At 68.8% G+C, this 56,820-nt stretch carries 51 protein-coding genes (2 of these 51 only partly in view); 30 read left to right on the top strand and 21 right to left on the bottom strand.

Annotated elements, in window-relative coordinates; all coding sequences use genetic code 11:
• Positions 1-781, bottom strand: partial view of a GNAT family N-acetyltransferase gene (locus tag WS61_RS28340; protein ID WP_059505448.1) — the 5' portion only. The gene continues 422 nt to the left of window position 1, outside the view; only the first 781 of its 1,203 coding nucleotides appear in the window; it begins with the start codon at positions 779-781; the stop codon falls past the left edge of the window.
• A gap of 175 nt (positions 782-956) precedes the next feature.
• On the opposite strand from WS61_RS28340, the gene WS61_RS28335 reads away from it, so the two are divergent.
• The 6 genes from WS61_RS28335 (at position 957) to WS61_RS28310 (ending at position 8,770) form a co-directional block, all read left to right on the top strand.
• Complete coding sequence (locus WS61_RS28335; protein WP_059505446.1) at positions 957-2,435, top strand: PLP-dependent aminotransferase family protein; 1,479 nt, start codon at positions 957-959, stop codon at positions 2,433-2,435.
• Between the two features lie 491 nt (positions 2,436-2,926).
• The gene (locus WS61_RS28330) at positions 2,927-3,766 is read left to right on the top strand and encodes a CPBP family intramembrane glutamic endopeptidase (protein ID WP_059505444.1); all 840 of its coding nucleotides are present in this window, start codon (positions 2,927-2,929) and stop codon (positions 3,764-3,766) included.
• 50 nt (positions 3,767-3,816) lie between these two features.
• Positions 3,817-4,722: a hypothetical protein gene (locus WS61_RS28325; protein ID WP_059505442.1), complete on the top strand. Its 906-nt coding sequence runs from the start codon at positions 3,817-3,819 to the stop codon at positions 4,720-4,722.
• A 355-nt stretch (positions 4,723-5,077) separates the two neighbouring features.
• The gene (locus tag WS61_RS28320; RefSeq protein ID WP_179949718.1) at positions 5,078-6,664 is read left to right on the top strand and encodes a trypsin-like peptidase domain-containing protein; all 1,587 of its coding nucleotides are present in this window, start codon (positions 5,078-5,080) and stop codon (positions 6,662-6,664) included.
• A 228-nt stretch (positions 6,665-6,892) separates the two neighbouring features.
• On the top strand, positions 6,893-8,104 hold the full coding sequence (locus WS61_RS28315; protein WP_059505438.1) for an MFS transporter: 1,212 nt from the start codon (positions 6,893-6,895) through the stop codon (positions 8,102-8,104).
• 126 nt (positions 8,105-8,230) lie between these two features.
• Positions 8,231-8,770, top strand: coding sequence for a DUF4303 domain-containing protein (locus WS61_RS28310; RefSeq protein WP_059505523.1), 540 nt, complete (start codon positions 8,231-8,233; stop codon positions 8,768-8,770).
• A gap of 54 nt (positions 8,771-8,824) precedes the next feature.
• On the opposite strand, the gene WS61_RS28305 is transcribed toward WS61_RS28310, so the two are convergent.
• From WS61_RS28305 to cobA, 6 genes are all read right to left on the bottom strand, one after another.
• Positions 8,825-9,523: a fumarylacetoacetate hydrolase family protein gene (locus WS61_RS28305; RefSeq protein WP_034204722.1), complete on the bottom strand. Its 699-nt coding sequence runs from the start codon at positions 9,521-9,523 to the stop codon at positions 8,825-8,827.
• 118 nt (positions 9,524-9,641) lie between these two features.
• Positions 9,642-10,583, bottom strand: a complete 942-nt coding sequence (locus tag WS61_RS28300) for a helix-turn-helix transcriptional regulator (RefSeq protein ID WP_059505437.1) — start codon at positions 10,581-10,583, stop codon at positions 9,642-9,644.
• A gap of 80 nt (positions 10,584-10,663) precedes the next feature.
• Complete coding sequence (locus WS61_RS28295; protein WP_059505434.1) at positions 10,664-11,263, bottom strand: uracil-DNA glycosylase family protein; 600 nt, start codon at positions 11,261-11,263, stop codon at positions 10,664-10,666.
• Between the two features lie 130 nt (positions 11,264-11,393).
• Positions 11,394-12,446, bottom strand: coding sequence for a CmpA/NrtA family ABC transporter substrate-binding protein (locus WS61_RS28290; RefSeq protein ID WP_059505433.1), 1,053 nt, complete (start codon positions 12,444-12,446; stop codon positions 11,394-11,396).
• A gap of 5 nt (positions 12,447-12,451) precedes the next feature.
• Complete coding sequence (locus tag WS61_RS28285) at positions 12,452-13,048, bottom strand: ANTAR domain-containing response regulator (RefSeq protein ID WP_059505431.1); 597 nt, start codon at positions 13,046-13,048, stop codon at positions 12,452-12,454.
• Positions 13,049-13,168: 120 nt separating this feature from the next.
• Positions 13,169-13,930 carry a uroporphyrinogen-III C-methyltransferase gene (cobA, locus tag WS61_RS28280; RefSeq protein ID WP_059505429.1) on the bottom strand — a complete coding sequence of 254 codons (762 nt, stop codon included), beginning with the start codon at positions 13,928-13,930 and terminating at the stop codon, positions 13,169-13,171.
• Between the two features lie 661 nt (positions 13,931-14,591).
• Between cobA and WS61_RS28275 the strand changes: the two genes are divergently transcribed.
• The 4 genes from WS61_RS28275 to WS61_RS28260 are packed head-to-tail and all read left to right on the top strand — an operon-like array spanning position 14,592 to position 23,096.
• Complete coding sequence (locus WS61_RS28275) at positions 14,592-15,917, top strand: MFS transporter (RefSeq protein ID WP_059505427.1); 1,326 nt, start codon at positions 14,592-14,594, stop codon at positions 15,915-15,917.
• Positions 15,918-15,938: 21 nt separating this feature from the next.
• Positions 15,939-18,509: a nitrite reductase large subunit NirB gene (gene nirB / locus WS61_RS28270; RefSeq protein ID WP_059505425.1), complete on the top strand. Its 2,571-nt coding sequence runs from the start codon at positions 15,939-15,941 to the stop codon at positions 18,507-18,509.
• A gap of 38 nt (positions 18,510-18,547) precedes the next feature.
• Complete coding sequence (nirD, locus tag WS61_RS28265; protein WP_059505423.1) at positions 18,548-18,892, top strand: nitrite reductase small subunit NirD; 345 nt, start codon at positions 18,548-18,550, stop codon at positions 18,890-18,892.
• Between the two features lie 16 nt (positions 18,893-18,908).
• Positions 18,909-23,096: a bifunctional nitrate reductase/sulfite reductase flavoprotein subunit alpha gene (locus WS61_RS28260; RefSeq protein WP_059505421.1), complete on the top strand. Its 4,188-nt coding sequence runs from the start codon at positions 18,909-18,911 to the stop codon at positions 23,094-23,096.
• A 174-nt stretch (positions 23,097-23,270) separates the two neighbouring features.
• Here the strand turns inward: WS61_RS28260 and WS61_RS28255 are convergent, their stop codons facing one another.
• Complete coding sequence (locus WS61_RS28255; protein WP_059505419.1) at positions 23,271-24,047, bottom strand: SDR family oxidoreductase; 777 nt, start codon at positions 24,045-24,047, stop codon at positions 23,271-23,273.
• Between the two features lie 4 nt (positions 24,048-24,051).
• A complete protein-coding gene (locus WS61_RS28250; RefSeq protein WP_059505418.1) occupies positions 24,052-24,492 on the bottom strand; it encodes a heme-binding protein in 441 nt (146 codons plus the stop codon).
• Between the two features lie 107 nt (positions 24,493-24,599).
• Here WS61_RS28250 and WS61_RS28245 point away from each other — a divergent pair, with 107 nt between their 5' ends.
• The 4 genes from WS61_RS28245 to WS61_RS28230 all read left to right on the top strand — a co-directional run bounded on the left by WS61_RS28245 (position 24,600) and on the right by WS61_RS28230 (position 30,338).
• Positions 24,600-25,514 (top strand): LysR family transcriptional regulator, encoded by a 915-nt coding sequence (locus tag WS61_RS28245; protein WP_059505416.1) that lies wholly within the window; start codon positions 24,600-24,602, stop codon positions 25,512-25,514.
• Positions 25,515-25,593: 79 nt separating this feature from the next.
• The gene (locus WS61_RS28240; RefSeq protein ID WP_059505521.1) at positions 25,594-26,028 is read left to right on the top strand and encodes a hypothetical protein; all 435 of its coding nucleotides are present in this window, start codon (positions 25,594-25,596) and stop codon (positions 26,026-26,028) included.
• A 438-nt stretch (positions 26,029-26,466) separates the two neighbouring features.
• Positions 26,467-29,061: a bifunctional lysylphosphatidylglycerol flippase/synthetase MprF gene (mprF, locus tag WS61_RS28235; protein WP_059505414.1), complete on the top strand. Its 2,595-nt coding sequence runs from the start codon at positions 26,467-26,469 to the stop codon at positions 29,059-29,061.
• On the top strand, positions 29,058-30,338 hold the full coding sequence (locus WS61_RS28230; protein WP_059505412.1) for a virulence factor family protein: 1,281 nt from the start codon (positions 29,058-29,060) through the stop codon (positions 30,336-30,338). The genes mprF and WS61_RS28230 overlap by 4 nt, the downstream gene beginning before the upstream one ends.
• An 82-nt stretch (positions 30,339-30,420) precedes the next feature.
• Here the strand turns inward: WS61_RS28230 and WS61_RS34375 are convergent, their stop codons facing one another.
• The 5 genes from WS61_RS34375 to uxuA all read right to left on the bottom strand — a co-directional run bounded on the left by WS61_RS34375 (position 30,421) and on the right by uxuA (position 33,721).
• The gene (locus WS61_RS34375) at positions 30,421-30,546 is read right to left on the bottom strand and encodes a hypothetical protein (RefSeq protein ID WP_373557138.1); all 126 of its coding nucleotides are present in this window, start codon (positions 30,544-30,546) and stop codon (positions 30,421-30,423) included.
• A gap of 35 nt (positions 30,547-30,581) precedes the next feature.
• Positions 30,582-30,971: a hypothetical protein gene (locus tag WS61_RS28225; protein ID WP_034204738.1), complete on the bottom strand. Its 390-nt coding sequence runs from the start codon at positions 30,969-30,971 to the stop codon at positions 30,582-30,584.
• Positions 30,968-31,171 (bottom strand): hypothetical protein, encoded by a 204-nt coding sequence (locus tag WS61_RS28220; protein WP_059505410.1) that lies wholly within the window; start codon positions 31,169-31,171, stop codon positions 30,968-30,970. The genes WS61_RS28225 and WS61_RS28220 overlap by 4 nt, the downstream gene beginning before the upstream one ends.
• Positions 31,172-31,276: 105 nt before the next feature.
• Positions 31,277-32,587, bottom strand: coding sequence for an MFS transporter (locus WS61_RS28215; protein ID WP_059505408.1), 1,311 nt, complete (start codon positions 32,585-32,587; stop codon positions 31,277-31,279).
• A gap of 72 nt (positions 32,588-32,659) precedes the next feature.
• A complete protein-coding gene (uxuA, locus tag WS61_RS28210) occupies positions 32,660-33,721 on the bottom strand; it encodes a mannonate dehydratase (RefSeq protein WP_179949717.1) in 1,062 nt (353 codons plus the stop codon).
• A 267-nt stretch (positions 33,722-33,988) separates the two neighbouring features.
• On the opposite strand from uxuA, the gene WS61_RS28205 reads away from it, so the two are divergent.
• From WS61_RS28205 to WS61_RS28195, 3 genes are all read left to right on the top strand, one after another.
• Entirely contained in the window at positions 33,989-34,711 is a 723-nt protein-coding gene (locus tag WS61_RS28205) for a FadR/GntR family transcriptional regulator (protein ID WP_059505517.1), read from the top strand.
• A 176-nt stretch (positions 34,712-34,887) separates the two neighbouring features.
• Positions 34,888-36,015, top strand: a complete 1,128-nt coding sequence (locus tag WS61_RS28200; protein ID WP_059505407.1) for an extracellular solute-binding protein — start codon at positions 34,888-34,890, stop codon at positions 36,013-36,015.
• Positions 36,012-37,784: a diguanylate cyclase domain-containing protein gene (locus WS61_RS28195; RefSeq protein ID WP_059505406.1), complete on the top strand. Its 1,773-nt coding sequence runs from the start codon at positions 36,012-36,014 to the stop codon at positions 37,782-37,784. The genes WS61_RS28200 and WS61_RS28195 overlap by 4 nt, the downstream gene beginning before the upstream one ends.
• An 84-nt stretch (positions 37,785-37,868) precedes the next feature.
• Here WS61_RS28195 and WS61_RS28190 read toward each other — a convergent pair whose 3' ends face one another.
• Together WS61_RS28190 and WS61_RS28185 are read right to left on the bottom strand one after the other, a co-directional pair.
• Positions 37,869-38,168: a DUF4148 domain-containing protein gene (locus WS61_RS28190; RefSeq protein ID WP_059505405.1), complete on the bottom strand. Its 300-nt coding sequence runs from the start codon at positions 38,166-38,168 to the stop codon at positions 37,869-37,871.
• A 286-nt stretch (positions 38,169-38,454) separates the two neighbouring features.
• On the bottom strand, positions 38,455-38,712 hold the full coding sequence (locus WS61_RS28185; protein WP_006478949.1) for a hypothetical protein: 258 nt from the start codon (positions 38,710-38,712) through the stop codon (positions 38,455-38,457).
• Between the two features lie 616 nt (positions 38,713-39,328).
• Here WS61_RS28185 and WS61_RS28180 point away from each other — a divergent pair.
• Complete coding sequence (locus tag WS61_RS28180) at positions 39,329-40,225, top strand: LysR family transcriptional regulator (RefSeq protein ID WP_059505404.1); 897 nt, start codon at positions 39,329-39,331, stop codon at positions 40,223-40,225.
• Between the two features lie 118 nt (positions 40,226-40,343).
• Positions 40,344-40,976 carry a LysE family translocator gene (locus WS61_RS28175; RefSeq protein ID WP_179949716.1) on the top strand — a complete coding sequence of 211 codons (633 nt, stop codon included), beginning with the start codon at positions 40,344-40,346 and terminating at the stop codon, positions 40,974-40,976.
• Positions 40,977-41,046: 70 nt separating this feature from the next.
• On the opposite strand, the gene yddG is transcribed toward WS61_RS28175, so the two are convergent.
• The gene (gene yddG / locus WS61_RS28170) at positions 41,047-41,988 is read right to left on the bottom strand and encodes an aromatic amino acid DMT transporter YddG (RefSeq protein ID WP_059505402.1); all 942 of its coding nucleotides are present in this window, start codon (positions 41,986-41,988) and stop codon (positions 41,047-41,049) included.
• Between the two features lie 579 nt (positions 41,989-42,567).
• Positions 42,568-44,253 (bottom strand): metallophosphoesterase family protein, encoded by a 1,686-nt coding sequence (locus WS61_RS28165; RefSeq protein WP_059505401.1) that lies wholly within the window; start codon positions 44,251-44,253, stop codon positions 42,568-42,570.
• Positions 44,254-44,575: 322 nt separating this feature from the next.
• On the opposite strand from WS61_RS28165, the gene WS61_RS28160 reads away from it, so the two are divergent.
• From WS61_RS28160 to WS61_RS28130, 7 genes are all read left to right on the top strand, one after another.
• Complete coding sequence (locus WS61_RS28160; protein ID WP_059505398.1) at positions 44,576-44,875, top strand: YXWGXW repeat-containing protein; 300 nt, start codon at positions 44,576-44,578, stop codon at positions 44,873-44,875.
• Between the two features lie 226 nt (positions 44,876-45,101).
• The gene (locus tag WS61_RS28155) at positions 45,102-45,887 is read left to right on the top strand and encodes an RNA polymerase sigma factor (protein WP_095211849.1); all 786 of its coding nucleotides are present in this window, start codon (positions 45,102-45,104) and stop codon (positions 45,885-45,887) included.
• Positions 45,884-46,303 carry a hypothetical protein gene (locus WS61_RS28150; protein ID WP_059505396.1) on the top strand — a complete coding sequence of 140 codons (420 nt, stop codon included), beginning with the start codon at positions 45,884-45,886 and terminating at the stop codon, positions 46,301-46,303. Before WS61_RS28155 ends, WS61_RS28150 begins: the two co-directional genes overlap by 4 nt.
• Positions 46,300-46,803, top strand: a complete 504-nt coding sequence (locus tag WS61_RS28145) for a periplasmic heavy metal sensor (protein WP_059505394.1) — start codon at positions 46,300-46,302, stop codon at positions 46,801-46,803. The genes WS61_RS28150 and WS61_RS28145 overlap by 4 nt, the downstream gene beginning before the upstream one ends.
• A gap of 229 nt (positions 46,804-47,032) precedes the next feature.
• Positions 47,033-48,427, top strand: a complete 1,395-nt coding sequence (locus WS61_RS28140) for a DUF1800 family protein (RefSeq protein WP_059505392.1) — start codon at positions 47,033-47,035, stop codon at positions 48,425-48,427.
• A 2-nt stretch (positions 48,428-48,429) separates the two neighbouring features.
• Positions 48,430-49,587, top strand: coding sequence for a DUF1501 domain-containing protein (locus tag WS61_RS28135; protein WP_059505390.1), 1,158 nt, complete (start codon positions 48,430-48,432; stop codon positions 49,585-49,587).
• A 58-nt stretch (positions 49,588-49,645) separates the two neighbouring features.
• Positions 49,646-49,864, top strand: coding sequence for a YXWGXW repeat-containing protein (locus WS61_RS28130; RefSeq protein WP_059505388.1), 219 nt, complete (start codon positions 49,646-49,648; stop codon positions 49,862-49,864).
• A gap of 126 nt (positions 49,865-49,990) precedes the next feature.
• Here the strand turns inward: WS61_RS28130 and WS61_RS28125 are convergent, their stop codons facing one another.
• Positions 49,991-51,187 (bottom strand): tyrosine-type recombinase/integrase, encoded by a 1,197-nt coding sequence (locus tag WS61_RS28125; protein ID WP_059505386.1) that lies wholly within the window; start codon positions 51,185-51,187, stop codon positions 49,991-49,993.
• A 296-nt stretch (positions 51,188-51,483) separates the two neighbouring features.
• On the opposite strand from WS61_RS28125, the gene WS61_RS28120 reads away from it, so the two are divergent.
• A complete protein-coding gene (locus WS61_RS28120) occupies positions 51,484-51,864 on the top strand; it encodes a DUF4377 domain-containing protein (protein ID WP_059505384.1) in 381 nt (126 codons plus the stop codon).
• 9 nt (positions 51,865-51,873) lie between these two features.
• Here the strand turns inward: WS61_RS28120 and WS61_RS28115 are convergent, their stop codons facing one another.
• Positions 51,874-53,259 (bottom strand): DHA2 family efflux MFS transporter permease subunit, encoded by a 1,386-nt coding sequence (locus WS61_RS28115; RefSeq protein ID WP_059505382.1) that lies wholly within the window; start codon positions 53,257-53,259, stop codon positions 51,874-51,876.
• 829 nt (positions 53,260-54,088) lie between these two features.
• Here WS61_RS28115 and WS61_RS28110 point away from each other — a divergent pair.
• The gene (locus tag WS61_RS28110) at positions 54,089-54,766 is read left to right on the top strand and encodes a hypothetical protein (RefSeq protein ID WP_095211853.1); all 678 of its coding nucleotides are present in this window, start codon (positions 54,089-54,091) and stop codon (positions 54,764-54,766) included.
• Between the two features lie 11 nt (positions 54,767-54,777).
• Here the strand turns inward: WS61_RS28110 and WS61_RS28105 are convergent, their stop codons facing one another.
• Positions 54,778-56,004: an acyltransferase gene (locus tag WS61_RS28105; protein ID WP_059505380.1), complete on the bottom strand. Its 1,227-nt coding sequence runs from the start codon at positions 56,002-56,004 to the stop codon at positions 54,778-54,780.
• A 492-nt stretch (positions 56,005-56,496) separates the two neighbouring features.
• Between WS61_RS28105 and WS61_RS28100 the strand changes: the two genes are divergently transcribed.
• Together WS61_RS28100 and WS61_RS28095 are read left to right on the top strand one after the other, a co-directional pair.
• On the top strand, positions 56,497-56,733 hold the full coding sequence (locus WS61_RS28100; RefSeq protein ID WP_059505511.1) for a hypothetical protein: 237 nt from the start codon (positions 56,497-56,499) through the stop codon (positions 56,731-56,733).
• Positions 56,720-56,820, top strand: the 5' portion of a protein-coding gene (locus WS61_RS28095) for a type II toxin-antitoxin system VapC family toxin (RefSeq protein WP_179949714.1). The gene runs 316 nt beyond the window's last position; 101 of the gene's 417 nt are visible here — the first part of the coding sequence; it begins with the start codon at positions 56,720-56,722; the stop codon falls past the right edge of the window. The genes WS61_RS28100 and WS61_RS28095 overlap by 14 nt, the downstream gene beginning before the upstream one ends.

Raw genomic sequence — 56,820 nt, 5'->3', positions numbered from 1 at the left:
CGGCGACGAGCGGGCGCACCGTGACGCGCGTTGCGTCGTTCGCGCGGCCGGCGGCGTCGCGCGCTCCGGCCTGCGCGTGGCGAATCGCGGCGAGCGACTGTCGCTGTTCGCCTTGCGCGTCGAAGTTCTCCGGTGCGAGCCATGCGTCGAATGCGGCGCGGACATCCGGCCATTCGCCGTCGATGATCGAGAACCACGCGGTGTCGCGATTGCGGCCGCGGTAGACGATCGCCTGCCGGAACGTGCCTTCGTAGCGGAACCCGAGCCGGGCGGCCGCCTTGCGCGACGGCGCGTTCAGGTCGTCGCACTTCCATTCGTAGCGACGGTAGCCGAGCGTGTCGAACGCATACTTCATCAGCAGGAACTGCGCTTCGGTCGACACCGGCGTGCGCTTGAGCAGCGGCGAGAACGTGACGGAACCGACCTCGATCACACCGTTGGCCGGATCGATGCGCATCAGCGCGAGCGTGCCGACCGCGCGGCCCGTGGCGCGGTCGATCACCGTGTAGTGCAGCGGATCGGTGCTCGCCTGCGCGCCGCGCGCGTAATCGCGGTAGCTGGACTCGTCGGCGTACGGGCCGTGCGCCAGATAGGTCCAGTCGCTGCCGTCGGGCGCCTGGGCGTAGGCGGCGTACAGGTCGGCCGCGTGGCGCTCGGCGTCGAGCGGTTCGAGCCGGCAGTAGCGGCCTTCGAGCGCGATGCGCTCGGGGCGCGGACGCGCGGACCAGTCGGGAACGGGGTGGCCGATGGGCTGCTGGAAAGCGTTGGTGAGCGTGGGCAAGGTCGATCTCGCTTCGGTTGGCGGCCGGCGACATGCCGGCGTGCAGACGATCGTAGTCCTGGCGAGGTACCATGAGAAGCGCCAGCGAACGGCAAATTTATGGTGCCACGATCGGTGGCATGTCAGCCGTGCGCCGCTCACCGTACGTTCGACCTTTTCACGTTGCGATGTCCCGATGACGACTGCCTTTCCTTCCGGTGGCGCGCCGTTGCTGCCGCTCGATGCGCCGCTGGCGCGCACGCCGGGCGCACCTTCGCTGCAGCGCCAGTTGCTGCGCCGCGTGCGTGACGCGATTCTCGGCGGCGCGATGCCGGCCGGCACGCGGCTGCCCGGCACGCGCGCGCTGGCCGAAACGCTCGGCGTGTCGCGCAATACGACGGCCGCCGTGTACGAGCAGCTCGTCGCCGAAGGCTTCCTGCAGTCGGACCGTCGCGGCACGCGGGTCGTCGGGCTGTCGCGGCCGGCGCCGCCGCGCCGGCGTGCCGCGCCGCCGACCGTCGCGCAGCGGCTCGGCCGGATTCGCGCGAGCCTCGTCGGCGCCGGCGAATCGGAGGGCTTTCGGCCGGGCGTGCCAGCGCTGTCGCATTTCCCGGTGGACGCGTGGCGGCACGCGATCGACCGCGCGTTGCGCCGCGCCGGCCGCGACCTGCTGGCGTACGGCGATCCGCTCGGCGAGCCCGCGTTGCGCGAATCGATCGCGCGCCACCTGGCCGTCACGCGCGGCGTACGCTGCGATCCCGAGCAGATCGTGATCACGGAGGGCGCGCAGGGGGCGATCGCGCTGTGCGCGCAGTTGCTGACGAATCCGGGCGATACGGTGTGGGTCGAGGAGCCCGGCTATCGTGGCGCGCGCACCGCGATGCAGGCGGCCGACCTCGACGTCGTGCCGATGCCGGTCGACGCGGAAGGGCTGCGCGCGGAACCGGACGACTGGCGCGAGCGACCGCCGCGCCTCGTCTACACGACGCCGTCGAACCAGTTCCCGACCGGCGCCGTGCTGTCGATCTCGCGCCGGCTCGCGCTGATCGATGCGGCGCGCCGCCATCGCGCGTGGATCATCGAGGACGACTACGACAGCGAATTCCGTCACACCGGCGAGCCGATCGGCGCGATGCATGGGCTCGCGCCCGATTCGCCGGTCGTCTATCTCGGCTCGTTCAGCAAGACGATGTTTCCGGCGCTGCGGATCGGCTTTCTCGTGCTGCCCGACGCGTTGCTGGCCGCCGTGCGGCCGGCGTTGCCGGAGATGCTGCGCGGCGGGACGCGCCATGTGCAGCTCGCGCTGGCCGATTTCATCGAGACGGGCGAGTACGGCCGGCATCTCGGGCGGATGCGCAGGCTGTATCGCGACCGGCGGCGTTTGCTGCTCGCCGCGCTCGACAGCAGCCTGAGCGTGCCGCACCAGGTCGAGGGCGGCCCGTGCGGGCTGCATCTCGCGTTACGGCTGCCGGCGCGTTATCGCGATCGCGCGATCGTCGAAGCGGCGCGCGCGCATGGCATCGGCCCGTTTCCGCTGTCGGGTTTCGCGATCGATGTGGAGCGGGCCCGCAACGGGCTCGTGCTCGGTTTCGGCAATACGCCGGCCGATGCGTTCGAGCCGATGTTACGGATGGTGTCGACGATCGCGGAGCAGGTGGCCGCGGGTGGCGCGTGACGGTATGGTTGCGCGATTCCGACTTCCCGCCACTCGATCGTGATTACCGCCCGCGCGGCGCTTACGGGATGGTCTCCGTGACAATCGACAAGGAATTCGCCGCGCGTTACCGGTGCGTCAGGTAATCGGTGCTTTAAAAATATTGAAACGCCGGGCAGGCCGAAAATCGCTAAATATTTTAAAAGATCGGCCGATATCTCGATATTAACGACGGCTGATTGCGCAGTCCGATTCGCGCGTTTTGTCTTTTCGATCGTAAAGAATGGTCAATGGCGCTTGCCATGATTCGTGCCATGAGCGACGATCCCTCTCCGTAACAAACGGTTACTTTCCCGCGATGGCTGGATGGGGGAGGACAAAGGCCCGGCAGGCCGCAATGAGTCACGGTCGTCGTGTGCTCCGATAAATAACAATGCCGATCGGACGAGATCGGCTGCAGGCATCCGGGCGCGATTACCGCGTATGCCGCCTGCTAAATCGTGTAAATCCAGATGAAATCCGATTCAAGCTCTTATTGCTTCCCGAATCTGCTCGAAGCGTTTTTTATCGTCGTCGTGCTGAACATGGTCGAGTATTTGATGAACTCGATCATCTGGTCGGCCGGCCGCAGCGCCGGGCTGCAGACGATGGCAATCGCCAGCATCGGGCGGGTGCTCGCGAATGGTCTCGTATTTACGGTGCTGCTCCATCACGGCAAATTGACCTACCGCAGCTTGCTGCACGACAGCGTCGATTCCTGGCGAACGACGATCGGGCGATTTTTCGCGCCCATCGTGCTGATTACACCGGCATTGCTCGTGGCGATGAGCGTGCTCGAAGTCGGCGTCGGGCAATTTTTCCCGTGGACCGGAACCCGGGACGAAGCCCGCGAGGTTTATGTGAATGGCGGGCTCGGCCTGATCGTATTGACCTGCGCGATTGCGCCGCTACTCGAGGAGATGCTGTTTCGCGGCGTGATGCTGCGCAGCTTCTTGCGACAGTATCCGGAGGGAACGGCCATCGCCCACTCGGCCGCGGTATTCGGTCTTGCGCATTTGAACGTGTATCAGTTCGCGCTCGCATTCGGACTCGGTTTGCTGATCGGAAAGCTGTATGCGGTCACCCGATCGCTGCTGCCGGGGATGTTGATTCATGCCTGCTACAACACGGCCGTGGTGCTCGTCGCGCTGAAATCGCCGTTCGTCCTCACCCGCGAGAGCCTGCTCGAGATCTGGCCGACTTCCTGGTGGTTCGGCGCGCTCGTGGCGGGTGGCGTCGGCGCATGGTGGCTGGTCAAGGCGGTGGATGCGCAGCGAATGGTGCCGGCGCGTCCGGCAAACGACAACGTGTGAAACGAGCGCACACGGTGATGGGTTTCTACAACGAGAAAACGAGGTGAAGCATGCGGGGCAAGCAAATCTGTCTGGTGGGTCTGGCGAGTACGGTACTGATGTTGACGGCATGTGGCGGCGGCGATGACGGCGGCGCCGCCAATACCGGAAGCAGCGCGTCGAACAACGATACAACGGGAACGCCGACGGTCACGTCGCCCGCCGCGCCGGCGCCGGGCGCGTCGCCCCAGCCTGCCGTCCAGATGGCTTGCCGACCGAACGGCAACTTCAGCTATTCGGGTGCTGCGTCGCCGGTCGCGACGAGCAACGGCCAACTGGCGGTGCTCGTGGTGCCGAATTTGCCGAGCGATTACGCGAAGAACCGCAACATGACGGCGGCCAATGTGCCGGCGACGAGCCTGGTTCAGCAGGGAAGCGGTGCGTTTACGACGCTTGCGTCGTCGGCGGCGGCAACCGACTGCCTCGGGCTCGACCATGGGGCCGTGACCGACATCCAGGGCGTTGGCACCGATGTGGCGATCGGCCGGTGGAATCGCGCGATGGACACCGACGGCAATACGTATACCGATACGCAGGGCGTGCACTACGCGGTCGGCACGCCGCTGTCGTTGCCCGCCACGGGCGGCCCGCTTTCGTGTACCCAGGTGATGGCCGATACGGTGGCGAGCAACAACGGCAACACGAGCGGTGCGCTCGTGTCGAGTTCGGCCACGCTGGATCCGGTCACGCGCATGCTCACCACGCTGAACCTGTCGATCGAGCTGGACGGCGCGCAATACGGGCTGACGTACACGCAGGTGCCGTTGAACGGCGTGCTGAAGACCACCGGGCCTGCGACGATTCAGTCGATCGTCGTCGGACATGACGCGGCTCAGCCGCTGGTGGCCGTCGGTTACACGGCGGCGTTGCCGAACACGCAAGGCGTCGGCGGGGTGGCGGTGTTGTCGTGCCACTGACCGGAGCCGGTGCCGGCTCGTCGATGGACGGGGGCCGATGACGGACCGTTTGCGGCGTGCGGGCCACCTGTCTGCGATGCGCGACAGGTGGCATGTCCGGCCGCAGACTGCGACGATGGCACTGGCACTGACGTCCGCACCGATGCGTGGTGGATGTTCGGATTGACGAACCGCGCGCTTTGTTCGAAACGAACGCCGTCGCGGTTCCGCCGCCACGGCACCTCCCGGCATACGGGTTTCGATTCGTATGTTCCCCCCGGCGCGTAGGCTATAAATGGTTGGGTGTACCGGTGCTTGTCGGGCGCCTGCGCGTCTCGCGCACGGTGGCGTCGCGACTGCCCGGGGGAGGTGCACCGTGGTTTGCCAGACGCTTGCTCGCGCCGTGCTTCGCACCGCGTTGATCGGGGGCGTGTTTGCCGGATGTTTGCCGCCGCCCGCCGCCGTTGCCGGCACCCTCGCACCGCACGCCGCACCGCCGGCGACGAAGGCGCGGCCACCCGCCGCGCCTTACGCGATGCCGGTCGATTTCCCGGCGATCGTCGAGCGCTACGGCCCAGCGGTCGTGACCATCCTGGCCGCCACACCCGATCCGCAAACCGGCGGGCCGGCCTTTGCCATCCTCGATCCCGACGATCCGCTCGCCGCGTTCTTCCGCCATGGCGCACCGCCGCCCGCACAGGGGCCGCAGGCGCCGGCACCCGATATCGCGCCGCGCGCGGTGTCCGGCAGCGGCTCGGGCTTCATCGTGAGCGCCGATGGACTGATCCTCACGTCCGCCCATGTGGTCGACGAGGCGACCGACGTGACGGTGCGGCTCGTCGACCGCCGCGAATTCAAGGCGACGGTGCTCGCCGTCGATCCGCAAAGCGATGTGGCCGTGCTGCGCGTCGACGCGACGAAGCTGCCGTTCGTGCACATCGGCGATTCGTCGAAAGTTCGCGCGGGCGAACCGGTGATGACGATCGGCGCGCCGGACGGGTCGGGCAACACGGTCACGGCCGGCATCGTCAGCGCGACGTCGCGCCGGCTGCCGGACGGCAGCGCATTCCCGTTCTTCGAGACCGACATCGCACCGAACCCGGACAACTCGGGCGGCCCCGTGTTCAATCGCGCGGGCGACGTGATCGGCATCGCGGTGCAGGTCTATACCGGCGCCGACCGCTACGCGAGCACGACCTTCGCCATCCCGATCGCTTTCGCGGCAAAGGCGCGTGCCCAGTTGCGCGCGCAACAACAGGCGCAGATGCAGGCGCAGCAGCCTCAGGCGCCCGCGCCGGGCGCGCCGTCCGCCAATGCGTTCGGCGTCGACGTGCAGGACGTCGGCGTCGGTCTGGCCGCGGCGTTCGGGCTGCCGCGCCCGGCCGGCGCGCTCGTCAACGGCGTCGAGCCCGGCTCGCCGGGCGCCGCGGCCGGCCTGAAGCCCGGCGACGTGATCGTGAAGATGGGCGACACGGCCATCGGTCGCTCGGCCGAACTGAACGACCTGGCCGCCGCGCTGCCGCCCGGCGGGAAGGCGCCGCTGCGCGTGATTCGCAACCGTGCGCCGATGACGCTGACGATCACAGGCGCCGACGAGGCGGGCGGGACCGCGGCGGCGACGATCGGCATGGTCGCACCGAAGGCCGCCGCGCGGCCGCGGCCGGGTACCGGCGGCGCAGGCGACAGCGGCGACCACGGCGACCGTCTCGGACTGACGATGCACGCGTTGAGCGACGACGAGCGCCGTTCGACGGGGCTCGCGGTCGGGATGATGGTGGACGCGGCGCACGGCCCGGCCGCGCGCGCAGGCATCCAGCCGGGCGACGTCGTGCTCGAGCTCAACGACACGCTGCTCGAGACGCCGGACGACGTGCAGACGCTCGAAGCGAACGGCGGCAGCGTGATCGCCGTGCTGATCCAGCGCAACAACGCGCGGAAGTTCGTCTCGGTGCGCACGCGGTAGGGCGTTGACGCGGGGGCGCTCGTCCACCTAACATCGTCCGGTATCGCTGGCGGTCCGCCACGCATTCAGGAGCCATTCGGCATGAAAACGGCTTGCTTCATCGTAGTAGTCCACAGGCGCAGGGTCCGGTAGCGGCACCGCGCCGGCACCCATGCGCCCCCGACTCGTTCGGGGGCTTTTTTTTGTGTTGCGCGCGGCCATGCGGCCCGTGCGCGGGAGGGCATCCGCTTGGCATCGAACCTGTCGACCGCTTCCGACCCGGCGTCGCCGCGACATGCGACGTTGATCCTGCTGTGCGCGTTGTCAGTGCTGCCGCTGAGCCTGTTCCTGCCGTCGCTGCCGGCGATCGTGCGCGACCTGCACACCGACTATGCGCTCGTCGCGCTGTCGCTCGGCGGGTATGCGGTGGTGGCCGCGTCGCTCGAATGCGTGACGGGGCCGCTGTCCGACCGGTTCGGGCGGCGCCCGGTCGTGCTGACGAGCGTCGCGATATTCGCGCTCGGTTCGCTCGGTTGCGCGATGGCGACCGATATCCGCGTGTTTCTCGGTTGCCGGCTGATGCAGGCGGCGATCACGTCGGTTTATCCCGTGTCGATGGCAGCGATCCGCGACGCCGGCGGCGGCGCGCGCGCGGCGAGCCGGATCGGCTATGCGGCGATGGCCGCCGCGTTCGCGCCGATGCTCGGCCCGACGCTCGGCGGCGCGCTCGACCAGACGGCCGGCTGGCGCGCGAGCTTCTGGCTGCTGGCCGCAGTCGGCATCGCGCTGTTCGCCTGGTGTGCGCTCGATCTCGTCGAAACCCATACGCGCCGGCCGTCGAGCTTCGGGCAGCAGTTTCGCGCGTATCCGGCGCTGCTGCGTGCGCGCCGTTTCTGGGCCTATGCGCTGTGCATGGCGTTTTCGACGGGTGCGTTCCATGCGTTTCTGGCCGGCGCGCCGCTCGCCGCGAAAACGCTGTTCGGCATCGCGCCGGCGGAGATCGGCTTCTACATGGGGACGATCACGGCCGGGTTCGTGTGCGGAAGCTTCGTGGCCGCGCGGGTTGCGCACCGCCTTGCGCCGGCCACGACGATCCTGTGCGGGCGGGTCGTGGCGTGTGCAGGCCCGCTGATCGGCCTCGTGCTCGTGTTCGGCGGCGCGACGCACGCGCTCGCGTGGTTCGGGCCGTGCGTGCTGGTCGGCATCGGCAATGGACTGAGCAATCCCGACGCCCATGCGGGCGCGGTGTCGGTGCGGCCGGAACTGGCGGGCAGCGCGTCGGGGCTCGCCGGCGCGATGACGATCGGCGGCGGCGCCGCGCTGTCGTCGCTGACGGGCGCGCTGCTGACCTCCGCCAACGCGGGCTACCTGCCGCTCGCGACGATGCTGCTGTCGGCGGCGCTCGCGCTGGCGGCCGCCGTGTGCGTGCGGGCGTTCGACGCGCAGGACGCCGGGCGGTGAGCGCGGGTGCGCCCCGGTACCGGCGGGCGGCCGAATGACGGACAATCCGCCGCATGCCGGGAGACGATGCACGATCCGCGCGCTGCGTGTCCCGACGAGCACGAAGGGCGACTGGACGAGGATGCGATGAGCGACTTTTCTGATTTCCAGCGGGACATTGCCGATGCCGCGAGGGCGACCTTCCGGGCGCTGCGGGCGTTGCACCCGGACGAGCATTTCTACGCGTTTGCGTTGTACACCGACAGCGGCGCGATGACGGTGGCGCCGGCAGCCAATTCGGTCGAAGGGCTGCGCCGGATCTGTGCGCAGCAGGCGGTGGCGGACGACGATCCGCGGTTCGTGTGGGGTGTTTCCGAATGGGCGTACGCGGCGGCCGAGGCGTCGCCGTTCAACGCGATCTGCGGCAGGCTGGCCGACGAAGTGCTGAGCCCGCAGTTCGTCCGGTCGCGATTCGCCGAATTTTCGCGGCAACTGCACGCCGACATGATCGAGGCATTGCGCCTGCTCGATCGCGACGGCGTATTCGGCACGGGCGACGACCGGGCGGCCATCACGCTGTTCGTGTCGATCGGCGACGACGACGCAGCCGAGGCGCTGGAAAACGCATCGGCGAAAGCGCTGAATCCGCCGGCCGTCGCCGACGCCTTCCTGCGCCGGTACGCTTGACCGGCATCGGGGTATCGTGGGCGGCCCGGGCAGGCGGCCGCCCCGCAAGCGCCGTTACGGCTTCGCGCCGACCACGAATTCGAACGTCGCGATGCCGTCGACGCCGCCCGTCACGCGGTCGCCCGGCTGCAGCGCGCCCACGCCTGCCGGCGTGCCGGTGAAGATCAGGTCGCCGGCCTTCAGTTCGACCGAGCGCGACACGTACGCGATGACGTCGGGCACGGCCCAGATCATGTCGGCGAGGTCGCCTTGCTGGCGCGTGTCGCCGTTGACCGCGAGCCAGATGCGGCCGGCGGCCGGATGGCCGGTGGCCGTCGCCGCGCGCAGCGCGGTCACGGGGCCCGATGCGTCGAAACCCTTCGCCCAGTCCCACGGGCGGCTCAGTTTCTTCGCTTCGGCCTGCAGGTCGCGGCGCGTGAGATCGACGCCGACGCCGTAGCCCCACACGTGCGACAGCGCGTCGGCCGGATCGATCGAGCGGCCGTCCTTGCCGATCGCGACGACCAGTTCGATTTCGTGATGGAGATCGTTCGTCAGCGGCGGATAGGCGACCGTGCCGCTGGCCGGGACGATCGCGTCGGCCGGTTTCGTGAAGAAGAACGGCGGTTCGCGGTCGGGGTCGGCGCCCATTTCGCGGGCGTGATCGGCGTAGTTGCGGCCGACGCAGAATACGCGGCGCACCGGAAAGCGCGCGGACGACTGGTCGACTTCGACGGAAGGACGCTCGGCGGCGTCGATGACATAGGCGGACATCGGATGGCCCTCGTTCGGCAGGAAGACGGATGGCCGGCGCACCGCGCCGGCATGCGTGCAACGATACCCGACGCGCGTGCGCCCGGATGCGACGCAACTACGTTTTACCGGGACAAAACTACGCGTCGGCGGTGCCCGGCGCATCGTCGCCGTCGGGCAACGCGGCGTTCGCGTCGCGATAGGCCTTCGGCGATACGCCGACCCGCGCGCGGAAGCGCCGCGCGAAATACCCTTCGTCGCGGAATCCAACCGAGCGTGCGATGTCCGCGATGCGCCGGCTGGTATGGGCCAGCAGCGACTGCGCCAGCGCGATCCGGCGCTCGGTCACGAGATCGGTGAAGGTGCTGCCGGTTTCCTTGCGGACCAGGTGCGCGAGGTAGTTCGGGGAGAGGAACGCGGCTTCGGCGGTCGCGGCGAGCGTCAGGTCCTCGCGGGTCAGGTTCGCACGCACGTGGCGCAGCACGCGGGCCAGCGCGTCGCGCCGGCCGGCGCGCTGGGCGCCGCGCTGCGCGAGCTTGTCGAGCGCGCCCGCGTACTGCGTGCAGACGAGCCCGATCAGTTGCAGTAGGTAGCCGCGCAGCAACGTGGTCGAGCCGAAGGTGCGCACGCGGTCGGCGTCGAGCATGCACAGCGCGAGGCGGCGCGCTTCGTCGTACGTGTCGCCGGTCAGGATGAAATCGAGGTGCTCCTGGAAGCGGAACGGCGTCAGTTCGGGGAAGCGGTGCGCGGGCACGTCCTCGAGATCGAGCGGATCGACGTCGAGATCGGCGCGCAGGAACGCCTGGCTGAAGTTGATCACGATGAAGTGCGCGCCTTCCGGATGCGGTATCAGGTGCTCGCGGTGCGGCAGCACGAACGCGAGCGCGCCGCGCGGAAACGGCCGCGTGACGCCGCCGATGCGCTGCTCGGTGTCGCCGCCGAGGTTGAACTGGATCTGGAAATACGCGTGCCGGTGCGGCTCGGTGATCGCCTGGCGCGACGCCTGGTCGCGGATGTAGAAATCGAGCCGGTCGCTGCGTTCGGGCATCCCGTACAGGCGCGGCGGGGCGGTGGAGGGCATGAAGGATTCTGCTGTTCGTGACGCGGTTGAGCCGCGATGGTACAGCGAACCGGGCGCGACGGGGACGGGCGCGTGCGCGGTCAGCCCGCCACGAGCGGCGCGACCCGGCGCCGCAGCTCGGGCACGACCTCGGCGTCGAACCACGGATGGTGCTTGAACCATGCCTGGTTGCGCGGCGACGGATGCGGCAGCGGCAGGATCGCGGGCCCGTAGTCGCGCCACGCGTGGACGGTGTCGGTCAGCGTCGCCTTGCGCGTGCCGTGCAGGAAATGCCGCTGCGCGTACTGGCCGATCAGCAGCGTGAGCCGGATCGACGGCAGTTCGGCCACCAGCCGGTCGATCCACAGTTGCGCGCATTCGGGGCGCGGCGGGTTGTCGCCGCTCGCGCCGCGGCCCGGGTAGCAGAAGCCCATCGGCACGATCGCGAAGCGCGTCTCGTCGTAGAACGTGTCGGGCTCGACGCCGAGCCAGTCGCCCAGCCGCTTGCCGCTCGCGTCGTCCCACGGGATGCCGCTCGCATGGACGCGTGCGCCCGGCGCCTGGCCGACGATCAGGATGCGCGCGTCGCGATGCGCGCGCACGACCGGGCGCGGGCCGAGCGGCAGGTCGTTTTCGCACGCACGGCACGCGCGGATTTCGGTGAGCAGCACGTCGAGCGGCTCGCGCGTTCGTTTCGGCATCGATTCGGATCGGGGACGGAGTGGCGAGGCGGTGTCGCGCGACCGGCACGAGCGGCACGAGCGGCACGAGCGGGCACCGGCCGGGCACCCCGGCCCGGCAGCACACGTCGGCTGCACCGCGCGGCGCGCGTCACGCCCGCGACGGGCCCGCTGCGCCGCCTTCGGCGACCGCAGCATCATACAACGCGGTCTGCGCGATCGCCGCGGCGATGCCTGCGTCGTCGTGCGCGCCGTCGAGCATGCCCCAGCGTCGGTATTGCGACAGGAACCACTGGCCCTCGCGCGGATCGGGCCGGTTCACCGCGCCGCCGTCGTGGAAGCGGATCGGCAGCGGCGGCGTGGCGAACGGCCCCGCGCCGTAGTCGCCGAGCAGGCGCGGCGCGATCAGCCGGGCCGGCACGCCGAGCGCGTCGGGCGACGCAAGCCAGTCGGCCGCCTCGCGGCGGTGCGCGGCGCTGTCGAGCCACGCGCATGCATCGACGAGCGTGCGGATCAGCGCGCGTGCGGTGGCCGGATACAGCGCGACGAAGTCGCGCCGGGTCGCCAGCACCTTCTCCGGATGATCGGGCCAGATCTCGCTCGTGACGGCAACGGTCCGGCCCGCGCCGCATGCTTCGGCGACCGCATGCCACGGTTCGCCCGCGCAGAAGCCGTCGAGCTCGCCGCCCGCGAGCGCGGCGACCATCTCGGGCGGCGGAATCACGACGCTGCGCACGTCGCGCAGCGGATCGACGTCGTGCGACGCGAGCCACGCGTTCAGCCACATCGCGTGCGTGCCGGTCGGGAAGGTCTGCGCGAGCAGCGGCTTGCGGCCGAGCGTCGCGAAGGCGGTGCGCACGCTCGCGGTTTGGCGGTACGCGTCGGCGAGGCCGCGCGACAACGTGATCGCCTGGCCGTTGCGGTTCAGCACCATCAGCGCGGCCATGTCGGCCTGCGGGCCGCCGATGCCGAGCTGCAGCCCGCAGACGAGCCCGTACAGCGCATGCGCGGCGTCGAGCTCGCCGCTGAGCAGCTTGTCGCGCACGGCCGCCCACGACGGCTGGCGGCTCGGTTCGAGCGTGAGGCCGTGGCGCGCGCCGAGGTTCAGGCGCTGCGCGACGATCAGCGGGGCCGCATCGCTGAGCGCGACGAACCCGAGGCGAAGATGTGCGCGTTCCGGCGCGGCGGGAGGAGATGTATTCATTGCACTCATGACTGGGGTGACGCGTCGAGCAGTTGTCGCGCGACGTCGACGATGCGCATGCCCTGATCCATCGCGCGCTTGCGCAGCGCCGCATACGCGTCGTGTTCGGACAGCTTGCGCTGGTCCATCAGCACGCGTTTCGCGCGATCGATCAGCTTGCGCTCCGCGAGTTCGCGCTCGACGTCGGCCAGCCGGCGGCGCAGCGCGTCGTCGTGCGAGAACCGTGCGAGCGCGACTTCGAGAATCGGCGCGAGGCGCTCGGCCGACAACCCTTCGACGAGATACGCACTGACGCCCGCGCCGACCGCCGCGCGGATCAGTTCCTGGTCGGCGTCGTGACTGAACATCAGCACGGGGCGCGGCGCGGTCGCATGCATGACCGCGAGTTGCTCGAGCGTGTCGCGCGACGGCGAATCGGTATCGATGATCACGACGTCGGGGCGTTGCTCCTCGACGGCCACCGGCAGGCGCGCGGGCGTCGCGACGTCGTTCAGCATCTCGTAGCCGAGGCGCGAAAGCGCGTCGCCGAGTTCGCCGATCGGCTTGTCGGTATCGGTGACGAGCAGCACGCGCAGGCGGGCGGGCAGGGCAGGCGAACTCATGTGGCGGGCAACAGGGGCAGTGACGCGTCGGTGCAAGGGGCGAACGATGTAGTCGGGCCGCACGCGCGGCCGGCGGCGAAGGAAACGGGGAGCGGCCGAAGCCGCGCGATGCCGCGCACGTCAGGCGGCCCGCGCAAGCGCCGCGCCGGTTGCCGCGTCCGCGCTCTGGGCGGCCGCTACGCCGATCGCGCCGCCGACGAGGATCACGGCCGGGCTGCCGAGCCGCGCGGCTTCGATGCCGCCCGCGAGCGTGCCGAGCGTGCCGGTCCAGCGGCGCTCGTCGGGCGTGCCGGCCCATTGCACCGCCGCCGCCGGCGTCGACGCCGGGAGCACGGCGAGCAGGCCCGCCGCGATGCGGTCGACGCGGCTCATTCCCATGTAGATCGCGAGCGTGGTGCCGGTCGCCGCGAGCCGTGCCCAGTCGGGTTCGCCGTGGTCCTGGCGGTGCGCGGTGACGAACGTGACGCCCTGGCAGTGCTCGCGGTGCGTGAGCGAGATGCCGAGGCTCGCGGCGGCGGCGAATCCCGACGAGATGCCGTTGACGATCTCCACGGGAATCGCGGCCGCACGCAGCGTCGCGAGTTCTTCGCCGGCGCGCCCGAACAGCAGCGCGTCGCCGCCTTTCACGCGCACCACGTGCGCGCCGCGCAACGCGTGGCGGCGCATCAGCTTCTCGATGAACGCCTGCGGCGTGGAGCGGCAGCCGCCGCGCTTGCCGACGCGGATCACGCGCGCCTGCGGCGCGAGTTCGACGATGCCGGGCGCGACGAGATCGTCGAGCAGCAGCACGTCGGCGGCGGCCAGCGCCTTCACCGCCTTCAGCGTGAGGAGATCGGGATCGCCGGGGCCGGCGCCCAGCAGCGTGACTTTGCCTGTCGTCATGTCGTGTTCCTGTGCCGCATCGCATCCCTGCGGCGGTCTGATAACGCGTTGTTGCGCGGCGGCGGCGGGCGGTCGAAACGCACCGGCATCCGGCCGTGGCCGAGCGCGGAGGGACGCCGTTGTCCTGGAGGCTCGCGTGAAGCGCGAGCGGGGTTTTGCGGGGACTGCCCACCGGCGCCGTTGCCGGTGTGATGCACGGGGTTCAGCAATATCCGGGCCAACCGGCCCCATGCGTGGGCATCGCGTGCCGCGACGCACCGCGCGATGGCCGCGCGCATGCATGCCCTTGCCGCGCGCCGGCCGTCGCGATGCCGCATCGGCGTGCATCGCGCCCCGTCGGCGCGCACCGCAATGTCGCACGGTGACAGTGCTGCAGCGCACCACATCTGTGCCTCGCTGCATCGCGACGCATCGCGCGCCGCGTGCCGGAGCGCGGCGCATGTTGGCCGGCGAGCCTTGCGCGGCGGGGCTGCCGGCGCGATTCGGGCCGATATGGCATGGCGTTTGCATAAGCTGGTGCGAGCGGATCAACGGCGATTCGCCTGCAGTACCGATCAACAGAAGCGCCCGGCAACGGGCTTCATGGGCAACGGCGTCCTACGCATCGGGTCTCTCGACGAGACCGGGTGCGCAGGACGCCGTTTTTCGTTTGGCGGATGACATGACCGACAAAGCTACCCGTATCGATCTCTTCAGCCTCCGCACCGCGCCGATGCGCGCGTTCCATCTGACGTGGATGGCGTTCTTCATATGCTTCTTCGCGTGGTTCGCGTGCGCGCCGCTGATGCCGCTGATCGCGCGCGAATTCCATCTCACGGCGGCGCAAGTCGCGAACATCAACATCGCCGCGGTGGCCGCGACGATCGCGGTGCGGCTGCTGGTCGGCCCGATGTGCGACCGCTTCGGCCCGCGCCGCGTGTATGCCGGGCTGCTGCTGCTCGGCGCGATCCCCGTGTTCGCCGTGTCGTTCACGCACGATTACCTGTGGTTCCTGATCTGCCGGCTCGGCATCGGCGCGATCGGCGCGGGCTTCGTGATCACGCAGTACCACACGTCGGTGATGTTCGCGCCGAACGTGGTCGGCACCGCGAACGCGACGACGGCCGGCTGGGGCAATGCCGGCGCGGGCGCGACGCAGGCGCTGATGCCGCTGCTCGTCGCCGCCGGCCTGATGCTCGGCTTCGGCGAGGGTTCGTCGTGGCGCATCGCGCTGATCGTGCCTGGCGTGGCGATGCTCGCGATGGCGTGGGCGTACTGGCGCTTCACGCAGGACTGCCCGCAAGGCGATTTCGTCGCGCTGCGCAAGCAGGGCGTGACGGTCGACAGCGGCAAGAAGGGCGGCTGGGCGAGCTTCTTCGCCGCCTGCGGCAACTACCGCGTGTGGATGCTGTTCGTCACGTACGGCGCCTGCTTCGGCGTCGAGGTGTTCATCCACAACATCGCCGCGCTGTACTACGTCGATCACTTCAAGCTGTCGCTGAAGGACGCCGGCTTCGCGGTCGGCCTGTTCGGCCTGCTCGCACTGTTCGCCCGCGCGCTCGGCGGCTGGCTGTCCGACAAGATCGCCGCCCGCCGCAGCCTCGACGTGCGCGCGATGCTGCTGTGCGCGTTGATCGTCGGCGAAGGGCTCGGGCTGATCTGGTTCTCGCATGCGCAAGGCATCGGCATCGCTCTCGTCGCGATGCTGACCTTCGGCCTCTTCACGCACATGGCGTGCGGTGCGACCTACGCGCTCGTGCCGTTCATCGACCGCAAGGCGCTCGGCGGCGTCGCGGGGATCGTCGGCGCGGGCGGCAACGTCGGCGCGGTCGCGGCGGCCTTCCTGCTGAAGGGCGTCGGCGACGTGCAGCACACGCTGAGCCTGCTTGGCCTCGCGGTCACCGCGACCGCATTGTGCGCGATGGCCGTGCGCTTCAGCGACGAACACAAGGCGCGCGAAGCCGAGCTGCGCGATCGCGCGCTGGCCGCCGCGAGCGCCGCGAACTGATCGACCGAAGGAACCGTCATCATGAAACTCATCGTCATCGGCCACGGCATGGTCGGCCACAAGCTCCTCGAATGCATCGCGGCGGAAGCCGGCACGGCCGGCGCGCTGCAGGTCACCGTGCTCGGCGAGGAACCGCGCCCGGCCTACGATCGCGTGCACCTGTCGGAATTCTTCGCGGGCAAGTCGGCGGACGACCTGTCGCTCGTCGAGCCCGGCTTCTTCGAGCGCCATCCGCAGTTCGACCTGCGCGTGAACGCGCAAGTCGCGTCGATCGACCGCGCCGCGCATACGGTCACGCTCGTGTCGGGCGAAACGCTCGCGTACGACAAGCTGGTGCTCGCCACGGGCTCGCGTCCGTTCGTGCCGCCGGTGCCGGGCCGCGATCGCGCGGGCTGCTTCGTGTACCGGACGATCGAGGATCTCGAAGCGATGCAGGCGTGCGGCGCGCACGCGAAGCGCGGCGTCGTGATCGGCGGCGGGCTGCTCGGCCTCGAATGCGCGAAGGCGCTGCGCGACATGGGGCTCGACACGCACGTGGTCGAATTCGCGCCGCGCCTGATGGCCGTGCAGGTCGACGACGGCGGCGGCCGGATGCTGCGTGCGAAGATCGAGGCGCTCGGCGTGACCGTGCATACCGGCAAGAACACGCTCGAAATCGTCGACGGCGACGAAGGCGCGCACCGGATGGCGTTCGCCGACGGCACGCATCTCGACACCGACATGATCGTGTTCTCGGCCGGCATCCGCGCGCGCGACGAACTGGCCCGCGCGTGCGGGCTCGACATCGGCCCGCGCGGCGGCGTCGCGATCGACGACGCATGCCGCACGAGCGATGCCGATATCTACGCGATCGGCGAATGCGCGGCCTGGAACGGGACGGTGTACGGCCTCGTCGCGCCCGGCTACGACATGGCGCGCGTGGTGGCGAAACAGCTCGGCGGCGCGGCCGACGCCGCCGCCGCTGCGTTCGCAGGCGCCGACATGAGCACGAAGCTGAAACTGATGGGCGTCGACGTCGCGAGCATCGGCGACGCGCACGGCACGACGGCCGGCAGCCGCACCTACCAGTATGCGGACGAGCGCCGCCAGGTCTACAAGAAGCTCGTGGTGTCCGACTGCGGCAAGTTCCTGCACGGCGCGGTGATGGTTGGCGATGCAGCCGAGTACGGCACGCTGCTGCAGATGATGCTGAACCGCATCGAGCTGCCCGAGTCGCCGGAATTCCTGATCCTGCCGTCGTCGGACGGCGCGGCGAAGCCCGCGATCGGCGTCGACGCGCTGCCCGCGGCCGCGCAGATCTGCTCGTGCAACAACGTGTCGAAGTCGCAGATCTGCGCGGCCGTGGCCGACGGCGCGACGAGCCTCGGCGCGCTGAAGACGTGCACCGGCGCCGGCACGTCGTGCGGCGGCTGCGTGCCGCTCGTCACGCAGATCATGAAGGCCGAGATGAAGAAGCAGGGCCTCGCGGTCAACAACCATCTGTGCGAGCACTTCGCGCATTCGCGCCAGGAGCTGTTCCACCTGATCCGCGTCGAGCGCATCACGACGTTCGACGAACTGCTGCGCAAGCACGGCCGCGGGCTCGGCTGCGACGTCTGCAAGCCGGCCGTCGCGGGCATCCTCGCGTCGTGTTTCAACGAGTTCGTGCTGAAGAAGGAGCACGCGGGGCTGCAGGATTCGAACGACTACTACCTCGCGAACATCCAGCGCGACGGCACGTATTCGGTGGTGCCGCGCATGCCGGGCGGCGAAGTCACGCCGGAAGGGCTGATTGCGGTCGGCCAGGTCGCGAAAAAATACGGCCTGTACACGAAGATCACGGGCGGCCAGCGCGTCGACCTGTTCGGCGCGCGCGTCGAGCAGTTGCCGTCGATCTGGGAGGAGCTGATCGCGGCCGGCTTCGAGTCGGGGCACGCGTACGGCAAGGCGCTGCGCACCGTGAAATCGTGCGTCGGGTCGACGTGGTGCCGCTACGGCGTCGACGATTCGGTCGGCCTCGCGATCGATCTGGAGAATCGCTATAAGGGGCTGCGCGCGCCGCACAAGATCAAGTTCGGCGTGTCCGGCTGCACGCGCGAGTGCGCGGAAGCGCAGGGCAAGGACGTCGGCGTCATCGCGACCGAGAAGGGCTGGAACCTGTACGTGTGCGGCAACGGCGGGATGAAGCCGCGCCACGCGGAACTGCTCGCGTCCGATCTCGATCGTGACACGCTGATCCGCTACATCGACCGCTTCCTGATGTTCTACGTGCGCACGGCCGACCGCCTGCAACGCACCAGCGTGTGGCGCGACAACCTCGAAGGCGGCCTCAACTACCTGATCGACGTCGTCGTGAACGACACGCTCGCGATCGCGGCCGAACTCGAAGCCGACATGCAGCACGTGATCGACACCTACGAGTGCGAATGGAAGCGGGCCGTCACCGATCCGGAAACGCGCAAGCGCTTCCGCCACTTCGTGAACAGCGACGCGCCGGACACGACCATCGAATTCGTCGAGACGCGCGGCCAGATCCGGCCCGCGACGCCCGGCGAACGCGCGGGCGGCAAGCCCGTGTCGATTCCCGTCGTCGCCGAACCCGCAACCGTTTGACCCTCGCCGACACCAGCGTCTTTTTCAAGGAGCCCATCATGAACGATCGTCTTCCGCTGTCCTGGACCCGCGTGTGCCCGCTCGACGACATCGTGCCGAACACCGGCGTGTGCGCGCTCGTCAACGGCGAGCAGGTCGCGGTGTTTCACGTCGCCCATCCCGACGGCGGCGTGTTCGCGATCGACAACGTCGACCCGGTGTCGCAGGCCGCCGTGATGTCGCGCGGGCTGATCGGCAGCCTCGGCGAGCGCATCGTGGTCGCATCGCCGCTGTACAAGCAGCACTTCGACCTGCGTACCGGCGAATGCCTGGAAGCGCCCGAGCAGTCGGTGAACGCGTATCCGTCGCGGGTCGAGGACGGCTTCGTGTGGATCGCGGCCTGAGCGCCCGGGAGCACGCATGACCGCCACCCCCGTCAAGAGCGTGTGCCCGTACTGCGGCGTCGGCTGCGGGATGGTGCTGCACGTCGAGGAGGGCGAAGTCGTCAAGGTGTCCGGCGACGCCGACCATCCCACCAACTTCGGGCGGCTGTGCACGAAGGGTTCGTCGGCGCACGTCGCGCTGCGTCGCTCGGGGCGGCTCGACCGCGCGTTCGTGCGGCGCGCGCGCGAGGACGACCTCGTGCCGCTGCCGGTGCGCGACGCGATCGCCGAGACTGCACGGCGGCTGCGCGCGGTGCTCGATACGCACGGGCCCGACGCGCTGTCGTTCTACGTGTCGGGGCAGATGTCGATCGAGGCGCAATACCTCGTGAACAAGCTCGCGAAGGGCTTCGTCGGCACCAACAACATCGAGTCGAACTCGCGCCTGTGCATGGCGAGCGCGAGCACCGGCTACAAGCAGTCGCTCGGCGCGGACGGCCCGCCCGGGTCGTACCAGGATTTCGACCGCGCGAACCTGTTCTTCGTGATCGGCGCGAACATGGCCGACTGTCACCCGATCCTGTTCCTGCGGATGATGGATCGCGTGAAGGCCGGCGCGAAGCTGATCGTGGTCGATCCGCGCCGCACCGCGACCGCCGACAAGGCCGACCTGTTCCTGCAGATCCGGCCGGGCACCGATCTCGCGCTCACCAACGGGCTCCTGCATCTGCTGCATGCGAACGGCCGCACCGACGCCGCGTTCATCGCTGCATACACCGAGGGCTGGGACGCGATGCCCGCGTTCCTCGCCGACTACACGCCCGAGCGCGTTGCCGAGATCACGGGGCTGGCCGAAGCCGACATTCGCACGGCCGCGCAATGGATCGGCGACGCGCAGGAATGGACGAGCTGCTGGACGATGGGGCTCAACCAGAGCACGCACGGCGTATGGAACACCAACGCGATCTGCAACCTGCATCTCGCGACCGGCAAGATCTGCCGCCCGGGCAGCGGGCCGTTCTCGCTGACCGGCCAGCCGAACGCGATGGGCGGGCGCGAGATGGGCTACATGGGGCCGGGGTTGCCCGGGCAGCGCTCGGTGGCATCCGACGACGATCGCCGCTTCGTCGAGAATCTGTGGCGCGTGCCGGCCGGCACGCTGCGCAAGGACACGGGCAAGGGCACGGTCGACCTGTTCGCGCGCATGGCGGCCGGCGACATCAAGGCATGCTGGATCGTCTGCACGAACCCGGTCGCGACCGTGCCGAACCGGCGCAACGTGATCGCCGGGCTGCAGGCGGCGGAGCTCGTGATCGCGCAGGACGCGTTCCTCGACACCGAGACCAACCGCTACGCGGACATCCTGCTGCCCGGCGCGCTGTGGGCCGAAGGCGACGGCGTGATGATCAACTCCGAGCGCAACATGACGCTGATGCGCGCGGCGGTCGCGCCGCCCGGCGACGCGCTGCCCGACTGGCGCATCGTCGCGGAAGTCGCACGCGCGATGGGCTTCGGCGATGCGTTCGACTATGCGTCGGCGGCCGACGTGTTCGACGAGATCGTCCGTTTCTCGAATCCGGCGACCGGCTACGACCTGCGCGGCGCGAGCCATGCGGCGCTGCGCGACGGGCCCGTGCAGTGGCCCGTCGCACCGGGCGCCGCGCGCGAGCGGCATCCGATCCGCTACCTGAACGACGGCGTGAGCCAGCCGCTGCGCACGGCGGCCGACGGCAGCGACGCCCCGCGCATCGCGTTCCCGACGCAGTCGGGCAAGGCGCGCTTTTTCGCGCGGCCGCACGTCGATCCGGCCGAGCTGCCCGACGACACGTTCCCGATCGTGCTGAACACCGGGCGGCTGCAGCATCAGTGGCACACGATGACGAAGACGGGCAAGGTCGCGATGCTGAACAAGCTCAACCCGCGCCCGTTCGTCGAACTGCACCCGGACGATGCCGGCGCGCTCGGCATCGCCGCGAAGGACAGCGTCGAGATCCGTTCGGCGCGCGGCCGCGCGGTGCTGCCGGCCGTCGTGACCGAGCGCGTGCGGCGCGGCAACTGCTTCGCGCCGATGCACTGGAACGACGTATACGGCGACGACCTGTGCATCAACGCGGTGACGAACGACGCGATCGACCCGGAATCGCAGCAACCCGAACTGAAATACTGCGCGGTCGCGCTGCGGCGCGTCGAGGTCGACGCGTTCGCGTCCGCCGCCGACGACACCGCGCAACCCGATACATGCGCCGACGACGCGCGGCCCGCGCCGGCAATCGCGCAGGCTGCAGCCTCACAGGAATCCGACATGGCAGACATCGACACTTTCGCGGCCGCGCTCGGCGTCGCCGATCTCGCGCCGCCGCCGCTGACCGATACGGAGCGCCTGTACGTGGCCGGCCTCGTCAGCGGGCTGAAGGCGAGCGCCGGCCGGCGCGAAGGCGGCGTGCCGGTGCTGCCGGCCGGCGCGCCGTTGACGCCGCCCGTGCGGTTCTGGCTCGACGGCATGCTCGCGGGCCTGTTCAGCCGCTCGCTGCCTGCCGGCGCGCAGAGCGCCGCGGCGCCCGCGCTACCGCCCGACGCCGCCGCGTCCGGCGGCGTGCGCATCGTGCGCCCGCGCCCGAAGGTCGTGCTGCTGTGGGCATCGCAGACCGGCAACATCGAATCGTTGACCGAGGATTACGCGACGAAGCTGATGAACGCGGGCTTCGAGATCCGCACCGCGTGCATGTCCGACTATCCGGTCACGTCGCTGGCCGGTGCGCAATACGTGCTGCTGATGACCAGTACGTTCGGCGACGGCGATGCGCCCGACAACGGCAGCGAGTTCTGGGACGCGCTGCAGGCCGGCAGCGCCGCGCGCCTCGACGGCGTGCATTTCGCGGTGCTCGCGTTCGGCGACCGCAACTACGACCAGTTCTGCGGCCACGGCCGCCGGCTCGATGCGCGGCTCGCGGAGCTCGGCGCGGTGCGCCTGTGCGCGCGCGTCGATTGCGACGTCGAATTCCAGCACGATGCCGACCGGTGGCTCGAGCGCGTCGTCGCGCGGATCAAGGAGGCCGATGCCGCGTTGCACGCGGTGCCGTCCGGCGCGATGAGCCCGTCGGGGCTGCTGCCGACGAAGGCGCATCCGGCGCCGTCGAAGCTCGTCGCGAACCTGCGGCTGAACCGGCCGGGCGCCGCGAAGGACACGCGCTACGTGTCGCTGTCGACCCAGGGCGCGAACCTCGAATACGAAACCGGCGACGCGCTCGGCGTATGGCCCACCAACTGTCCGGAACTGGTCGAGGAATTGCTGTCCGTCACCGCGCTGAAGGCCGATGCGCCCGTGTCGGTGGCGGGCATCGGCGATATCCGGCTCGGCGATGCGCTCGCGCGCCACTTCGACATCACGCGCCCGCATCCGGACACGCTGGCCTTCATCGCGTCGCGCAGCGCGAACGGCGCGCTGAAGTCGCTGCTCGGCGAAGACCGCAAGGCCGACCTCAAGCAGTGGTTGTGGGGGCAACAGCTTGCGGACGTACTGCACGAGTTTCCGGTCGAGCTGTCGGCTGCGGAGCTGGTCGGCATGCTCAAGCGCATGCAGCCGCGCCTCTATTCGATCGCGTCGAGCCCGAGCGCGCACGAGGGCGAGATTCACCTGACCGTGTCGGCCGTGCGCTATCACAACGGCCGGCGCGCGCGCAAAGGCGTCGCGTCGACGTTCCTCGCCGATCGCGCGGACGACGGCCGCGTGCCCGTGTTCGTGCAGAAGTCCGCGCATTTCCGGCCGCCGGTGAACGGCGACGTGCCGATCGTGATGGTCGGCCCGGGCACCGGCGTCGCGCCGTTCCGCGGCTTCCTGCACGAGCGGCGGGCGCGCGGCGCGCGCGGGCGCAACTGGCTGTTCTTCGGCGAGCAGCACGCGCAGACCGACTTCTACTACGGCGACGAGCTGGGCGCGATGCACGACAGCGGATTCCTCACGCGGCTCGATCTCGCGTTCTCGCGCGACCAGGCCGACAAGATCTACGTGCAGGACCGGATGCGCGAGCACGGCGCCGAGCTGTTCGCCTGGCTGGAGGAAGGCGCGCACTTCTACGTGTGCGGCGACGCCGCGCGGATGGCCAAGGACGTCGATACGGCGCTCAAGGCGGTCGTCGCCGAGCACGGCGGCATGTCCGACGAAGCCGCGAACGACTACGTCGCACGGCTTTCGAAGGCGCGGCGCTATATGCGGGACGTGTATTGAACGCAGGCGCGGCGGCTTGATGCCGCCGCGCCTGCACGCGGGCTCCGCGCGGCGACTGGCCGGTCGCCGGCGTCCGGACCGTCGAGACGGCCGTCGATGGCGAACGCTGCGCGCCGCGTGGAGGGCGGCTGGCATGGCGCCTCTGCGTGAACCGCCTGCCGCCGCCGGGTTGCATTACTGCTGGCGATCCCACGCATGCGCTTGCTCGGCGCGGACGAATTCCTCCGCCGACCGCGGCAGCAGGTTGCGGAACGTGCCGCCGTCGCTATCGATCACGTCGACCATCTTCGCGATCATTTCCTCCGGGTCGTGCTGTTCGAGCGGGAAGGTCAGCTTTTCCGGCGTCACGGTATGCACGGCCGGATCGTGCCAGCGCCGTGTCGTTTCCATCATCCGGTCGTTGAAACCCGTGCGGTACGGGCCCGGGTTCACGACCGCGACGCGGATGCCGTGCGGCGCCAGTTCGGCATGCATCGCCTCGGCGATCGATTCGACCGCATGTTTCGACGCACAGTACGCACCCGTGAACGGCCCGGTGATCAACCCGGCAATCGACGACACGAACACGATCTTGCCGTGCCGGCGCGCGAGCATCCCGCGCGCGATCTGTTGCGTGAGCTCGAGCGGTCCGAACACGTTCACGTCGAACAGTTCGCGCACGATCTCGATCGGCAGATCGACGAGCGCGCCGGCTTCGCCGACGCCCGCGTTGTTGACGAGCACGTCGACGTCGAGATCGGCCGCGCGGGCGCGGTCGTATGCGGACGTGACGTCGAGCTTGACGACACGCAGCGCGGCGCCGCGTTGCGCTGCGGCGCTCGTCACGACGTCGATCTCGGCGGCGGCGCGGACGCCGGCCGTCACGTCGTGGCCGCGCTCGGCGAGCCGTAGCGCGACTTCGAGGCCGAAGCCCGACCCCGCGCCGGTGATGAGGATGTGTTTCCGTGCCATGTGCTTACTCCTTGCGGTTGAGTGTTGCCAGGAAATGATCGCTGCAGGCTCGCGCGATCGCTTCGTCTTGTTCGACGCTGCCGCCCGACACGCCGACTGCGCCGACGCAGCGCCAGTCGCCGTCGATGAGCGGCTCGCCGCCGCCGAACGTGACGAGCCCGCCGTGACTGTGCTCGATGCCGCGCAACGGCCCGTCCGCGCCGGACAGCGCGCCGAGCGACGCGGTCGACGCGCGAAAACGGATCGCCGTGAGCGCCTTGCGCTGCGCGAGGTCGATCGCGCCGAGAAAGCAGTCGTCGGTGCGCGCGAATGCGAGCAGGTTGGCGCCGGCGTCGACGACGGCGATCGCGACGCCGGCCACCTGCAGCGACGCGGCATGGGCGAGCGCCGCGTCGATCGTGCGGCGGGCGGCGGCGAGGGGCAGTGCGGCGGTGAGCGGGTTCATGCGCGGCTCCGATGGGGACGACAGCGCCAGTGTAGGCAGCGACGGTATATGGGAGAATTCGTATTCCGCTCGAAGCAGTTTCAAGTTTTTCTAATGATGGACAGACGATGAGCCGACGCGATCCAATGGCCGGGCTGCACGTGTTCATGACCGTCGCGACGGCCGGCAACTTCACGCGCGCCGCCGCCGCGCTTGGCCTGACGCCGGCTGCCGTCAGCCTCGCGATCGGGCAGCTCGAGGGCGAGCTGAACGTGAAGCTGTTCAACCGCAGCACGCGCGGCGTCAGCCTCACCGAAGCCGGCCAGCGCTACCTGCGGCAGACCGAGCCTGCGTACCGTCAGGTCGTGCAGGCACGCGACGAACTGAAGGATGCGCGCAGCGAGCCGAACGGGCTGTTGCGCGTGACCGCGCTGCCGCTCGCGCGCTTGCTCGTGATCGCGCCCGTGCTCGCCACGTTCCGCGAGCGCTACCCGAAAGTCCGGCTCGAAATTCGCTACGAGAACGAACTCGTCGACATCGCAAAGGACGGCTTCGATGCGGGGATTCGCCTCGCCGACCGGCTGCAGCCGGGCATGATCGGCGTGCGGATTGCGCCTGCGTTGACGTGTGCGCTGGTCGCGTCGCCCGCTTATCTGGCGCGGTACGGTGCGCCTGCATCGATTGCGCAGCTCGAGCGTCATGCGTGCGTTCGTTTCCGTTTCTCGGAAAGCGGCCGTTTGCATAAATGGCTGCTGCGCGACGGGCAACGCGACGTCGATCTCGATCCGGACGGCGTGTTCGTGACGAACGACGACGATGCGGTGATCGACGCGGCGCGCGCCGGTGTCGGCATTGCGTTCGCGTTCGTGCGCGAGCGGATCGAACAGGACCTGCGTGACGGGTCGCTCGTCGAGGTGCTGCCGGGCGCGTGCCGCACGCTGCCGCCGATGTGGCTGTATTACGTGAATCGCAAGCACGTGCCGGCCAAGCTGCGTGCGTTCATCGACGTGCTCCGCGAGCGCGAAGGGGCGGGCGCGGCGTAATCGCCTCGGCCGCTCGCTGCAGCAATGGATCCGGCGGCGCATGATGGCGGCTCCTCCCACGAAGCCATGGAGTCGCATGATGACCGTCTTTCCGCATTTTCCGATTCGAACGTTCGTGATTGCCGCCGCGCTGGCGGCCGCCGCGGTTTCCAGCGCACCGGCCATCGGCCAGACGTCGACGGTGCCGGCAGGTTCGGCCGCCGCGACGCCCGACAACGCGGTGCTGCTGACCGTGTTCCTGAAGCACGACCAGTCGCGCCCGCTCGCCGAACTGAATGCGCAACTCGCGAAGCAGGGGTTCTACAAGGCGTTTCCGCCGCCGGGCGTCGAGGTGGTGAGCTGGACGGTGACGATGGGGATCGGGCAGATCGTCGTGCTGCGGCTGCCGGCGTCGCGGCTGCGCGAGGTCAATCGTGTACTCGAGGATACGGCCTGGGGCGCGTACCGCACGGAGTTCTACCCGACATACGACTACAAGGCGATCGGGCTCGGGGAGCATGAGCGGGCGAAATGACGCGCGGCGGCATGTTTCCGCGCCGGGGGTGCGCCGGACGGGCGCACCGAATCCACCCGTTCCCATCCCGAAACGCGCCGTGCCGTCGCGTTTTCATCCTCATCCGCCGGGCTCGGCGCGGCAGATTCCTCCCAAATGCATCGCAAGTCATTCATCCGATGAAAAAATCGCCCCGGTTCCCGGTATGATGCGCACCTTGCGTTCGCAGGACGCCCTGTTTCCCGGTGCGTCTTGATGTGCGAGAAACGATGTGCGAGAAACCACAAATCCGCACAAAGTCGACGTGAAAGATTCTGTAATATTAATTCCGTATACTCGTAAGTTCTGATCCAGGCGCCACGAGGCCGTATTCGGCCGGCCGCCCACGCAGAACAACAGATACGTCGCCGCCCGGCCAACCCGCGCCGCGACACGCTATGCACCACCACTGAACACGTTATGTCTTCCCGCCACTCTGGTTCGCCCGGTCGCGCCGCGGCGGTGATCGCCCGTGCCCGGGCGCTGATCCGCAACGAGCGCGTGCTGTCGCCGCTGCTCGCGCTCGGCATCGGCCTGCTGCTGATCGTGGTTTTCCAGCATCTGTCGGAATCCGTCGACTACCGGTCGGTGATCCGCCAGTTGCGTCACATGTCCGTCCGCGAGTGGGGCGCGTCGCTGGCCGCGACGGCCCTCAGCTATCTCGCGCTCGTCGCCCGCGATGCGGTCGGCTTGCGGTATGTCGCGGCCAGGGTGCCGCGCGTCGCGCTGTGGATCGGCGCGATTGCCGGTTCCGCGCTCGGCAACGCGACCGGCTTCGGTGCGCTGACGGGCGGCGCGGTGCGCGCGCGCGTGTACGGCGTGTCGGGCGTCACGCCTGCCCAGATCGGCCGGATGACGGTATTCACGAGCGGCACGCTGGCGCTCGCGATGGTGCTGATGACGGCGGTCGGCATGGTCTGCGTGCCGGAGGCGCTCGCCGCGATGCTGCACGTCGCGCCCGGCGTGCTCACGTGGACGGGTGTTGCACTGCTCGTCGTGCTCGCCGCGCTGGTCGTGCTGTGCGGCAACACCGCGCGCCCGGTCGTCACGCGCTTCAAATGGCTGTCGTTCGACGTGCCGGCGCGACGCGATCTCGTCGCGCAGGTCGTCTATGCGGTGCTCGACGTCGTTGCCGCGGGCCTGACGCTGTGGGTGTTGCTGCCAGCTGCACCAGTCGGCTTCCCGACCTTCATCACCGTTTACGCGGCGGCGTTGCTGCTCGGGATGATCGGCCATACGCCGGGCGGGATCGGCGTGTTCGAAGCGGCGATGGTCTTCACGCTCGGTCGCGAAGTGCCCGCGCACGCGATGGTCGCCGCGCTGATCGCGTATCGCGCGATCTATTTCGGCGTGCCGCTCGTGCTGTCGGCCGGCCTGCTCGCCGGTTTCGAGGGCCGCGCGCTGCGGCGCCGGCTCGTGACGCGGCAGGCCGTGCGCGTGTCGCAACTGGCGCCGGTGTTCCTGAGCCTCGTGACGTTCGCGGTCGGCGGAATGCTGGTGATCTCGAGCGCGACGCCCGCGTTCTGGCATCGGATCGCGATTCTGCGCCACATCGTGCCGCTGTGGGTGCTCGAAGGCTCGCAGGTAATCTGCAGCGTGCTCGGCGTCGCGCTGCTGTTCGTCGCGCGCGGGCTGCTGCGCCGGCTCGACGGCGCCTGGTGGATGACCTTCGCATTGACGCTCGCGAGCCTCGCGCTGTCGCTGGCCAAGGGCCTCGCGTTCGTCGAGGCCGGCGTGCTCGGCACGCTGCTCGTGCTGCTGCTCGTCAGCCGTCGCCGGTTCAACCGTCATTCTTCGCTGCTCGCCGAGCGTTTCACCGTCAGCTGGTTCGTGTCGGTGGCGATGGTGCTGATGCTGGCCGTGTGGGTGCTGTTCTTCGCGTTCCGCGACGTGCCTTACACGCGCGAGTTGTGGTCGCATTTCTCGTTCGATGCGCGCGCGCCGCGGGCGCTGCGCGCGACGCTCGCATCCGGCGTGTTCGTCGCGCTGTTCGCGCTGTGGCAATTGCTGCGCCCGGCACCGGGACGTTTCGTGAAGCCCGCGGAGCAGGACCTGGTCGACGCGGAGCAGATCATTCGCGCGCAGGAGTGCAGCGATGCGGGCCTCGCGCTGATGGGCGACAAGTCGTTCCTGTTCTCCGAGTCGCGCCGCGCGTTCCTGATGTACGCGAAGAACGGCCGCACGTGGGCCGCGCTGCACGACCCGGTCGGGCCGCGTGAAGAATGGCCGGCACTGATCAGCAAGTTCATCGCGCTCGCGCACGCGCACAGCGGCCGCGCGGCGTTCTACCAGGTGCGCGCCAACGCGTTGCCGCTGTATCTCGACGCGGGGCTCACGCTGATGAAGCTGGGCGAGGAAGCGCACATCGCGCTCGATCGGTTCGATCTGAAAGGATCGAACCGATCGCACCTGCGCTACGCGCTGCGCCGTGGCGACAAGGATGCGCTGACGGTCGAGGTGATCGCGCCGGGCGACGTGCCGGCCGCGCTGCCGGCGCTGCGCGACATCTCCGACGGCTGGCTCGACAGTCGCGATGCGCGCGAGAAGAGTTTCTCGGTGGCGGCGTTCCACGACGGCTATCTCGCGACGCAGTCGGTGATGCTGGTGCGGCAGGCCGACAAGCCGATCGCGTTCGTCACGTTCATGACGACCGATCTCCACACCGAGGCGACGGTCGGCGTGATGCGCCATCTGCCGGACGCGTCGCCGTACGCGATGGAGTATCTGTTTACGCAGCTCGCGCTGCATCTGAAGGAAGCGGGGTTCCGCAAGCTGAGCCTGGGCATCGCGCCGTTCTCGGGGATGGGGGCGGCGAAGATGCCGTCGCCGTTCCACCGGCTCGGCCTGATGGTCTGGCGCTTCGGCGGCCGCTTCTACAACTTCCGCGGCTTGCGCGCTTTCAAGAGCAAGTTCGAACCGCACTGGGAGCCGCGTTATCTCGCGGCCTCGGGCTCGGTCGGCGTGTTCGTCACGCTTGCGGATCTGTCATTGCTGGCTGGAGGTCGGCGTTCATGATGTTGAAGAAGGTAATCGCGCGGGCGGCAGCCGCCTGCGCGGGAATGATGCTGGCCGGCGCCGCGTGCGCCGCGCAGCCGGCCGCCGCGAAAGCCGAGACCGTGTCCGGCGGCCGCTACGGGCCCGTGACCGTGACCAGGCCGAGCGGGCCGCTGCGCGGGTTCGTCGTGCTGTTCTCGCGTGGGGCAGGCTGGCAGGCCGCCGATCAGCAGGCGGCCGACGCGCTCGCGCAAGCCGGTGCGATGACGGTCGGCATCGATTCGGGGCGTTACGCGGCGAATCTCGCCGCGAAGCAGGAGGCCTGCCATCACCTCGACGGCGACGCCGAGGCGGTCAGCCATCAGCTCGAACGTCTCGCGCAATCGTCGCGCTATTTCACGCCGATCGTCGCGGGCGTGGGCCAGGGCGGCGCGATCGCCAAGCAGATTCTGTCGATGGCGCCGGAGAATACGATCGCCGGCGTCGTCGCGGTCGCGCCGGCCGCGAAGCTCGATCCGCGCTTCAAGCCGTGTCCGCCCGATCCGACGATCGTGCGCCGCGCGATGCCGGGCTTCGTCGAAACGGCTACCGCGGGGGACTCGGCCAAGCTCGTGTCACTCGTCACGTCGCACTTGCGCGACACCAGCAGCAGCGACGAGCTCGACGTGTCGGATCTGCCGCTCGTCGAACTGCCGGCCAAGGGCGGCAGCGACCGGCTCGCGATCGTGATCTCGGGCGACGGCGGCTGGCGCGATCTCGACAAGACGATCGCCGAGGCGCTGCAGCGCGACGGCGTGTCGGTGGTCGGCATCGACAGCCTGCGTTATTTCTGGAGCGAGAAGCCGCCCGCACAGGTGAGTCGCGATCTTGCCCGCGTGATGCGCACCTACATGGCGCGCTGGCATGCGAGCCGCGTGGCGCTGGTCGGCTACTCGTTCGGCGCCGACGTGATGCCGTTCGCGTACAACCGGCTGCCGGCGGACCTGCGCGACAAGGTCGCGGTGATGTCGCTGCTCGGCTTCGCGCCGTCGGCCGATTTCCAGATCCGCGTGACGGGCTGGCTCGGCATGCCCGCGAGCGACAAGGCGCTGAAGGTCGCGCCGGAAATCGCGAAGGTGCCGCCGCAACTCGTGCAGTGCTTCTATGGTGCGGAAGAGACGGATACGATGTGTCCGGCGCTCGCGAACACGGGCGCCGACGTGATCAAGACGCAGGGCGATCACCACTTCGGCCGCGATTACATCGCGCTCGAGAAGAAGATCCTCGGCGCGTTCGGCAAGCCGGCAGCGGCGCACTGAACGCCGGCGGCGCTGGCGTGACGGCGGGCGTCGGCCGGTTTGCTTCCGGTTCATCGTACGGGCGGCCAGCGAGCCGCCCGTTTCATTTTCCGGCCTGCGCTGTCGCGTCCTGCGGCGGCATGAGCGTTCTCGCATCGTGCTGCAGGAAGCCCGGAAAGCGGTCGAGCAGCCGCCGTGCGGCCGCGAGGTCGGTGTCGTCGCCGAGCATGGGCACCGAGCCCGAAAACCCCGTACGTTACGCGGTCATGCGTCGACGACGAGCGCCGGATCGAGCGCGCGGATGCGCTGGTCGACGAAGTAGCCGCCGCCTTCCTGGTAGCGCAGGAACAGGCGGCCGCACGCGCGGCAGCGGCTGACGGTGCAGCGGTTGTACGGGAAATGGCGCGGCGCGATCGGCGCGTCGTCCGACGCATAGCGCGTGCCGGCCGGATGATGTTCCGCGTAGGTCGGCTCCGCGTCGTCCGGCGGCGCGAGCGTGGCCACTTCGATCAATTGCGTGTCCGGCAGCGACAGCGGCAGGGTCGTCCAGCCGGCGAGCGAGGTTTTCGTGCACGTGCACGGCTGCGTGACGTGCGCGGCTTCGGCCGCCAGTGTCAGCAGCGCGTCGTGATCGAGGTAAGGCAGCGGGCTCATGGGCAATCGGGAAAGGGCGGCGGGAGTTGCAATGTAACCCGCGCGCCGATCGGCTGCATGGCCGTGATGCAGCCAGCGCAGCATACTCGTCGCGCGATTCGGCCGGCCTTGCGGACCGACGGCTGCACGACCGGTTCGTCGAGCACGCGGATCGCACGTTCGATGTCGCGGCTCCACGGATGGCCGAGGTTCACGCGCACGCAGCGTTCGAGGTCGAGCGCGCCCGAAACGGCGGGCGCGGCTCATTGTCCGATGCGCGGCCCGAAGGGAAAGCGCGGGTATGTCGGCCGCGCCGTCCCGCTGGGTCAGGCCGCGTTCGGCTCGACGTTCCGCCCGTTGCCGCCGCGTCGCAGCGGCGGCAACGGCTCGACCTTGCCGACGACGAACAGGTACGACAGCGCGCCGACCACGCACAGCGCACCGGCCACTGCGAGCGGCACGACGAACGAGCCTTTCGTGATCGACAGCATCACGCCGGTGAAGGTCGTGATGAAGATCCCCGCGAGATTGCCCGCGAAGTTCTGGATGCCGCCTAGCGATGCGACGTGCGCCGGCGTCGGCGCGACTTCGCCGACGAGCGTCCACACGTTGGCGCCGGCGAACGACAGGCTGGCATACGCGAGCGCGAACAGGCCGAGGCAGGCCCAGACGTTTTCGACGAACGCGGACAGCGCGATCGACGACGACAGCAGCATGCCGAGCACGAGGCAGGTCTTGCGCGCGGCGGTGGCGCTCCAGCCGCGGCGGAACAGGCTGTCCGACACGTAGCCGCCGAGCCAGCCGCCGGGAATCGCGAGCAGCGCGGGCAGCATGCCCCACGTGCCGAGCGACGCGAGCGAGAAGCCGCGCGACTGCAACAGGTAGCTCGGGAACCACGTGATGAAGAAGTAGATCGCGAAGTTCAGGCAGAACAGGCCGATCATCATGCCCCACACGGTGCGGTAGCGGAACAGGTCGAGCCACGACACCTTCGGGCCGTCGGTTGCGGCCGCAACCGACGGTGCGCCGCGTTGCGCGAGCAGCGCATCGACGGCGTCCGGCGCGATCGCGCGATAGCGTTCCGGGTCGCGATAGACGAACCACCATGCCAGCGCCCACACGATGCCGATGCCGCCCGTGATCACGAACGACCCGCGCCAGCCGACGATCGAAATCAGCCACGCGACGAGCGGCAGCGACAGCGCGGAGCCGACGCGCGAGCCGCTGTCGAAGATGCTGCTGGCCAGGCCGCGCTCGCTGCGCGGAAACCAGTTGAACGCGACCTTCGCGAACGAAGGGATCGCGGCCGCTTCGCCGACGCCGAGCATCAACCGCACGCCGACGAGTTGCGCGAGGCCGCGCGCGGCGCCCGTCGCGACGGTGAACGCCGACCACCAGCCGACGGCCAGCGCGAGGCTCACGCGCACGCCGACCTTGTCGATGAACCAGCCGGCCGGCAATTGCAGGAACGCATAGGTCCAGAAGAACGCGCTCAGCACGAGCCCCATGCCGACCGCGTCGAGGCCGAGGTCGGCACGGATGCTGGGCGCCGCGATCGCGAGGTTCGCGCGGTCGATGAAGTTGATGACGTTGGCCAGGAAGCACATCAGGATCATGGCCCATCGGATGCGTGGCATGCAGGTGTCTCCGCGCGGAATATCGTGGCGGGCGACCGGCGATCCGCGGCGCCGGCCGCCTCGAAGGGCAAATTACCGCGACGCTTGCGGCGCGCGGTCGAACTTCGCCAGCGCTTCCCACAGGCCGTTCAGGTAGACCGCGCCGAGCGCGCGGTCGTAGAGGCCATAGCCGGGCTTGCCGGTCTCGCCCCAGATCATGCGGCCGTGGTCGGGGCGCACGTAGCCGGTGAAGCCGGTGTCGTGATACGCCTTCACGATCGCGGCGATGTCGAGCGAGCCGCAGCTCGACAGGTGCGCGGTTTCCTCGAAATCGCCGTTCGCGTCGACCTTCACGTTGCGGATGTGCGCGAAATGGATCCGGCCCATCGCGCCGAATTCGCGCACGAGCGCTTCGACATCGTTCTCGGGGCCTGCGCCGAGCGAGCCCGAGCACAGTGTCAGCCCGTTCGCGGGCGAGTCGACGATGCGCACGATCCGCGCGAGATCGTCGCGGTTCTTCACGATGCGCGGCAGCCCGAAGATCGGGCGCGGCGGATCGTCGGGATGGATCGCCATCTTCACGCCGGCTTCCTCGGCCACCGGGATGATTGCCTTCAGGAAGTATTCGAGGTTGGCCCACAGCGCGTTCTCGTCGACGTCGCGGTAGTCGGCGAGCAGCGCCTGCAACTGTTCGGGCCGGTAGCTCGAATCCCAGCCGGGCAGCGCGATGCCGTCGTTCGGATCGATCCGGTCGACCGCGTCGGTGCTGAACGCAAGGCAGGTCGATCCGTCGTCGAGCGTCTTCGACAGCTCGGTGCGCGTCCAGTCGAACACGGGCATGAAGTTGTAGCAGACGACGCGGATGCCGGCCGCGCCGAGATGGCGAATGGTCTGCCGGTAGTGGTCGATCAGGCGGTCGCGGGTCGGCTTGCCGAGCTTGATGTCCTCGTGCACGGGCACCGATTCGACGACGTCGAATTGCAGGCCCGCGCGTTCGATCGTCGCCTTCAGCGCATCGATCTTGTGCACGGGCCAGACCTCGCCCACCGGTTCGTCGTAGATCGCGGACACGATATGCGTGACGCCGGGGATCTGGCGGATGTATTGCAGCGAGACCGGATCGGACTCGCCGTACCAACGGAAAGACATCTTCACTGGAGCGGCTCCTGGCTGGCGGTTCATGCGGCGGACGACCGGGCGGCGGTGTGCCGGCCCGGCGTCGGTGTGCGAATTATGATTGGTATGCCAGTTGTGCGGGATAGTGGTTTACCAGTTGTCCGCGTGGGCGACGGTCGGCGCGACAGTCCAGGAAACGGCTGGCAGGGCCGGCCGGCAGGGTGAACCGGCTTCGAACCAAATTGGTGTACCATTTTGGCGATCCGGTGCCGCAGCGGCGCCGGCCAGCCCGTTGCGAGCCTTTCGATGACCGATCTTTCCACCCTGTCCGTCAGCCGCGACACCGATGCCGCGGACCGCTCCTATATCGGCCTTGCGCGACAAATTCACGCGATGGTGGCCACCGGCGCGTTCGAGGCCGGCGCACGGCTGCCGTCGGAGCGCAGCCTGGCCGACCAGTTCGGCGTGAGCCGCACGCAGGTGCGCGAGGCGATCATCGCGCTCGAGGTGCAGGGGATCGTCGAGGTGCGGATCGGCTCGGGCATCTACGTGTCGGCGGCCGATGCCGCGCGGCCGGTGACGTTCGACGTGCCGCGCGGGCCGGGGCCGATCGAGACGCTGCGCGCGCGCGGGCTGATCGAGGCGGAAGTCGCGGCGCTCGCGGCGACCGAACGCAAGGATGCCGATCTCGATCGCCTGTTTTTCTCGCTGACGACGATGCGCGAGCGGATGAACGACAAGGCCGCCTACGACGCGGCCGATCGCCAGTTTCACCTGCGAATCGCGGAATCCACCGGCAATACGGTGCTGCTGCACATGGTCACGGCGATGTGGGACTGCGCGCGCAGCGATCCGCTGTGGGACAAGATCGAGGAGCACTTTCACTCGACCGCATTGCGCGAGGCGTCGCAGGAGGATCACCAGCGAATCTTCGCGGCGATCATGGCGCGCGATGCGGACGGAGCGCGCGACGCGATGCGCGCCCACCTGTCGCGCGTGATCGCCGAATTCACGCAGGCCTGGCGCTGACGGGTCGTATTCGCGTATTCGTGTAATCGCGGCCCGACGCGGGCCGATGTAATTGGGTCGCATTCCACCGTGAGGCCCGATGAAAATGCGCGATGTGCGGCTTGTTCCGATTGCGTGACCCTGCGTTTTATGGTCTCGTTGCGGGATATCGCATCGACTCGAAAAAGGACAGTCGAATGCAGCCGGGCGATTCACGCGGGGCGCGATTGATCAGGGGAATCGGCGTACGCACACGCGCCCGCGGCGCCGTGCGCACGCTGCGCATCGTATCGCTGGGCTTACTTGCGCTCGCTCTGCCAGCCTTCGCCGTCTCTCCCGAAACCGTCAACGACAACGTGCTGCGCGTGCTGGCCTGGCCCGGTTACGCGGACAGCGATATCGTCAGCGCATTCGAGGCGCAGTTTCACGTGCGCGTCGAGGTGACGCTGGTCGATTCCGACGAAGCGCTGTGGACGCGGATGCACGGCGCTTCGCCGCCGCCGTACGACGTGCTCGCCGCGAACACGGCCGAGATCCAGCGCTATGCGCGCGAACACCTGCTCGCGCCGATCGACCTGTCGCGCATCCCGAACCGGCGGCGGCAATTACCGAATTTCCAGCAGCTCGCGACGATTGGCGGGCTCGTGCAGGACGGCGCATCGTACGCGATCCCGTTCACGTATTCGTCGATGGGGCTGATCTACGACCGCAAGCAGGTGCCGGCCGCGCCGCACTCGATGCGCGAGCTGTGGAATCCGCGCTATCGCGGCAAGGTGCTCGACTTCAACAGTGCGCAGCACAATTTTTCGTTCACGGCGCTGGCGCTCGGCTATCCCGATCCGTTCCGCCTGTCGCCCGCCCAGACGCTCGTCGTGGCCCGCAAGCTGATCGACCTGCGCCGCAACCTGCTGACGTATTACACGCTTCCTGAAGAAGCGACCGCGCTGTTCGTCCAGCATCGCGCGGCGCTGATGTTCGGCAACTACGGCACGCAGCAGGTCGAGCAGTTGCGTCGCGCCGGCGCGGACGTCGGCTACGTGATCCCGGACGAAGGCGCGCTCGCGTGGCTCGATTGCTGGGCCGTCACGCGCGGCGCGCTTCGTCCCGAGCTTGCATTCGCATGGATCAACTACATGCTCGAACCGGCGATCGGCGCGCTGCTGACCGAGCGTCAGGGGCTCGCAAACACGCTCGAGCCGCCGCGCGGCCTGGATACCGGGCATCAGCATCTCGTGTGGCTTCAGCCCGTGGAGGACATCGCGCGCCGCGAGTCGCTGTGGAGCCGCATCGTGTCGGGCGATCGGCCGGAGCGGTTCGGAAAATGATTCGGCTCGGGCTCACGTCGAAGCTGTCGGTGCTGTTCGCGTGCATCGGCGTGATCGCGTCCGGCACGACCGGCTACTACGCGTATCGCGCCAACCGCGCGATGCTCGTGCAGGAGGCGCAGCACAGTCTGCTGATGTCGACGCAACTGCTCGGGCAGCGCTTCACGACCGCGCTCGCCGACGTTGCCGACGATGCGCTCGTGCTCGCGCAGTTGCCGTCTTCCGCGTTCGTCGCGGGCGGCGACCATCCGGACGCCGCGCGACGCATGCGGCTCGAGCAGGTGTATTACAGCTTCATGAGCAATCACGCGGAATACCTGCAGATCCGCCTGATCGCGAGCGGGCATTTCGGGATCGAACGCATTCGGCTCGATCGCGATGCGCACGGCATCGTCGTGCTGCCAGAAAGCGTGTTTCAGGAGAAAGGGCAGTTCTCCTACGTATTCGATACGCTCGCGACGGCGCCCGGCCATATCTACCTGTCGCCGATCGCGATCAATCACGAGACGGGATCGCATGCGGCCGAAGGCCTGCCGATCCTGCGCGTGGGGACGCCGGTGACCGACGCATCGGGCCGGACGGTCGGGGCACTCGTCGTCGATGTTGAACTCTCTCGGGTGTTCGCCCGGCTCGAACGCGATCTGCCGGACGACTATGGGATCTATCTCGCGAACGAGTGGGGCGATTTTCTCGTGCATCCCGATCCGCAGCAGACGTTCGGCTTCGATCGCGGCCGGCGCGTGCTGATGCAGGACCGCTTCGCCGGTACGCGCGCACTGTTCGACGGCGAGCGCACGAACGTGACGCTCAATGGGCTTGCCCAGCCCGACGAGGCGCCGGGACAGATGTTCGCGTTCGTGCGCACGCCGTTCGGGCACGACGAGCGCAACCGCTTCGTCGTGCTCGGGATGGCCCGCCCGCTCGCGGACGTGCTCGCGCCGGCCGGCATGCTGGGCGAACGGATCGTCAGGATGGTGCTCGTATCGAGCGTGCTGGCGGTGATTCTCGCGATCCTGTTCGCGCGGGCGATCACGCGGCCGCTGCAGACGCTCGCGCGTGCCGCGACGCACGTGTTCGACGATCCGGCAGCCGAACGGCTGCCCGTTGCGCGGGCCGACGAGATCGGCGTGCTCGCGCGCTGTTTCGACAGCATGCGCGTCGAGATTCGCACGCAGATGGCGATGTTGCGCGCAAAGCAACTGGAACTGACGCACCTCGCCGGTCACGACCCGCTGACCGGCCTGCCGAATCGCCTGCTGTTCATGGAGCATCTCGATGCCGCGATCCGGCATGCGGCCGCGGTGGGCGAGGGGCTGGCGGTGATGTTCGTCGATCTCGACCGCTTCAAGCAGATCAACGACCAGCACGGGCACTCGGCCGGCGACCGCACGCTCGTCACCGTCGCCAAGCGGTTGAGCCAGGTGCTGCGCAGCGGCGACATGGTGGCGCGGCTCGGCGGCGACGAATTCATCGTGCTGATTTCGGACGTGCGTTCGCCGGCGGTGATCGGCGATGTCGCGACGCGCATCCAGATCGTGATGGCCGAGGAACTGGAGTTCGACGAAGGACGCATGGCCGTCGGCGCGAGCATCGGCGTCAGCGAGTTTCCGGCGGATGGCGCGTCGGCCGAGGAGTTGCTCGTCAAGGCCGACGCGGCGATGTACGCGGCGAAGGCGTCCGCGCAGTGCGTGTGCGTGCGCTATCAGGATCTGGTGCGCGGCGGCGTGCCTGACGAGACTGGCCGCGTTGCGTCGGGCGGCAACCGCTGACGGCGCGCCGGAACGCAACGAGCCCGTCGCTGGACGGGCTCGTCTCCGGTGCGGGCCGCACGCGCGTGGCGCGCAGCGGCACGCTTAGTGGCCGAAGTAGACCGAGTCGCGCGGGTTCCGTGCGCGGCCGGCCGGTGCGCCACTCTCGACGGCTGCGGCCGGTTGCGAACCGAAGCCGCTGTTGTCGATGCCATGCACGCGGGCTTGCGCGGCCTGGATGTCGGCCGGGTAGTACGGGCTCGACTGGCTGGGCTTGTAGCCGGCGTTCTCGAGCTGGACCAGTTCGTTGCGCACCTGGGCGCGGGTCACGGTGCTTTGTGCGAATGCGCCGAACGAGGCGGACAGCGCGACGGCGGCGGCGACTGCGGAAACGAGCGATTTCATGATGACCTCCGATGTTTATTGGCTTTCCGCGTTCGACACCATGTCGTCAGCGGTTGATTACATCGTAGGCGCCGGCTTACCTAGGGTAAACGTGAGTTTGAGTGAAAGATCGTTGCGCTCGGAGTAATAATTTCGGGGCAGACATGTACTGTCCCCATGCTGTATTGCGGGGATTGCAGGCAATACTGGGAAAGTGAAGGGCGAGATGTCGTGCACGGGCGCACAGGCACGCACTCGGCTGCGCAGAACCGGCGAATGTCTCGCGGCGGAATCGCGTCAGGGCTGCTCAGACCCCGTCGTCGTCGATTTCCTTGCGCTCGCGGCGTTCCTCGTTGCCGCGGCGCGCGCGCAGGCGCTGGCGCGACAGGACGGCGATCACCTGCTGGGTCGGCGCGCCGGAGGGCAGCTCGTTGCGGATGCGATCGGGGACCATCGGCAGGCCCGCGCGCTGCCGGCGCAGCGCCTTGGCGATCGCGCGGCGGCATTCGTCGCCATGGCAATCCCATTCATCGCGGATTCTCTGACAATAACGGCATTGTTCCATCCGTCTAGTCTAACGCGTCTTCGGAATTGAAGCAGGGCTTGGCGCCGGACGTACCATGCGTCAGGCGGCAGAGGCGCCGGCGGCTCCGAATGCAGGCGCTGGGCAGACTGAACCGGACTACGAATCAAGTGAGCCGGAACGGTTCGCCTACAACTCCGGTTTTCCATCCTTCTCCATACGGAATCCTTGCGCGCGGACGGGGCCGGCGCACGTCATCGGAGCGAACAGATACCCCAGATCGCGATCAGCAGGCCAAGGCCCAGTCCGCAGCCCAGCAACACATAGGTTTCCATTTCGTGCCTTTGAAAACATGGCAACGCCGACGTCGACATCGGCATACGTGCAGCAAAACCGGTCCCGTATCGGGCCATCCGTGGCGGCGATACGCCCGGTCTGCGAATACTGCGCGTTGCAGCTTTCAGAACGCATGTGCGATCGGTTGTATGCAGCGTGCCGGCGGTTCGATCGTGCGCCGTACCCGAGCGTCGCGCGAGGCATTCGGCGCGCGCGTGGCGAGGTGCGCCTGTCGGCTGCGTGACCGTCGCATCGGTTCAATATAATTCAAGTCGATCGGTCGCTTCATGTACGACATACAACCTCCGAACAAGGAAACCCGATGACGCTCGCCCAGTTGCAGGCACTGGCCGCCGTGGTCGAACTCGGCTCGCTGACGGCCGCGGCAGACCGGCTCAGCCGCAGTCAATCCGCGATCAGCCACGCGCTGACGGAGCTGGAGGACATCACGCAGGTCAAGCTGCTCTGGCGCGACCGGCAGCCGGTCGTCCTGACGGCGGCCGGCGAACGCCTGTGGCCGTATGTCCAGAGCGTGGTGCGGGAAGCACAGATGCTGCGCCAGCAGTTCAGCCTGTCGCGCGGCAAACTCGAAGGGAAGCTGGTGGTCGCGTCGCTGCCGAGCGTGTCGCTGGCGTTCGTCGTTCCCGCGCTCGAGGCGTTGAAGGAGATGCACCCCGGCGTATCGGCGGTGCTGCTCGAAGGGACGGACAGCGAAGTCGAAGGGTGGATCGACGACGGGACGGCCGACGTCGGCGTGGTCGCCGGCGCGAAGACGTTCGCGCACAACCTGCCGTTGCTCGACGAGGATTTCGTCGCGGTGGCGGCCGACGACAGGTTCGTTGGCCGCAAGAGCGTGTCGGCCAGGCAGTTGGCCGGGGTGCCGTTCATTTTCTCGAAGGCGGGATGCGGGCCGGTGATCGCGGATTACTTCGCGCGCGGCGGCGTACCGCTTCGGGCCGCGTTCAACGTGGTCGAGATGCGCACGATCCTGTCGATGGCGGAGGCCGGCATGGGCGTATCGATCGTGCCGCGCATCACGCTCACGTACACGCCGTTCGGCGGCCGCGTGCTGGCACTGTCTCCGCGGCTGCATCGCTCCGTGCGATTGGCGTGGAATACCGCCGGCAACGCGGTTACCGACGCGTTCGTGCGGCTCGTCGACGCGCAACGTGCGAAGGCGGAAAAGGCGATTCGGACGCGCGCGAAAAAGGGCCGATAGCGACTGGCGCGCACGATGAACGGCGCTCATGAGGGGCTTGCAGTTTATTCATGCCACCGATGGCCGAGATGCAATACATTGTTCGAACCTCGTTGTCGTTGCCATGAAGGAGCGTGCCGTGCCGGCCTTGCCCACCCTCGTTGCGTTCGGACTCGTGTCGCTCGGTATGGTGCTGACGCCGGGACCGAACATGATCTATCTGGTGTCGCGCTCGATCTGCCAGGGTCGACGCGCCGGGCTGGTGTCGCTCGGCGGCGTCGCGCTGGGATTCGTGTTCTACATGGTGTGCGCGGCAGTGGGCATCACCGCGCTGGTGATGACCGTGCCGTATGCGTACGATGCGCTGCGCGTGGCCGGCGCGCTGTATCTGGCGTACCTGGCGTGGCAGGCGCTGAGACCGGGTGGGCGCTCCGCATTCCAGGTCCGGCAGTTGCCGCACGACAGCCGCGTCAGGCTGTTCGCGATGGGCTTCGTCACGAATCTCGCGAACCCGAAGATTGCGGTGATGTATCTGTCTTTGCTGCCGCAATTCGTCGTGCCGGGGCACGGCAGCGTGCTCGCGCAATCGCTGGCGCTCGGCTGCGTGCAGATCGCGGTGAGCGTCAGCGTCAATGCGCTGATTGCCTGCGCGGCCGGGTCGATCGCGGGTTTTCTTGCAGGGCGGCCGCTCTGGGCCGCGGTTCAGCGCTGGTTGATGGGGACGGTGCTGGCGGGGCTGGCCGTGCGGATTGCGCTGGAATCGCAGCGTTAGGGCGCGGCGGTCGACGCGTCGGCGCATGGTCGGCCGCGATCCGGCCTTCAGTCGACGGCACCCGCCATCGTCACCCGTGGCAATTGCCTTCGGCCTCCTTGGCGATCCGCACGGGCTCGGCCTCGTCGCGCCGCCTGCGCGTCGCGAGCCAGCACAGGATCGAGCCGCCGCACACCATCGCCGCGCCTTGCCAGAATTCGGCCGACAGCGGCGCATCCAGCAGCGCGGCGGCGAAGGCGGCGGCGAGCACCGGCGTGAAGTACGATGCGCCGACGATGATCGTCACGTTGCCGTGCATGATGCCCGTGTTCCAGGCCGCATAGCCGAAGCCGAGCGCCGACGCCGCGAGCACGAGGTACACGATCGCGTGAAAACCGAACGCCATGCTGCCGCCGCCTTCGATCGCGAATTTGATCCACAGCGTCGCGGCGACCAGCATGAAGAACGGCGTGACGCCGTTCTTGCCGTCGGCGATGCGCGCGGTCACCGTGCAATAGCCGGCCCAGATCAGCGCGCCGACGAACGCCAGGCCGTAGCTGAGCGGATTGTCCGCGACGTTGCGCAGCATGCCGGCCGGATCGAGCCCCTGGTCGCCGCCGAGCACCCGGCAGATGCCGAGCATCGACAGCAGGACGCCGGGCACGACCAGCAGGTTCGCGCGCTGCTTGTTGAACACGATGGCGGCGACGAGCGTGAGGCTCGGCCACAGATAGTTGACCATCGCGACCTCGATCGCTTGCCGACCGTTGCTCGCGTAGCCGATCGACAACGCCAGGCACAGCTCGTACGACACGAACAGCAGCCCGCCCCACAGCAGATAGTTTTTCGGAAATCGGCTCAGGTCGGGGAAGCCGATCGAGAACACCAGAAGCACGGATGCCACCGTATAGATCATCGCCGCGCCGCCGGTTGCGCCGAGGCTTTCGCTGACCCCGCGAACGAGCGCGACCACCGAGGCCCATAACAGCACCGCGCCGAGCCCGATGAGCGTTGCCTTGTTCTTGCGTTTCATGCGTGCTGCCTGTTTCAACATGCCAATTCGATTTCGGATGATGTGAGTCCGCCTGCGCGTGCCGCCATCACGAACGGCGAGACAACGGGAAGATTTCGCGGGAAACGCGCATTTTACGGTGGGGCGGCGGTTGCAGCGACGCAGGTGGATCGGCGCGTACGATCGATTGGGTCGCGCGAGCCGATCGCACGTAGTCGATACGCCACGCGGCGCCGATTCCCGATCGCGCGGGTCCGATCGCGTCGAGCATCGCATTCCCGTCGGACCGAGCGTGGTGACAAGGAGGAAGCCGGGTTCCTCGGTCGACAGATCGATCGGCGGTCGGCCGCCGGTCGCATCGCGAATTTCGAGCCGTCGTTCGTATGGACCGACGCCGATGTCGCGATGTGCTTGCCGCAGCATCGTTGCGATGGCATGGAATACGCCGGCCGAAGGAGGAGGCGGACGCGTGTGAATGCGGTATTCGAAACGCATCCGCATGGACCGGTGTGCGCGGCGGCAGTGCAACTTGCGCCGCACCTGCCGTCCGCCGACGGTAACGCATCGGGCGCCCGCCGCGGCGAGCACCCGATGCGTCGATCACCGCTCGCGCCGCTTCTTGCTCAGCTCGATCGTCTCGAACAGTTCGTACTGCGCGGTCGGGCGCTGATCGGCGCCCGGCGCATGGTAGTAGCGCATCGTGATCGTCGTGTGGCCGCCCGGTTTGCCCGGATCGTGGTCGAACACCGCGATTCCGTAGCCGGTGCCCGTATCGCGGCGCGCGGACCAGATCGCGTCCTCGAGCGCATCGGCCGGCTGGCGTACGAACGTGTTCGGCGCGGTGCCCGGCACCGGCCGGTTCGGCTTCGTGAACACCTTCGCCTGCGCGAAGCCGGTCGACGGGTTTTCGCCGTACACGTCGAGCGGCGCGCTGGTGCCGCCGCCGCCGAGGATCAGGTGGATCGTGCCGTGACTCGTGTCGAACGTCGTACGGTTCGGATCGTTCGAGCCGACCGGCCGCGGCTGCAGCGTCTCGACCACTTCGCCGGTTTTCGCATCGACGCCCGCGCGGTGATTGCAGCCGCGCACCGGGTAGCTGCGTTCGTAGTCGTGATCGTGGCCGCACAGCACGAGATCGACGCCGTAACGGTCGAACAGCGGCAACCATGCTTCGCGAATGCCCTTGTCGGACCCGTTGCCCGTCTTCGACGAACTGAGCGCGTCCTGATGCATCTGCACGACGATCCAGTCGATGTCGTCGTCATGCGCGGCATGACGCAGCGTGCGCTCGAGCCAGCGCGTCTGCTCGCCGTTGCTGTAGCCGCGCACGTAGAACGACGTGCCGGGCTCGATCGGCGGGCGGCCGGTGCTCGCGGCCGGCACGAGCGGCGCAGGGCCGCCGACGAACGCGGCGGCATCCTGGTACACGACGTCGTCGGCGTCGAGCGACACGAACAGCACGGAGCTCACGCGGAAGCTGTACCAGCGGCCCGGAAAATGCGTGCCGTTCTCCGGCAGCGTATAGCGTGCAAGGTACGAGTCGAGCCCCTGCGGACCGTTGTTGAATTCGATCTCGTGATTGCCGGGGCATGGCATCCACGGACGATTCGCGGCCGACGTCTGGTTGTTGTTGCCGAAATCGCGCCACACGTCCGGCTGGTGCGCCGGGTTCAGGTTCGCGTAGCAGAGGTCGCCGTTCAGCAGGTGGAACAGCGGCTGGAACTGCTCGACGGCCTGCACCGCGAAGCGGCTCTGCGGCGACGACAGCACCCACGCGCCGTTCGGCGTCGCGAGATCGCCGTAGCTCGTGAAACGAAACGGCGCCCGGCCGCGCGGCGCGGTCGAGAAATTCGCGGAAAACGGCTGCGCGGCATTGCTGTCGTTGTCGGCGGTGATCTCGTAGCGGTAGCGCGTATCCGGCTTCAGCCCGTGCACGCGCGCGTGGTACGCGAACACGGTCTCGCCGTTCAGGCCGTCGGTGTACAGGCGCTGGACGCCGTGCACGGTGCGCGCCGGCTCGCCGTCGGCGACGATGCGCGCGCGCGGATTGACGGCCGCGGCGAGCGACGCCCACGAGATCACGACTTCGGACGTCGGGTCGTTGCCCCACGTCAGGTGAACCTGCTCGGGCGTGCCGTCCGGATTCGACGCGGCGGCACGGGCTGCCGCGAGCCCGCCGGCGGCGGTGGCGAGGCCGGAGACGCCGGCAAGTTTCAGGAAGCCGCGACGCGACACGGAGGCGGCCGGCTCGTTCGGCTGGTCAGGGAGAGTGTCCTGGTTCGACATGGTCGGTGTTTTCGTTGAAGGGACGCGAGACGTGGAACCGCGCGGCCATGCGCGAACACGGCCGGGGCGTGGGCCGGAAACGAGCGGGATCCCGGTCGCATGCATTGTCGAAGGGCAGTTTTGCCGCGTTGTGACAGTGCCGCAACCCTGCGCCTGCGGCGGCCGATGTGCAGGGGCGCGCGTCGCGGCCTGCGATCCGCTCCCGCGCACGTTCGATTCCCCCGAAATTAATTTGCCGATACCGCGACGGATTTCTCCCGCTTGCTCCGTTTAACGCATGAACGACCGCTTCCGGTCGATGCCCGTTATTTCGGAGTCTTTCATGAAACTTTCTGTTCCATTGCGATTGGCCGCCGGTTGCCTGGCTGCGCTCGCGACGTCGGCCGCATTCGCGCAGGCCGTCATCGTCGCGCCTTACGCGCCGCCGCCGCCGCGCGTCGAAGTGATGCCGGCCCCCCGTGCGGGTTACGTCTGGGATCAGGGGCACTGGCATTGGCGGCAGGGCCGCTACGTATGGATTCCGGGCCACTGGCAGGTCGTGCGCGTCGGTTACCGCTGGGTGCCCGGACACTGGGCCGCGCGCGGCCCGGCCTGGCGCTGGGTGCCGGGCCACTGGGCCTGACGTGCACGCCGGCGCGCGGCACGCGGTGCCGGCGCAGCGGATTTTTCACGCAACCTCATGAGTCGTGGCGATGCCTTTTCGAACCATCGTGATAATGGCGGTCGCAGCCATCGTGCTGGCCGGCTGCGTCGTGGTGCCGGCCCGTCCGGTGTATTACCGGCCCGCGCCGGTCGTCGTATATTGAGCGCGCCGGCCGACGGTCGCGCGGCCGGCCGACAGGATCGACATGCGGCGCGAACCGGATGTCGATGAGACCGGCACGGCCGACGCCGTGTGCGATGCCGGGCGCGACGCGCGCGGCGTCGACGAAGCGTCGGCATGGCGCCGTCCGGCGATGGCCCGACGCATGCAAGGAGAGCACGACGATGAGCTTCAGCCGGGCGGCGGGGATCGCTGCCGTGACAGTGCGGCGCCCGCGCGCCGCGCGACGGAGCAGGCGACGTTGAACGATCGCGGCGACCGCGATCCGGACGCGGAACTCGTCGCGCGCGTCGGCGCGCGCGATGCGTCGGCGGTACGCGTGCTCGTCGCGCGCAAGCTGCCGCGGCTGCTCGCCCTGGCGACGCGCATGCTTGGCGACCGGAACGAAGCCGAGGATGTCGCGCAGGAGACGTTCCTGCGAATCTGGAAGCAGGCGCCGCGCTGGCGGGAAGGCGAAGCCCGCTTCGACACGTGGCTGCATCGCGTCGTGCTGAACCTGTGCTACGACCGGTTGCGAGGCCGCCGCGAGGAGCCCGTCGACACGCTGCCCGACGTGCCCGACACGCAACCGGAGCCGGCCGCGCATGCGGAGCTGCGTTCGCGCGACGCGCGCGTGCGGCGGGCGCTGGCCGCGTTGCCGCCGAGGCAGCGGGAAGCGCTGGTGCTCCAGTACTATCAGGAAATGTCGAATGTGGAAGCGGCCAACCTGATGGGCATCACCGTCGATGCGCTGGAAAGCCTGCTTGCCCGTGCGCGGCGCAACCTGCGCGCGCAACTGGCCGGCGACCCACCTAGCGAGGACAAGCGATGACACCCGAACGATTTCGTACCATCGTCGCCGCGTACGGCTCGGACGCGCGGCGCTGGCCGGCCGGCGAGCGCGCTGCCGCCGAGGCATGGGCGCATGCGAACCCGCGCGAAGCGCTGCTGGCGCTCGACGAGGCGGCCGACCTCGACGCATGGCTCGCATGCGACACGGTCGCGCCGCCCGCGCCGGCGCTCGTCGAGCGCATCGTCGCAACGGCGCCCGCGCCGCAGCGCGCACGCCGGCGCGGCGCCGTATGGTGGTCGGGCGCGGCGTTCGCCGGCGTCGGCCTGGCCGGCGCGCTCGCGGGGGCGGTGGCCGTGTCGATGCTGATGCTCGGCAGCGCGCCGTCGGTACAGCACGAGTCGGGCTATCTGACGACGACGTTCGGCGGTCCGAGCGTGGACGGGGGCGACGAATGACCGAGCGCGGCTGGAAATTCACCCTCGTCGGCTCGGTCGTGCTGAACGTGTTCATGCTCGGCGCGATCGGCGGCGGCGCATATCAATGGTTCTCGACCTACCGCGACCAGCATGTGCCCGGCACGCCCGCATCGCGTACCGCGTTGCGTTTCGCGGCGGATGAATTGCCCGATGCGCGCCAGCGCGAGTTCGCCGCCGTGCTGAAGGCGGCGCGCAAGAGCGGCCGCGATTTCGCGCGGGAAGGGCGCGACGGTCGGATCACCGTGCTGGACCTGCTTGCCGCGCCGCAACTCGATCGCGCGGCGATCGACGCCGCGCTCGACCGTACGCGCGCGGCCGACACCGCGCTGCGGGCGCAGGTCGAGCGCAGCGTCGTCGATTTCGCGGCGACGCTGACGCCCGACGAGCGCGCGAAGTTCGTCGACGGGTTGCAGCGCAGCGGCAACTGGCGTTTGCCGCCGAAGCTGCAGAAGAAGCCCGACGCATCGGCGAGCGAGTAAAAGGAAACCGTGCGCGGGCGGCCCGCGATTCGATCTGCGTGTTGCTCGCGCGTCATGCGTATGCCGGTTCCGGCGAGTCGCGCGGTCGTCGTCCGTTGACGATGCATGCCGCCGTGCTGCGAAACTTCCGCCTGCCGTTTCCCCGATCGCAAAAAATATTTCCCCTCCCGCGACGGATTTCCCGGTGCCCTTACGTTGAACGTGAGTACGCACCGCAAGAGAGCCCGTCATGGACCACCCGAACGACTCCACGCCGGCCGCGATCGCGCTGAACCGTTTCGGCCTCGGCGCGCGAGCCGACGAAGCACCGCCCACCGACCCGAAGGCCGCCTTGCTTGCCCAGTTCGACCGATACGACGCACGGCCGGCCGCATGGGCGGGCGAGCCGGACGCGGTCACGCTCGCGACGCGCTTCGCGAACACCCGCAACGCGATGACGAGCGACGACGCGGCCGCCAAGCGCGCAACCGCGCAGTCGATCCGCCGCGACGGCTACGACGCGTATCGCAGCGCAGTCGCCGCGCGCATGAACAGCGCGCTGAGCACGCCCGCGCCGTTCGTCGAGCGTCTCGTGCATTTCTGGGCGAACCATTTCGCGGTATCGGTCGACAAGGGGCAGGTGGCCGCATACGCGGGCGCATTCGAACGCGACGCGATCCGCCCGTACGTGCTCGGCCGTTTCGAGGACATGCTCGTCGCCGTCGAGCAGCATCCGGCGATGCAGACGTTCCTCGATCAGGCGCGCTCGGTCGGCCCCGACAGCCCGGCCGCGCTGCGTGCGCAAGCACGCAATCCTTCCGCGAAGCGAGGGCTCAACGAGAACCTCGCACGCGAAATCATGGAGCTGCATACGCTCGGCGTGCGCACCGGTTACACGCAGGCCGACGTGACGGAATTCGCCCGCGCATTGACCGGCTGGAGCATCGCCGGCGGCCGCGGGCCGCAACCGGGCGATGCGGCACCCGGCGCATTCGTGTTCCGCCCGAATCTGCACGAACCGGGCACGCGCACGGTGATGGGCCGCACCTACGATCAGCCGGGCGAAGCGCAGGCGCGCGCGATCCTGCACGATCTCGCGCGATCGGAGGCGACCGGCCGGCACATCGCATTCAAGCTCGCCCGTCATTTCGTCGCTGATACGCCGCCGCCCGCGCTGACCGAACGGCTCGCGCGTGCGTTCGATGCGAGCGGTGGCGACCTGCCGGCCGTCTATCGCGCGCTCGTCGACGCGCCCGACGCGTGGTCGCCGGTCGACCGCAAGTTCAAGACGCCGTGGGAGTGGGCCGTATCGTCGCTGCGCGGGCTCGGCTGGCGCGACACCGGCGATCTGAAGGCCGCGCCGCTGCTGGCTCAACTCGGCCAGCCGGTGTGGCGGCCGGGCTCGCCGGCCGGCTACGACGACGTCGCCGCGAGCTGGGCCGCGCCCGACGCGCTCGTGCGCCGCGTCGAGATCGCGCAGCGCCTGGCCGCGCGCACGGGCGACCGGCTCGACCCGCGCACGCTCGGCAACACGCTGCTCGCCGGTTCGATGAGCGCGCCGACCGCGACCGCGCTCGCGCGCGCCGAAAGCGCGACGACGTCGCTTGCGCTGCTGCTCGTGTCGCCCGATTTCCAACGGAGATGACCATGGCACTGTCCCGCCGACAATTTCTCAGCGTTGCCGCCGCCGGCACGGGCGCGATCCTCGTTGCGCCGCGGATCGTGTTCGCGAATGTCGACACCGACCGGCGCTTCGTGTTCGTGATCCAGCGCGGCGCGGCCGACGGCCTGAACATCGTCGTCCCGTACGCGGAGCCCGCGTATGCGTCGCTGCGCGGCCCGCTCGCGATCGACACGGCGGCCGCGACGAAGCTCGACGGTACGTTCGCGCTGCATCCGTCGCTCGCGCAGACCGCGCAGTTGTATCGCGACGGTCAGGCGCTGTTCGTCCATGCGATTGCATCGCCGTATCGCGACCGCTCGCATTTCGACGGCCAGAACGTGCTCGAAACGGGCGGCCGTGCGCCGTACCAGGTGAAGGACGGCTGGCTGAACCGGCTCGCCGCGCTGCTGCCGGCGACGCGCGACAGCGCGATCGCATTCGCGCCGACCGTGCCGCTCGCGCTGCGCGGCACGGTGCAGGCCGCGTCGTATGCGCCGTCCGGCTTACCGGCCGCGCCGGACGATCTGCTCACGCGCGTGTCGGCGCTCTACGAAGCCGACGCGCAGCTCGGCCCGTTGTGGCAAGCGGCGATGGAGGCGCGCGGTCTCGCCGGCGATGCGCATGCACGGCAGGACCCGGCCGGCGTCGGCAAGCTCGCCGCGACGTTTCTCGCGCGCGACGACGGCCCGCGGATCGCGATGATCGAGACGGGCGGCTGGGATACGCACAGCGCGCAGAACGCGCGGCTCGCGAATCAGTTGAAGGCGCTCGACACGATGCTCGCCGCGTTGCGCGACGGCCTCGGCCCTGCGTGGCGGCAGACCACGGTGCTGGTCGCGACCGAGTTCGGCCGGACGGCCGCGGCGAACGGCACGGGCGGCACCGATCACGGGCAGGCGTCGGTCGCGATGCTCGCGGGCGGTGCGGTGGCAGGCGGCCGTGTGATCGCCGACTGGCCGGGGCTGCGGCCCGGCGATCTGTACGAGGGGCGCGACCTGAAGCCGACTGCGTCGCTCGACGCGCTGATCGCGGGCGCGGCTGCCGAAAGCCTGCGGCTCGATCCCCGCCGCACCGCGGCAGCGCTGTTCGCGGAAAGCGGCGCGACGCGGCCGATGAGCGGCCTGATTCGCAGGGCCACGTGACGCGGCACGTATCGGCGATTGGCCCCGCCGATCGATTACACAACAGGGAGCATCGACAATGAAGATCCGATCCGTTTCGCTCGCCGTGCTGGCGAGCGCGAGTGCCGTGCTGATGTCCGCGTGCGTGGTCGAACCCGTGCGGCCGCCGCAGCCGGCGCCTGTCGTCGAGGTGGCGCCGCCGCCGCCCGCGCCCGGCTATCGCTGGGCCAAGGGGCATTACCGGTGGGCCGGCAATCACTGGGCGTGGGTGCCCGGGCACTGGGTGGCGGTGTACTGACACGGCAAGCGTGTCGACGTGCCGTGCGGCGAGATCAACGTGCCGGAGACGCGCGACCGTGCGAAGTGCCGCAGCAACGGTGGATCCGGCGGGATCGACCTCGTCCGTCGAACGGCGGAACGCAGTCTAGTCCCACCCGATCCGGTGCTTCTCTTCCGTCTCGCGATGGCGCCAGTCGTCGTCCGCGTGAAGATACTGGCTCGTCGTCGTGAGCGACACATGGCCGAGGTTGTCGCGCACGAGCCGCAGGTCGACGCGGCCGTCGGCCATGTGCGAGCCCGCGCTGTGACGCAGCCAGTGCGCGGACGCCTGTTCCAGCACGCGCGCCGGTTGTTCGCCGGCATCCCCTCGAGCACGCAGCCGGTCGGCCGCGAGCCGGAACACCTGCTTCACGATCCGGTGCAGCGCCGCGCGCGTGAGCGGCTTGCGCGTCTGGCCGAGCGGCAGCACGAGCGGCGTCGGTTCGTCGTCGAGCGGCAGCGCGGGCAGGCCGTGCGCGCGTCGGTAGCGCGCCAGCTCGGCCATCATCTCGTCGGTGGCCGGCACGAGCCGCTGCCGGCCACCTTTGCCCGTCACGTCGAGCCACCAGCGCTCGTGCCCGGTCGCATCGCGCCGGCAGAAGAATTGCCCCATCGTCGTATCGGCCGCTTCGGTGATGCGCAGCCCGCCGAGATACAGCAGCGTGAACAGCCAGCGTGCGCGATCCGCATGGAAGCATGCGCGGGCATCGTCGCGCGGCATCGCGGCGATCGCGTCCTTCACCGATTGCCACAGCGGCTGCCCGAGATGGCGCGTGACGCGCGGCGAGGGCCGGCGCTGCCGCTGTCGCGACAACGCGAGCGGATTGCCGGCCAGATAGCCGGCCTGCACGAGCCACGAGAACATCACGTTCAGGATCACTAGCGCCTGCCGCTGGCTGGCTGCCGACAGCGGCCCGTAAAACGGCCGCCAGCGCGGATCGTCGCGCGGATGCTTGCGGCCGCCGTTCGCGCACCACAGATCGGCCGGCGCGGGCGCGAGCAGGAACTGCCGGTAGACCGCGAGATCCTCGTGCGTGAGCGACGACAGCGGCTTGCCGCACGCGATCACGGCCCACAGCAGCAGGCGTTCGGCTTCCTTGCGGTAGTTCTGGAACGTGGTCGGCGTATCGACGAAGCGGGCGAGCCACGCGCGCACGGCGTCGAGGTCGTTGGTCGCGGCGATCTGCGGATGCGCGCTGCCCGAGCGGTTGGTGCCCGTGCGTCCGTCGAGCGCGGCCGGCACGGCCAGCGTATCGATCGGCAGCGGGCGCAGCGCGGTGTCGGACGGAACGGATGAGGTCATGCGAAGGGAACGCGCCGTGCGAACCGCGCGGGCTTGGCCTGGTGGACGAACGCGGCGCGCCAAGGCGTATCGGAAAGCGTCGATGGTACACGATCGCCGCACGGTGAAGCCGCTGTCGACGGCGATCGCGTGGCCGGCGATGATGCGCGCGGCGGCGCCGGAACAGCGCAACGTATCGGCTCGCGCGCGACATCCGATGAATGAGCGTGCTCGAACGCGTTTCGTAAGGTGTTCGTGAACCTTCTCGCCGGGCGGCTCGTCTAATTGGCCCTTCAACGCTCCCGGAGGCATATCAGATGATTCGCAAGATCCGAACGCTGCTTGGCGCGGCCATCCTGGCCGGCAGCACGCTCCTCGCCGGATGCCAGACCGATGCGGCGGCCACCGCGTCGAACGCCGCCCGCCCGGCCGACGGCGAGCCCGTGGCCAAGACCGTCTACGTCGCGCCGCAGTCCGCGCGTTGCACGGGCGTCGCGCCGATGGAGTGCCTGCAGGTGCGCAGCAGCCCGAGCGAGCCGTGGAGCCTGTGGTACGCGGGGATCGAAGGGTTTGCGTACCAGCCCGGCTACCTGTACACGCTCGAAGTCGACGAATACCGCGTCGCGCGGCCACCGGCCGACGGCTCGTCGATCCGCTGGGTGCTCAAGCGCGTCGTCGAGCGCCGCCAGGTGAACTGACGGCCGCGATCACGCGGAAGGGCGCGCCGCCGCACCGGCCGGCGCGGCCGTATCGATCCGCCGGAACACGACGGACGACAGCAGGGTCACCGCGCCCATGCACGCGAACGACAGCATGAACCCGTGCGCCGTCGAGCCCCGATAGGCGGCGAACAGATTGACGAGCCCGCCGCCGATCGACACGCCCAGCCCCATCGCGAGCATTTGCATCATCGTGAACAGGCTGTTGCCGCTGCCCGCGTCGGCGTGCGACAGCCCCTTGAGCGTTACGCCGTTCATCGCCGCGAACTGCATCGAATTCGCCGCGCCGAACACGATCAGCAGCACGCCTTCCAGCACCGGCGCGGGCCGCGCCGACACCAGCGCGAACCCCGCGATCGCGCAGCCGACGATCCCCGTATTCACGACCAGAAACGCCGCATAGCCGAAGCGCTTCACGAGCGGCGCGATCCACCGCTTCGCGATGACGCCCGCGATTGCGGCCGGCAGCATCATCAGCCCCGATCGCAGCGGCGTATAGCCGAGCTGCACCTGCATCAGCAGCGGCAGCATGAACGGTACCGAACTCGTGCCGATCCGGCACAGCAGGTTGCCGAGCAGCCCCGACCCGAAGTTCGGCTCGCGGAACAACCCGAGCCGGAACAGCGGCTGCGTGCGTCGCCGCGCGTGGGGCAGGTACGCCAGCGCGCTCGCCAGGCCGAGCCCGGCGAGCGCGGCAGACCACGCGGCGCGGTGCGTGGACATCGGCGGGTCGATCGCGAGCGACAGCGCGATCATCGCGGCCGACAGCAGCGCACAGCCGACGAAGTCGAACGGCGGCGGCTGCGTCGCCTGGTCGTGCGGCAGATAGCGCTGAACCGCGATGAAGCCGATCACGCCGACCGGCACGTTGACGATGAACACCCAGTGCCACGAAATCGCCTGCGTGAGCCAGCCGCCGAGCGTCGGCCCGACGATCGGGCCGAGCTGGCCGGCGATCGACACGAACGCGATCGCCGCGACGTACTGTTCGCCCGGCACGCGGCGCAGTACGGCGAGCCGCCCGATCGGCAGCAGCATCGAGCCGCCGATGCCCTGCACGGCGCGCGCGACGACGAGCTGGCCGAGCGTGTGCGATGCCGCGCAGCCGATCGACGCGAGCACGAACACGAGGATCGCGACCGAGAACACGCGGCGCGTGCCGAACCGGTCGGCGAGCCAGCCGGAGGCCGGCGTGAGCATCGCCATCGTGAGCGTGTAGACGACCACGACGGGCTGCATCGCGAGCGGCGACGCATGCAGGCTTTGTGCGATCGAGGGCAACGCGGTGTTGACGATCGTCGTATCGAGCGACTGCATGAAGAAGGCAGCGGCGACGATCCAGAGCAACGCGGAATGTGTGGGTTCCCGGGACATGGCGAAATCGGTGGTACGAAGGTCGGTGCCGGTGCAGGGTCGTGCGGCGCCCGCTCGATGGTACCGATTCCGCCGGTCGTCGGGAAGCGGTCTCGCCAACCGCATCGAGACATGATCCGGCTTTCCGCTTCTGCATCCGTTCGACGACGTCGCACGACCTGAGCCGACCGGGCTCGCGCAGCATGTCGCGCGTGGCCGGACAAGATGCATGCGCATGCATCGGTATTCATCCTGCTTCGTCGCGCCGGATCGTGCATCGGCGACGCCCGGGCCCGGCACGAAGCTGCATTTTTGCAACGCATTTTCAATGCGCCGCTCCGTATGCGACCGATCGCAACGGCAACGCGCGTGCGCTGACGGCCGTCCGGCTTCGCTCCGCGGGCATTGCGCCATCAATGCGCGGTCGACACGCAACACGGTACATCGCGTGTTTGGGTGTCGCTCGCCGAATACGGATACGTTCATGAAACATTTCCGCTCGATTGCGACTCGCGCCACCACCTGTGCCGACTGATGGCGCTTTTTCCGCTTCGGTCAGCGCCGCATGGCACGCCCTTTGCGGTTCACCCGATGCCGCCCGCGCCGACGAATTTCGCCAGAACGATCCGCGCATCGGCGGCATGTAACGACATCGAAACAAACGGGGAACCGGATCGGGTCGCGCGCGCCGTGTGCTACGGCGCATGCGCAGCGCGTGTCGTATCGGCCACGCGCACCGCGCACCGCGCTCCGATCCGTCGAACAGCAAGCGTGCTTGCAAGGTGTCGTGCCGGGGTTCGCATCGCGCATCGCGACGAAGGCCGCGTGTGCGTCGCGTCGCGCCCGGCACATGTCGGGGGAGGTGCCCGTGAAAACGACGGTGAATCAATGGGCAGCGGTCGCGGCGATGTTCGTCGCGAGCGCGCATGCGCAGGAAATCTACCTGCAGGGCGGCACGCAGGGCGTCGGCATCGGGGCGGCCGTGAGCTTCAATTCGATGCTGGGCGCGCACGCGGATTTCAACGCGATCGATCTGACACATGACTTCACGGTGGCCGGCAATCGCTATCAGGACGACCTGAAGCTGCGCCAGGGCGGCCTGTATGCCGATGTCTTTCCGTGGCGAGGCAGCGGCTTTCGCGCGACGCTCGGGTTGCGCTTCAACGACGACGAGCTTCACGGCGTGTCCGTACCGACCAACGGAACCTACGTATTCGGCGGCAAGCGTTATCCGGCGCTTCCGGGCATGTATGCGGTCGCGCAAGCGCGTTATCCGACCGTGATGCCGTATGTCGGAATCGGCTACGGGCATCGGCCGGCGTCGAAAGGGCTCGGGTTCGTTGCCGATATCGGCGTCGCGTACGGGATACCGAAATGTTCGTACACGCTGTCGCCGGCACTGGCCGCGGCGGCCGGACCGGCGAAGAGCCAGGTGCTGATCGCGAGCGGGCTCGACTCGCTGCGGCAGACCATGTCGCGCTATCGGTGGTATCCGGTCCTGCAGATCGGCATCTCGTACCGTTTCTGAGCGCGCACGGGTCACGGCGTGACCGTTTGACGCTCGCGAGCGGGCTCCGCCGCGCGGCGTGCCGGGCGGGCGTCGTGGCGCTTGGCGATGAACGGATGCTCGACGTAGCGGTAAGTCAGCAGCGCACAGAAGACGGCAACCAGCGCGCACGCCAGCGCGAGCGCCCAGATGCCCGAATCGTCGACCGAATTGATCGGGAAGACGAAATGGTTGAACGCGTGAACGATCATGTACACGATCACCATGTGGATCATGTAGATGCTGAAACTGGCGGTGCCGAGCAGCGCGAGCGGCCGGGTCTTGAGCACGCCGTAGAACGTGTTCCCGCTGGCGATGCAGAGAAACGCCGGTAGCAGCGGCAGTGCGCCCGCGATCGAATACCGTTCGGCGGGAGACGGAGACATCGCGAGAATCAGCAGCGCGACCGTCGCCGCCGGTTTCGTGGCGAGCCGCGCACGGACCGCGGGGTGCCGCGACACCTCGTAGGCCACCGCGCCGAACGCGAACAGCAGCGCCATGCCGCCGGGCGGCCCGAACAGCGCCGCGCAGGCCGTGACGATCGCGAGCGCAAGCAGCTTGCGCCACGCACGCGTGGCGACGAACCACGCGAGAAACGGAACGGCGACGTAGAACCGCCATTCGTAGGCGAGGGTCCACCAGACGCCGCTCAGATACGGCGTGCGCTGCGCCCCGTTGATCGGGAACGCGCCGAACCAGCCGAGCGAAACGGTCTTGAGCAAGTCGGTCAGCAACTGCGTCGGTGCGTCGACGGCATGGCGGGGAAACCAGTAAAGCGTGCAGACGACGATGACGGCCGCGTAAAACAGATAGAGCGGCGCGAGGCGTCGTACGCGTCCGACGAAAAAGGTCCGCACGTCGAACGTGCCTCTGCATGCGCGTTCCCAGAACAGCAGGCCGGTGACCATGAAGAACATCGCGACGGGAATCGTCCCGAGATTGCGCAGGAAGTCGGTGCCGGCGCCCCAGACGCCGGTCGACAGCAATGCCTGGTTGCACGCGAAATGATGGAACACCACGGAGGTGGCCAGGAGGCCGCGGAACCCGTCGAGATTGCGATAGCGCATCGACAGCGACTTGTCGACGGCCGCTCGGTAGAACGGCACGTGCCGGGCAACCAGCCACGCGATGATCGCCACGGCCGCCACGCATGCCGGGAAGTAGAGTTTGTCGGGTGTCGGGGAGAACAGGGTTTCGAGAGAGGGCGTAACGAAGTCCACTGAAGAGCGTCTCGTGTCTTGGATCGGGATTTCAGGCACGGAGGGTCCGCGTCGATGCAAGGTCTTCTGCGCGCTTCGCACGGCGTTCGATCGCCGGTCTTGTGATCCGATGGTATCAAACGATGGCGACGGCCGCGGCCGGTTGTGCAACACGATGTTTCAGCGCGAATCGAGGCGACGGCCGGATTCGTGACGCTTGTCGCCGGCGGTGCTCGCGGCGCAAATCCCGTTCCTGGCTGGCCGGACATGTGTCGTGATCGACGGCGCTCGACTGGCCATCCGGCCGGCTTCCACGCCGTCCCGCTCCGGCTTACCTTGAGCGACAGCAGTTCGATGCGTCGGACCGGTGGCGGAAGATGGACGAAATTCTTGTCGTCGATTGCCGCAGGTCCGCGTCGACTCAGTGGTCCGTCCGGCCATGAAGGTGATAGCAATGCTTGCAATTTACCTTCATGGTGCTATCATTGATAGCAAATCTGGATGGAGGTACTCATGGCAAATCTTCTGGTGCGTAACGTGGATGACACTATCGTTCAAAGCCTGCGCGAGCAGGCAGCGGCCAATGGCAGGAGCGCCGAGGCCGAACACCGGGCCATTCTGGCCGACGCGCTCGGCCGGCCGAAGCGGCGGACTTTCGTGCAAGTGCTGATGAGCATGCCGGAGGTTGGCGAAGACGCGGATTTCCAACGTATTCAGGATTCAGGCGAGGTCCGGCGTGTTTTTGATTGATACGAACGTCATCAGCGAAATCAGGAAGGGCAAGCGAACCAACCGCGGCGTGCGGGCGTTCTTCAGGCAGGCCGAAGCGGACGCGAG

The sequence above is a fragment of the Burkholderia sp. ABCPW 11 genome (assembly GCF_001523445.1).
In the GTDB taxonomy this organism is placed as follows: Bacteria; Pseudomonadota; Gammaproteobacteria; order Burkholderiales; family Burkholderiaceae; genus Burkholderia.
The sequence above is the reverse complement of the archived record's forward strand: the minus strand, read 5'-3'. Positions and strand labels throughout refer to the sequence as shown.

What these genes read in the sequence shown, in the direction of transcription:
- WS61_RS28190 (WP_059505405.1), bottom strand. Translation starts at nt 38,168, where the DNA reads ATGAAATCGCTCGTTTCCGCAGTCGCCGCCGCCGTCGCGCTGTCCGCC.
- WS61_RS28285 (WP_059505431.1), bottom strand. Translation starts at nt 13,048, where the DNA reads ATGAGTTCGCCTGCCCTGCCCGCCCGCCTGCGCGTGCTGCTCGTCACC.
- WS61_RS28240 (WP_059505521.1), top strand. Translation starts at nt 25,594, where the DNA reads ATGACCGTCTTTCCGCATTTTCCGATTCGAACGTTCGTGATTGCCGCC.
- WS61_RS28255 (WP_059505419.1), bottom strand. Translation starts at nt 24,047, where the DNA reads ATGGCACGGAAACACATCCTCATCACCGGCGCGGGGTCGGGCTTCGGC.
- WS61_RS28145 (WP_059505394.1), top strand. Translation starts at nt 46,300, where the DNA reads ATGACCGAGCGCGGCTGGAAATTCACCCTCGTCGGCTCGGTCGTGCTG.
- WS61_RS28300 (WP_059505437.1), bottom strand. Translation starts at nt 10,583, where the DNA reads ATGCCCTCCACCGCCCCGCCGCGCCTGTACGGGATGCCCGAACGCAGC.
- WS61_RS28185 (WP_006478949.1), bottom strand. Translation starts at nt 38,712, where the DNA reads ATGGAACAATGCCGTTATTGTCAGAGAATCCGCGATGAATGGGATTGC.
- mprF (WP_059505414.1), top strand. Translation starts at nt 26,467, where the DNA reads ATGTCTTCCCGCCACTCTGGTTCGCCCGGTCGCGCCGCGGCGGTGATC.
- WS61_RS28275 (WP_059505427.1), top strand. Translation starts at nt 14,592, where the DNA reads ATGACCGACAAAGCTACCCGTATCGATCTCTTCAGCCTCCGCACCGCG.
- WS61_RS34375 (WP_373557138.1), bottom strand. Translation starts at nt 30,546, where the DNA reads ATGCTCGGCGACGACACCGACCTCGCGGCCGCACGGCGGCTGCTCGAC.
- WS61_RS28155 (WP_095211849.1), top strand. Translation starts at nt 45,102, where the DNA reads ATGCGGCGCGAACCGGATGTCGATGAGACCGGCACGGCCGACGCCGTG.
- WS61_RS28205 (WP_059505517.1), top strand. Translation starts at nt 33,989, where the DNA reads ATGACCGATCTTTCCACCCTGTCCGTCAGCCGCGACACCGATGCCGCG.
- WS61_RS28290 (WP_059505433.1), bottom strand. Translation starts at nt 12,446, where the DNA reads ATGAATACATCTCCTCCCGCCGCGCCGGAACGCGCACATCTTCGCCTC.
- WS61_RS28135 (WP_059505390.1), top strand. Translation starts at nt 48,430, where the DNA reads ATGGCACTGTCCCGCCGACAATTTCTCAGCGTTGCCGCCGCCGGCACG.
- WS61_RS28310 (WP_059505523.1), top strand. Translation starts at nt 8,231, where the DNA reads ATGAGCGACTTTTCTGATTTCCAGCGGGACATTGCCGATGCCGCGAGG.
- WS61_RS28180 (WP_059505404.1), top strand. Translation starts at nt 39,329, where the DNA reads ATGACGCTCGCCCAGTTGCAGGCACTGGCCGCCGTGGTCGAACTCGGC.
- WS61_RS28325 (WP_059505442.1), top strand. Translation starts at nt 3,817, where the DNA reads ATGCGGGGCAAGCAAATCTGTCTGGTGGGTCTGGCGAGTACGGTACTG.
- WS61_RS28330 (WP_059505444.1), top strand. Translation starts at nt 2,927, where the DNA reads ATGAAATCCGATTCAAGCTCTTATTGCTTCCCGAATCTGCTCGAAGCG.
- WS61_RS28225 (WP_034204738.1), bottom strand. Translation starts at nt 30,971, where the DNA reads ATGAGCCCGCTGCCTTACCTCGATCACGACGCGCTGCTGACACTGGCG.
- WS61_RS28165 (WP_059505401.1), bottom strand. Translation starts at nt 44,253, where the DNA reads ATGTCGAACCAGGACACTCTCCCTGACCAGCCGAACGAGCCGGCCGCC.
- WS61_RS28335 (WP_059505446.1), top strand. Translation starts at nt 957, where the DNA reads ATGACGACTGCCTTTCCTTCCGGTGGCGCGCCGTTGCTGCCGCTCGAT.
- WS61_RS28160 (WP_059505398.1), top strand. Translation starts at nt 44,576, where the DNA reads ATGAAACTTTCTGTTCCATTGCGATTGGCCGCCGGTTGCCTGGCTGCG.
- cobA (WP_059505429.1), bottom strand. Translation starts at nt 13,930, where the DNA reads ATGACGACAGGCAAAGTCACGCTGCTGGGCGCCGGCCCCGGCGATCCC.
- WS61_RS28250 (WP_059505418.1), bottom strand. Translation starts at nt 24,492, where the DNA reads ATGAACCCGCTCACCGCCGCACTGCCCCTCGCCGCCGCCCGCCGCACG.
- WS61_RS28230 (WP_059505412.1), top strand. Translation starts at nt 29,058, where the DNA reads ATGATGTTGAAGAAGGTAATCGCGCGGGCGGCAGCCGCCTGCGCGGGA.
- WS61_RS28150 (WP_059505396.1), top strand. Translation starts at nt 45,884, where the DNA reads ATGACACCCGAACGATTTCGTACCATCGTCGCCGCGTACGGCTCGGAC.
- yddG (WP_059505402.1), bottom strand. Translation starts at nt 41,988, where the DNA reads ATGAAACGCAAGAACAAGGCAACGCTCATCGGGCTCGGCGCGGTGCTG.
- WS61_RS28195 (WP_059505406.1), top strand. Translation starts at nt 36,012, where the DNA reads ATGATTCGGCTCGGGCTCACGTCGAAGCTGTCGGTGCTGTTCGCGTGC.
- WS61_RS28130 (WP_059505388.1), top strand. Translation starts at nt 49,646, where the DNA reads ATGAAGATCCGATCCGTTTCGCTCGCCGTGCTGGCGAGCGCGAGTGCC.
- WS61_RS28140 (WP_059505392.1), top strand. Translation starts at nt 47,033, where the DNA reads ATGGACCACCCGAACGACTCCACGCCGGCCGCGATCGCGCTGAACCGT.
- WS61_RS28115 (WP_059505382.1), bottom strand. Translation starts at nt 53,259, where the DNA reads ATGTCCCGGGAACCCACACATTCCGCGTTGCTCTGGATCGTCGCCGCT.
- WS61_RS28215 (WP_059505408.1), bottom strand. Translation starts at nt 32,587, where the DNA reads ATGCCACGCATCCGATGGGCCATGATCCTGATGTGCTTCCTGGCCAAC.
- WS61_RS28100 (WP_059505511.1), top strand. Translation starts at nt 56,497, where the DNA reads ATGGCAAATCTTCTGGTGCGTAACGTGGATGACACTATCGTTCAAAGC.
- nirB (WP_059505425.1), top strand. Translation starts at nt 15,939, where the DNA reads ATGAAACTCATCGTCATCGGCCACGGCATGGTCGGCCACAAGCTCCTC.
- WS61_RS28110 (WP_095211853.1), top strand. Translation starts at nt 54,089, where the DNA reads ATGTCGGGGGAGGTGCCCGTGAAAACGACGGTGAATCAATGGGCAGCG.
- WS61_RS28120 (WP_059505384.1), top strand. Translation starts at nt 51,484, where the DNA reads ATGATTCGCAAGATCCGAACGCTGCTTGGCGCGGCCATCCTGGCCGGC.
- WS61_RS28245 (WP_059505416.1), top strand. Translation starts at nt 24,600, where the DNA reads ATGAGCCGACGCGATCCAATGGCCGGGCTGCACGTGTTCATGACCGTC.
- WS61_RS28125 (WP_059505386.1), bottom strand. Translation starts at nt 51,187, where the DNA reads ATGACCTCATCCGTTCCGTCCGACACCGCGCTGCGCCCGCTGCCGATC.
- WS61_RS28305 (WP_034204722.1), bottom strand. Translation starts at nt 9,523, where the DNA reads ATGTCCGCCTATGTCATCGACGCCGCCGAGCGTCCTTCCGTCGAAGTC.
- WS61_RS28260 (WP_059505421.1), top strand. Translation starts at nt 18,909, where the DNA reads ATGACCGCCACCCCCGTCAAGAGCGTGTGCCCGTACTGCGGCGTCGGC.
- WS61_RS28295 (WP_059505434.1), bottom strand. Translation starts at nt 11,263, where the DNA reads ATGCCGAAACGAACGCGCGAGCCGCTCGACGTGCTGCTCACCGAAATC.
- WS61_RS28200 (WP_059505407.1), top strand. Translation starts at nt 34,888, where the DNA reads ATGCAGCCGGGCGATTCACGCGGGGCGCGATTGATCAGGGGAATCGGC.
- nirD (WP_059505423.1), top strand. Translation starts at nt 18,548, where the DNA reads ATGAACGATCGTCTTCCGCTGTCCTGGACCCGCGTGTGCCCGCTCGAC.